This is a genomic window from Streptomyces sp. NPDC002588, from assembly GCF_040295925.1.
Lineage (GTDB): Bacteria > Actinomycetota > Actinomycetes > Streptomycetales > Streptomycetaceae > Streptomyces.
Genome location: NZ_JBEOWF010000054.1, coordinates 1 through 57,671, shown reverse-complemented (window position 1 = coordinate 57,671; position 57,671 = coordinate 1). Strand labels below are relative to the sequence as shown.

At 71.6% G+C, this 57,671-nt stretch carries 46 protein-coding genes and 2 pseudogenes (1 of these 48 running past the window's edge); 28 read left to right on the top strand and 20 right to left on the bottom strand.

The window, feature by feature from the left end; translation table 11 throughout:
• Positions 1 to 39, top strand: the 3' portion of a protein-coding gene (locus ABT057_RS41755) for a DUF4245 domain-containing protein (RefSeq protein WP_352349217.1). The gene continues 486 nt to the left of window position 1, outside the view; the window shows 39 of its 525 coding nt (coding positions 487–525); the start codon falls outside the window, past its left edge; its stop codon occupies positions 37 to 39.
• Between the two features lie 31 nt (positions 40 to 70).
• Here the strand turns inward: ABT057_RS41755 and ABT057_RS41750 are convergent, their stop codons facing one another.
• Both ABT057_RS41750 and xseA read right to left on the bottom strand, forming a co-directional pair.
• Positions 71 to 313 carry an exodeoxyribonuclease VII small subunit gene (locus tag ABT057_RS41750; protein WP_352349214.1) on the bottom strand — a complete coding sequence of 81 codons (243 nt, stop codon included), beginning with the start codon at positions 311 to 313 and terminating at the stop codon, positions 71 to 73.
• 41 nt (positions 314 to 354) lie between these two features.
• Complete coding sequence (gene xseA / locus ABT057_RS41745; protein WP_352349212.1) at positions 355 to 1,560, bottom strand: exodeoxyribonuclease VII large subunit; 1,206 nt, start codon at positions 1,558 to 1,560, stop codon at positions 355 to 357.
• A 91-nt stretch (positions 1,561 to 1,651) separates the two neighbouring features.
• On the opposite strand from xseA, the gene ABT057_RS41740 reads away from it, so the two are divergent.
• On the top strand, positions 1,652 to 2,692 hold the full coding sequence (locus ABT057_RS41740) for a 4-hydroxy-3-methylbut-2-enyl diphosphate reductase (protein WP_352349210.1): 1,041 nt from the start codon (positions 1,652 to 1,654) through the stop codon (positions 2,690 to 2,692).
• A gap of 29 nt (positions 2,693 to 2,721) precedes the next feature.
• Complete coding sequence (gene ppgK, locus ABT057_RS41735) at positions 2,722 to 3,468, top strand: polyphosphate--glucose phosphotransferase (RefSeq protein ID WP_352349208.1); 747 nt, start codon at positions 2,722 to 2,724, stop codon at positions 3,466 to 3,468.
• Between the two features lie 193 nt (positions 3,469 to 3,661).
• On the opposite strand, the gene ABT057_RS41730 is transcribed toward ppgK, so the two are convergent.
• Positions 3,662 to 4,078 carry a DUF6542 domain-containing protein gene (locus ABT057_RS41730; RefSeq protein WP_502974050.1) on the bottom strand — a complete coding sequence of 139 codons (417 nt, stop codon included), beginning with the start codon at positions 4,076 to 4,078 and terminating at the stop codon, positions 3,662 to 3,664.
• A 717-nt stretch (positions 4,079 to 4,795) separates the two neighbouring features.
• Between ABT057_RS41730 and ychF the strand changes: the two genes are divergently transcribed.
• On the top strand, positions 4,796 to 5,884 hold the full coding sequence (ychF, locus tag ABT057_RS41725) for a redox-regulated ATPase YchF (RefSeq protein ID WP_352349204.1): 1,089 nt from the start codon (positions 4,796 to 4,798) through the stop codon (positions 5,882 to 5,884).
• 315 nt (positions 5,885 to 6,199) lie between these two features.
• Here ychF and ABT057_RS41720 read toward each other — a convergent pair whose 3' ends face one another.
• Positions 6,200 to 6,568, bottom strand: a complete 369-nt coding sequence (locus tag ABT057_RS41720) for a DJ-1/PfpI family protein (protein ID WP_352349202.1) — start codon at positions 6,566 to 6,568, stop codon at positions 6,200 to 6,202.
• On the opposite strand from ABT057_RS41720, the gene ABT057_RS41715 reads away from it, so the two are divergent.
• Both ABT057_RS41715 and ABT057_RS41710 read left to right on the top strand, forming a co-directional pair.
• Positions 6,543 to 6,917: a helix-turn-helix domain-containing protein gene (locus ABT057_RS41715; RefSeq protein ID WP_352349200.1), complete on the top strand. Its 375-nt coding sequence runs from the start codon at positions 6,543 to 6,545 to the stop codon at positions 6,915 to 6,917. The genes ABT057_RS41720 and ABT057_RS41715 overlap by 26 nt on opposite strands.
• A 54-nt stretch (positions 6,918 to 6,971) precedes the next feature.
• Positions 6,972 to 7,265 (top strand): annotated as a pseudogene (locus tag ABT057_RS41710) (ATP-binding protein); the annotation flags it as partial.
• 131 nt (positions 7,266 to 7,396) lie between these two features.
• Here the strand turns inward: ABT057_RS41710 and ABT057_RS41705 are convergent.
• Complete coding sequence (locus ABT057_RS41705) at positions 7,397 to 7,999, bottom strand: RICIN domain-containing protein (RefSeq protein WP_352349198.1); 603 nt, start codon at positions 7,997 to 7,999, stop codon at positions 7,397 to 7,399.
• A gap of 183 nt (positions 8,000 to 8,182) precedes the next feature.
• Between ABT057_RS41705 and ABT057_RS41700 the strand changes: the two genes are divergently transcribed.
• Positions 8,183 to 11,119, top strand: a complete 2,937-nt coding sequence (locus tag ABT057_RS41700; RefSeq protein WP_352349196.1) for an AfsR/SARP family transcriptional regulator — start codon at positions 8,183 to 8,185, stop codon at positions 11,117 to 11,119.
• A 101-nt stretch (positions 11,120 to 11,220) separates the two neighbouring features.
• Positions 11,221 to 11,493, top strand: coding sequence for a hypothetical protein (locus ABT057_RS41695; RefSeq protein ID WP_352349194.1), 273 nt, complete (start codon positions 11,221 to 11,223; stop codon positions 11,491 to 11,493).
• A 222-nt stretch (positions 11,494 to 11,715) separates the two neighbouring features.
• Here the strand turns inward: ABT057_RS41695 and ABT057_RS41690 are convergent, their stop codons facing one another.
• Positions 11,716 to 12,798 carry an ArsR/SmtB family transcription factor gene (locus ABT057_RS41690; RefSeq protein WP_352349192.1) on the bottom strand — a complete coding sequence of 361 codons (1,083 nt, stop codon included), beginning with the start codon at positions 12,796 to 12,798 and terminating at the stop codon, positions 11,716 to 11,718.
• Between the two features lie 150 nt (positions 12,799 to 12,948).
• Here ABT057_RS41690 and ABT057_RS41685 point away from each other — a divergent pair, with 150 nt between their 5' ends.
• The 5 genes from ABT057_RS41685 to ABT057_RS41665 all read left to right on the top strand — a co-directional run bounded on the left by ABT057_RS41685 (position 12,949) and on the right by ABT057_RS41665 (position 18,749).
• Positions 12,949 to 13,710: an amino acid ABC transporter permease gene (locus tag ABT057_RS41685; protein WP_352349190.1), complete on the top strand. Its 762-nt coding sequence runs from the start codon at positions 12,949 to 12,951 to the stop codon at positions 13,708 to 13,710.
• A 3-nt stretch (positions 13,711 to 13,713) separates the two neighbouring features.
• Entirely contained in the window at positions 13,714 to 14,505 is a 792-nt protein-coding gene (locus ABT057_RS41680) for an amino acid ABC transporter ATP-binding protein (RefSeq protein ID WP_352349188.1), read from the top strand.
• Between the two features lie 119 nt (positions 14,506 to 14,624).
• On the top strand, positions 14,625 to 15,503 hold the full coding sequence (locus ABT057_RS41675; RefSeq protein ID WP_352349186.1) for a substrate-binding periplasmic protein: 879 nt from the start codon (positions 14,625 to 14,627) through the stop codon (positions 15,501 to 15,503).
• Positions 15,503 to 17,395 carry a CocE/NonD family hydrolase gene (locus tag ABT057_RS41670; protein WP_352349184.1) on the top strand — a complete coding sequence of 631 codons (1,893 nt, stop codon included), beginning with the start codon at positions 15,503 to 15,505 and terminating at the stop codon, positions 17,393 to 17,395. Before ABT057_RS41675 ends, ABT057_RS41670 begins: the two co-directional genes overlap by 1 nt.
• Positions 17,388 to 18,749, top strand: coding sequence for a CapA family protein (locus ABT057_RS41665; RefSeq protein WP_352349182.1), 1,362 nt, complete (start codon positions 17,388 to 17,390; stop codon positions 18,747 to 18,749). Before ABT057_RS41670 ends, ABT057_RS41665 begins: the two co-directional genes overlap by 8 nt.
• Positions 18,750 to 19,082: 333 nt before the next feature.
• On the opposite strand, the gene ABT057_RS41660 is transcribed toward ABT057_RS41665, so the two are convergent.
• Positions 19,083 to 19,634, bottom strand: coding sequence for a DUF5134 domain-containing protein (locus ABT057_RS41660; protein ID WP_352349180.1), 552 nt, complete (start codon positions 19,632 to 19,634; stop codon positions 19,083 to 19,085).
• Between the two features lie 40 nt (positions 19,635 to 19,674).
• The gene (locus tag ABT057_RS41655) at positions 19,675 to 20,118 is read right to left on the bottom strand and encodes a cupin domain-containing protein (RefSeq protein WP_502974049.1); all 444 of its coding nucleotides are present in this window, start codon (positions 20,116 to 20,118) and stop codon (positions 19,675 to 19,677) included.
• A 216-nt stretch (positions 20,119 to 20,334) separates the two neighbouring features.
• Between ABT057_RS41655 and aceE the strand changes: the two genes are divergently transcribed.
• On the top strand, positions 20,335 to 23,025 hold the full coding sequence (aceE, locus tag ABT057_RS41650; RefSeq protein ID WP_352349178.1) for a pyruvate dehydrogenase (acetyl-transferring), homodimeric type: 2,691 nt from the start codon (positions 20,335 to 20,337) through the stop codon (positions 23,023 to 23,025).
• A gap of 182 nt (positions 23,026 to 23,207) precedes the next feature.
• The gene (locus ABT057_RS41645) at positions 23,208 to 26,012 is read left to right on the top strand and encodes a helix-turn-helix transcriptional regulator (RefSeq protein WP_352349176.1); all 2,805 of its coding nucleotides are present in this window, start codon (positions 23,208 to 23,210) and stop codon (positions 26,010 to 26,012) included.
• On the opposite strand, the gene ABT057_RS41640 is transcribed toward ABT057_RS41645, so the two are convergent.
• From ABT057_RS41640 to ABT057_RS41605, 8 genes are all read right to left on the bottom strand, one after another.
• Complete coding sequence (locus ABT057_RS41640; protein ID WP_352349174.1) at positions 26,000 to 26,803, bottom strand: polysaccharide deacetylase family protein; 804 nt, start codon at positions 26,801 to 26,803, stop codon at positions 26,000 to 26,002. The genes ABT057_RS41645 and ABT057_RS41640 overlap by 13 nt on opposite strands.
• Positions 26,804 to 26,858: 55 nt before the next feature.
• The gene (locus tag ABT057_RS41635) at positions 26,859 to 27,995 is read right to left on the bottom strand and encodes an acyltransferase family protein (protein ID WP_352349172.1); all 1,137 of its coding nucleotides are present in this window, start codon (positions 27,993 to 27,995) and stop codon (positions 26,859 to 26,861) included.
• Positions 27,996 to 28,013: 18 nt separating this feature from the next.
• On the bottom strand, positions 28,014 to 28,166 hold the full coding sequence (locus ABT057_RS41630; RefSeq protein WP_352349170.1) for a hypothetical protein: 153 nt from the start codon (positions 28,164 to 28,166) through the stop codon (positions 28,014 to 28,016).
• 100 nt (positions 28,167 to 28,266) lie between these two features.
• Complete coding sequence (locus ABT057_RS41625) at positions 28,267 to 29,223, bottom strand: ABC-2 membrane transporter-related protein (protein WP_352349168.1); 957 nt, start codon at positions 29,221 to 29,223, stop codon at positions 28,267 to 28,269.
• The gene (locus ABT057_RS41620) at positions 29,220 to 30,131 is read right to left on the bottom strand and encodes an ATP-binding cassette domain-containing protein (RefSeq protein ID WP_352349164.1); all 912 of its coding nucleotides are present in this window, start codon (positions 30,129 to 30,131) and stop codon (positions 29,220 to 29,222) included. The genes ABT057_RS41625 and ABT057_RS41620 overlap by 4 nt, the downstream gene beginning before the upstream one ends.
• A complete protein-coding gene (locus tag ABT057_RS41615; RefSeq protein WP_352349163.1) occupies positions 30,118 to 30,558 on the bottom strand; it encodes a GntR family transcriptional regulator in 441 nt (146 codons plus the stop codon). Before ABT057_RS41615 ends, ABT057_RS41620 begins: the two co-directional genes overlap by 14 nt.
• Positions 30,559 to 30,644: 86 nt before the next feature.
• Positions 30,645 to 33,452 (bottom strand): ATP-binding protein, encoded by a 2,808-nt coding sequence (locus ABT057_RS41610; RefSeq protein ID WP_352349162.1) that lies wholly within the window; start codon positions 33,450 to 33,452, stop codon positions 30,645 to 30,647.
• A gap of 123 nt (positions 33,453 to 33,575) precedes the next feature.
• Positions 33,576 to 34,022: a cupin domain-containing protein gene (locus ABT057_RS41605; RefSeq protein WP_502974051.1), complete on the bottom strand. Its 447-nt coding sequence runs from the start codon at positions 34,020 to 34,022 to the stop codon at positions 33,576 to 33,578.
• A gap of 396 nt (positions 34,023 to 34,418) precedes the next feature.
• Between ABT057_RS41605 and ABT057_RS41600 the strand changes: the two genes are divergently transcribed.
• From ABT057_RS41600 to ABT057_RS41585, 4 genes are all read left to right on the top strand, one after another.
• Positions 34,419 to 35,408 carry an ROK family glucokinase gene (locus ABT057_RS41600; protein WP_352349161.1) on the top strand — a complete coding sequence of 330 codons (990 nt, stop codon included), beginning with the start codon at positions 34,419 to 34,421 and terminating at the stop codon, positions 35,406 to 35,408.
• A gap of 158 nt (positions 35,409 to 35,566) precedes the next feature.
• Complete coding sequence (locus tag ABT057_RS41595; protein WP_352349160.1) at positions 35,567 to 37,000, top strand: sugar porter family MFS transporter; 1,434 nt, start codon at positions 35,567 to 35,569, stop codon at positions 36,998 to 37,000.
• On the top strand, positions 36,997 to 37,419 hold the full coding sequence (locus tag ABT057_RS41590) for a WhiB family transcriptional regulator (protein ID WP_352349159.1): 423 nt from the start codon (positions 36,997 to 36,999) through the stop codon (positions 37,417 to 37,419). Before ABT057_RS41595 ends, ABT057_RS41590 begins: the two co-directional genes overlap by 4 nt.
• 358 nt (positions 37,420 to 37,777) lie before the next feature.
• Complete coding sequence (locus ABT057_RS41585; protein WP_352349158.1) at positions 37,778 to 37,927, top strand: hypothetical protein; 150 nt, start codon at positions 37,778 to 37,780, stop codon at positions 37,925 to 37,927.
• Positions 37,928 to 38,120: 193 nt separating this feature from the next.
• Here the strand turns inward: ABT057_RS41585 and ABT057_RS41580 are convergent, their stop codons facing one another.
• Entirely contained in the window at positions 38,121 to 38,294 is a 174-nt protein-coding gene (locus ABT057_RS41580) for a hypothetical protein (protein WP_352349157.1), read from the bottom strand.
• A 122-nt stretch (positions 38,295 to 38,416) separates the two neighbouring features.
• On the opposite strand from ABT057_RS41580, the gene ABT057_RS41575 reads away from it, so the two are divergent.
• From ABT057_RS41575 to ABT057_RS41565, 3 genes are all read left to right on the top strand, one after another.
• Positions 38,417 to 41,347 carry an ATP-binding protein gene (locus ABT057_RS41575; protein WP_352349156.1) on the top strand — a complete coding sequence of 977 codons (2,931 nt, stop codon included), beginning with the start codon at positions 38,417 to 38,419 and terminating at the stop codon, positions 41,345 to 41,347.
• 102 nt (positions 41,348 to 41,449) lie between these two features.
• Positions 41,450 to 41,641 (top strand): hypothetical protein, encoded by a 192-nt coding sequence (locus ABT057_RS41570; RefSeq protein WP_352349155.1) that lies wholly within the window; start codon positions 41,450 to 41,452, stop codon positions 41,639 to 41,641.
• A 48-nt stretch (positions 41,642 to 41,689) separates the two neighbouring features.
• The gene (locus ABT057_RS41565; RefSeq protein ID WP_352349154.1) at positions 41,690 to 45,616 is read left to right on the top strand and encodes a carboxypeptidase regulatory-like domain-containing protein; all 3,927 of its coding nucleotides are present in this window, start codon (positions 41,690 to 41,692) and stop codon (positions 45,614 to 45,616) included.
• A gap of 250 nt (positions 45,617 to 45,866) precedes the next feature.
• On the opposite strand, the gene ABT057_RS41560 is transcribed toward ABT057_RS41565, so the two are convergent.
• The 3 genes and pseudogenes from ABT057_RS41560 to ABT057_RS41550 form a co-directional block, all read right to left on the bottom strand.
• On the bottom strand, positions 45,867 to 47,510 hold the full coding sequence (locus ABT057_RS41560) for an SGNH/GDSL hydrolase family protein (RefSeq protein ID WP_352349153.1): 1,644 nt from the start codon (positions 47,508 to 47,510) through the stop codon (positions 45,867 to 45,869).
• Positions 47,511 to 47,713: 203 nt separating this feature from the next.
• Positions 47,714 to 49,312, bottom strand: a complete 1,599-nt coding sequence (locus ABT057_RS41555; RefSeq protein WP_352349152.1) for a chitinase — start codon at positions 49,310 to 49,312, stop codon at positions 47,714 to 47,716.
• A gap of 410 nt (positions 49,313 to 49,722) precedes the next feature.
• A pseudogene (locus ABT057_RS41550) lies at positions 49,723 to 50,589 on the bottom strand (LmeA family phospholipid-binding protein); the annotation flags it as partial.
• A gap of 120 nt (positions 50,590 to 50,709) precedes the next feature.
• Between ABT057_RS41550 and ABT057_RS41545 the strand changes: the two are divergent.
• From ABT057_RS41545 to ABT057_RS41520, 6 genes are all read left to right on the top strand, one after another.
• A complete protein-coding gene (locus ABT057_RS41545; protein WP_352349151.1) occupies positions 50,710 to 51,972 on the top strand; it encodes a DUF4190 domain-containing protein in 1,263 nt (420 codons plus the stop codon).
• A gap of 159 nt (positions 51,973 to 52,131) precedes the next feature.
• The gene (locus ABT057_RS41540; protein WP_352349150.1) at positions 52,132 to 52,884 is read left to right on the top strand and encodes a GntR family transcriptional regulator; all 753 of its coding nucleotides are present in this window, start codon (positions 52,132 to 52,134) and stop codon (positions 52,882 to 52,884) included.
• A gap of 398 nt (positions 52,885 to 53,282) precedes the next feature.
• Complete coding sequence (locus ABT057_RS41535; RefSeq protein ID WP_352349149.1) at positions 53,283 to 53,474, top strand: SPOR domain-containing protein; 192 nt, start codon at positions 53,283 to 53,285, stop codon at positions 53,472 to 53,474.
• A 29-nt stretch (positions 53,475 to 53,503) separates the two neighbouring features.
• Entirely contained in the window at positions 53,504 to 53,932 is a 429-nt protein-coding gene (locus ABT057_RS41530; RefSeq protein WP_352349148.1) for a (deoxy)nucleoside triphosphate pyrophosphohydrolase, read from the top strand.
• A gap of 97 nt (positions 53,933 to 54,029) precedes the next feature.
• Positions 54,030 to 54,458 carry an ATP-binding protein gene (locus ABT057_RS41525; protein ID WP_352349147.1) on the top strand — a complete coding sequence of 143 codons (429 nt, stop codon included), beginning with the start codon at positions 54,030 to 54,032 and terminating at the stop codon, positions 54,456 to 54,458.
• A gap of 251 nt (positions 54,459 to 54,709) precedes the next feature.
• A complete protein-coding gene (locus ABT057_RS41520; RefSeq protein WP_352349146.1) occupies positions 54,710 to 57,334 on the top strand; it encodes a SpoIIE family protein phosphatase in 2,625 nt (874 codons plus the stop codon).
• The last annotated feature ends 337 nt before the right edge of the window (positions 57,335 to 57,671 follow it).

The window sequence follows — 57,671 nt, the reverse complement described above, 5'->3', positions numbered from 1 at the left end:
CGCCTGAAGGAGATGGCCGGGGCGCTGGAGACCTCCTGAGCCGACGCCGTACGGGCCCCCTGTCCGGCCGCTACGCGGAGCCCTCGGCCGCCCCGTCGCCCGTCGACGGCTCCTCCTCGGCCAGCGCCGCGTCCAGCCGGGCCCGCGCGCCCTCCAGCCAGCGCCGGCAGACCTTGGCCAGCTCCTCCCCTCGCTCCCACAGGGCGAGGGACTCCTCCAGCGTCGTACCCCCCGCCTCCAGGCGGCGTACCACCTCGATCAGCTCGTCGCGCGCCTGCTCGTACCCGAGCGACTCTTCGGTCCTGCCCGTCATGGCCCTCTGTTCCCTACTCGTCTGCTCGTCGACTCGCACACTCAGTCGACTCGAACCGTGAACTCGCCCTCGGCGACCCGGGCGCGCAGCACCTCGTCCGCCGTCACCTCACCCGGATCCCGGACCACATGCCCGTCGTCCTTCTGCAGCACCGCGTACCCCCGCTTCAATGTCGCGGCAGGGGAGAGGGCCACCACGCGCGCGTGCGTGTGCGTGAGCTCGGAGTCGGCGCGATCCAGCAGATGCCCCAGACACCGCCGGGCCCGGTCGGTGAGCGAGGCGACCTGATCCGCGCGCTCGTCGATCATCCGGTGCGGATCCTGTATCGCGGGCCGCGCGAGCGCATGGGCGAGCCCGCGCTCCTCCCGCTCCACGAACCCCTCCACACACCGCCGCGCCCGCCCGCGCAGCATCCGCACCCGCTCCAGCTCCTCGCCGACGTCCGGCACGACCTTCTTCGCCGCGTCGGTGGGCGTGGACGCCCGCAGGTCGGCCACATGGTCGAGCAGCGGGTTGTCCGGTTCGTGCCCGATCGCCGAGACGACCGGTGCACGGCAGGCCGCGACCGCCCTGACCAGCTGCTCGTCGGAGAACGGCAGCAGATCCTCCACGCTGCCGCCACCGCGCGCCACGATGATCACATCCACCTCGGGGATCTCGTCCAGCTCCTTCACGGCCTGGACGACCTGCGTCACCGCGTGCACCCCCTGCACCGCGACATTGCGCACCTCGAAGCGGACGGCGGGCCACCGGTGCCGGGCGTTCTCCAGGACGTCCCGCTCGGCCGCAGACGCCCGCCCGCACACCAGCCCGATGAGCTGCGGCAGGAACGGCAGCGGCTTCTTCCGTCCGGGCGCGAACAGCCCCTCCGCCGCCAGCGACTTCTTCAGCTGCTCCAGCCGCGCCAGCAGCTCCCCGACCCCCACCGGCCGTATCTCCACGGCCCGCAGCGACAGCTGTCCCCGCGGGGCGTACCACTCGGGCTTCGCGTGGACGACGACCCGGGCGCCCTCGCCGACGACGTCCGCCACCGTGTCGAACACCTGCCGGTAGCACGTCACGCCCACCGAGATGTCGTGCGACGGATCGCGCAGGGTCAGAAAGACGACGCCCGCGCCCGGGCGCCGCGACAACTGGGTGATCTGCCCCTCGACCCACACCGCGCCGAGCCGGTCGATCCACCTCCCGATGAGCCGCGACACCTCGCCGACGGGCAGCGGGGCGTCCGCGGACGTGTTCACAGCCATGCGCCCGAGAGTAACGGCCACGACTGACAACGCAGTGGACGCGGACCCCTCACCCGGCGGGGATCTTCGCCCCCCGGGACGCGGCCTTACGATGGGACGCATGACTGCTTCGCCAGCCCGCCGCCGTGTCCTGCTCGCCGCTCCCCGGGGCTACTGCGCGGGCGTCGACCGCGCCGTGATCGCCGTCGAAAAGGCCCTGGAGCAGTACGGGGCCCCGGTCTACGTCCGGCACGAGATCGTCCACAACAAGTACGTCGTGCGGACTCTGGAGAACAAGGGCGCCATCTTCGTCGAGCGGACCGAGGAAGTACCGCCGGGCAACATCGTCATGTTCTCGGCGCACGGCGTCGCGCCGGTCGTCCACGAGGAGGCCGCGCGCGGGAAGCTCGCCACCATCGACGCGACCTGCCCCCTCGTCACCAAGGTCCACAAGGAGGCCGTCCGCTTCGCGAGCGACGACTACGACATCCTCCTGATCGGGCACGAGGGGCACGAGGAGGTCATCGGCACCTCCGGCGAGGCCCCCGACCACATCCAGCTCGTCGACGGGCCGTCCGACGTCGCCAAGGTCGAGGTCCGCGACCCCTCCAAGGTCGTCTGGCTGTCCCAGACCACTCTCTCCGTCGACGAGACGATGGAGACGGTCGACGCGCTGAAGGAGAAGTTCCCGCAGCTCATCTCGCCGCCCAGCGACGACATCTGCTACGCCACCCAGAACCGGCAGCTCGCCGTGAAGCAGATGGGCGCGGAGGCGGAGCTGGTGATCGTCGTCGGCTCGCGCAACTCCTCCAACTCCAAGCGGCTCGTCGAGGTCGCCAAGATCGCCGGCTCGCGCGCGGCGTACCTGGTGGACTTCGCGAGCGAGATCGACGAGGCCTGGCTGGAGGGCGTGACCACGGTCGGCGTCACCTCCGGCGCCTCCGTCCCCGAGGTGCTCGTCGAGGAGGTCCTCGGCTGGCTCGCCGAGCGGGGCTACGGCGACGTGGAGCTGGTCAAGGCCGCCGACGAGCACATCACCTTCTCGCTGCCCAAGGAACTCCGCCGTGACCTGCGCGAGGAGGCGGCGGCCCTGGCGGCGGAGCGCGGCGGGAGCGGCGCGGGTGACGCCGTGGACACCCTGCCGGCCGAGTGACTGTCAGTCGGTCGTCGTAACGTAGGGCCATGCAGATCTTCGGCGTGGACATCGGTGGATCCGGGATCAAGGGCGCCCCTGTGGACCTGGACAAGGGCGACCTGGCGGAGGAGCGCTGCAAAGTGCTCACTCCGCAACCCGCGACACCCGAGGGGGTGGCCGACGGCGTCAAGCAGGTCATCGACCACTTCGGCTGGACCGGCCCGGTGGGCCTCACCTTCCCCGGTGTGGTCACCGGCGGATCCCACATCCGTACGGCGGCCAACGTCGACAAGAGCTGGATCGACACGGACGCGCGCGCGTTGTTCGGCGAGCGCCTCGGCGGACTGCCGGTGACCGTGGTCAACGACGCGGACGCCGCCGGCGTCGCCGAGATCGCCTTCGGCGCCGGCCGCGACCGCAGCGGCACGGTCATCCTGCTGACCTTCGGCACCGGCATCGGCAGCGCGCTCTTCGTCGACGGGATGCTCGTCCCCAACACCGAACTCGGCCACCTCGAACTGCACGGCCACGACGCGGAGAAGCGGGCCAGCAGCAAGGCCAAGGAAGACGAGGACCTGACCTGGGAGCACTGGGCACACCGCGTCCAGAAGTACCTGGCGCACGTCGAGATGCTGTTCTCGCCCGAGCTGTTCATCATCGGCGGCGGGGTCAGCCGCAAGTCCGAGAAGTTCCTGCACTTCATCGAGGGCATCAAGGCGGAGATCGTCCCGGCCCAGCTGCAGAACAACGCGGGAATCGTCGGAGCGGCGATGCGGGCGGCGAAAGAGGGCTGAGCGGGGTCCGGGGCCTAGGGCCCTTCTGATGGATCTCCGCGGCGTCGCGACGCCCGGCACGCACTCTCGCCGCACCGGACAAAAGCCCTAGTAGCTCCGCTACGAGGGCTTCCGCCCGGCACGCCGAGAGCACGCACCGAACGCCGCTCCTTCTCCCACGGAGATCCATCAGAAGGGCCCTAGTGCCGCGGCACTAGGTGTTCTGTCCGGGGAGGTTGCGGGGACCCCGGCTCGCGGCAGCCCTCCGCCGGGCCGCTCGCCGTACGCCGCGCGCGAGGACCGTCACAGCCGCGGCGAGCGTCCCGGCGTAGAGCCAGCCGGCCTGGGTGGCCAGCGCCGTGACCAGTCCCATCAGCTGCGAGCCGACCCCGTCCCGCCCATCGGACACGGGCACCAGCCCCACGGCGAAGGCGATCGGCACGACGACGGGCGCGGTCAGCAGGTCACCCCGGCGCACCCATACGGCGGTCAGCACGCACACCGGCAGGAACAGCACGCTGTACACCGTCAGTGAGGCCCCGAACAGCCACTGGTCGAGGTACCCCAGCGCGAACATCAGGGCGCCGCAGAACAGCCCGCCGCCGAGCCCGGTGAACCGCGGGTTCGGCATCCGCCGGCCGGCCCGCGCGAGCTGCGGCGGCCGATGCCCGAGGGAGAGGGACCGAGCGGCCCCGGTCGCCCGGCCCGCACCTCCCACGGCCCGGCCGGCCCCCGGAGCCCGCCCACCGCGGACACCGACCCGCTCCCCGGACCCCCGCTCCACGGCCGGCCCCACACCGGCCCGGCCTCCCGATCCGGAACCCGCCCGAGCCCGCGAACCGGAACTCGCACGGGCGTGTGAACCGGAACCGGAAGCGGCGCCCGGTCCCGCACCCTGGCGTACCGGTGGCCGCGCGGTGCCACGCGGCCCCTTGCGCTCCCGGCCCTGTGCCTCTTCCTGACCCCTGCCCCGGTCCCTGCCCTGTTCGCGATTTCGGCCGCGCCGGTCCTCGGGGCTCCGCTCCCGGCCCGGTCCCGGTGATCGCCGGTCTGCCGCGGCGCGTGCCCGGTCCGCCTGGGGCGGGAGGGGCGGCGAGGGCCTGTCGCGTCGCGTTCCGTTCTGCGGGGGGCGCGTCCTGTGTTGCTCCACTGCACCAACTTAGGTCGGTTTATGTGCTGAATCGGGTGTCGGACACGCCGGGGGACGGACCTTGGCCATGCGTTCGACAGGTCCGCCGGAGCGGTGCCGGGCACGCCGTAAACTGGGGGATCGGCCGGCCCTCTGGCCACCCGGCCCGCTCATCACGGGAACCGGCCCCCTGGCCCTCTGACTACGGGAAGTCGCAACGTGTCGCTCACGATCGGAATCGTCGGTCTGCCGAATGTCGGCAAGTCGACCCTGTTCAACGCCCTGACCAAGAACGACGTGCTGGCGGCCAACTACCCGTTCGCCACGATCGAGCCGAACGTCGGAGTCGTGGGCGTCCCGGACGCGCGCCTGACCAAACTGGCCGAGATCTTCTCCTCCCAGCGGATCCTCCCGGCGACCGTCGACTTCGTCGACATCGCGGGCATCGTGCGCGGCGCCTCCGAGGGTGAGGGCCTGGGCAACAAGTTCCTGGCGAACATCCGCGAATCCGACGCGATCTGCCAGGTCATCCGCGCCTTCAAGGACGAGAACGTCGTCCATGTCGACGGCAAGGTCTCGCCCAAGGACGACATCGAGACGATCAACACCGAGCTGATCCTCGCCGACCTCCAGACGATCGAGAAGGTCCTTCCCCGGCTCCAGAAGGAGTCGCGGATCAAGAAGGACGTCGCGCCGAAGGTCAAGGCCGTCGAGGAGGCCAAGGAGATCCTGGACAGGGGCGACACGCTCTTCTCGCAGGGCATCCTCCAGGGCAGCGAGCGCGCCGAGCTCCTGCACGACCTGCACCTCCTCACCACCAAGCCCTTCCTCTACGTCTTCAACGTCGACGAGGACGAGCTGACCGACGACGGCTTCAAGAACGAGCAGCGCGCCCTGGTCGCCCCGGCCGAGGCGATCTTCCTCAACGCCAAGCTGGAGGCGGACCTCGCCGAGCTCGACGAGGAGGACGCCATGGAGCTCCTGGAGTCGGTCGGCGCGGAGGAGCCCGGCCTCGCCACCCTCGCCCGCGTCGGCTTCAACACCCTCGGCCTGCAGACCTACCTCACGGCCGGTCCGAAGGAGTCCCGCGCCTGGACGATCAAGAAGGGCGCCACCGCCCCCGAGGCCGCCGGTGTCATCCACACCGACTTCCAGAAGGGCTTCATCAAGGCGGAGGTCATCTCCTTCGCCGACCTGGTCGAGACCGGCTCGGTCACCGAGGCCCGCGCGAAGGGCAAGGCCCGCATGGAGGGCAAGGACTACGTGATGCAGGACGGCGACGTGGTGGAGTTCCGCTTCAACGTGTGACCACTCCATCGCTGTGCGCCAGTTACCGGAAGCACCTCGTGCCGGTGCGGGGCCGGCGGTCTCCACGGTCGATGACCGGATGGTGATGGCGGCCGCCATGCGGGAGGCGGCCGTCGCTGACAAACGCCTCCCGGGCGGCCCCGTGCGCGGTGGACGAAGACGGGATTCCCACGCTGAACGCGCCGGGTCGGAAGAGAGCCTGTCGCTCACCATGGGCAGGACGGAGCCGAAGCCGCCCAGCATCAGCGGCGCTGCGGAGACCACAACGACCGTGCGCTGCCGGAGGGGAAGGCCGGCTCACGGACAGACCGGGCGTCAGCGGTGTGCGTCGAGCAGTGCCTTGCGCAGAGCCTGGTCGTCCTCCGGGGTCGAGCCTGCGGACTGCCACGGGTACTCCAGGACCTGGGCCACAGTCCGGGCCATCTCGGTCCCCTCCAGGCGGTCGACGAGGTGGAGTGCCATGTCGATCCCGGCGGAGACGCCCGCGCTGGTCACGATGTGTCCGGCGTCGACCCAGCGCTGCTCGGCACGCACCTGGATGTCCGGGGAGCGCGACGCGAGGTCGTCGAGGACGCTCCAGTGCGAGGTCGCCGGGAGCCCGTCGAGGAGGCCCGCCGCGGCGAGGACCAGGGCGCCGTTGCAGACCGACGCCAGGACCGTGCCCTCGGCCGAGAGAGACCGCAAACGGAGGCCTCCCACGCCGCCCGGCAGAACGGGCCTCGGCGCGACCCTGGAATGGGCGCTGACCCGCCTCGACCAGCCGCTGACGGTCGCCGATCTGGCCGCCCAGGCCCGCCTCTCCACCAGGACTTTCGTGCGCGCCTTCGCGGCCGAGACCGGCACCACCCCGATCAGGTGGCTCAACGCGGCACGTGTGGACCGGGCCCGCGAACTCCTGGAGACCACCGATGCCACCATCGGCCGCATCGGTCAGCTCTGTGGCCTCGGCACCCCGGCGAACCTGCGGCAGCACTTCCGCCGCGCCACGGGGACCACACCGAGCGAGTACCGCCAGGCGTTCACCGTGATCTGAACCGTCCCTCTGGGACGCAAGTCATGACCGGGTGCTGGAACTCGGCGCCCGGCCCCTCCGGCAGCCCAGGCCCGTGCGGTGCCGGCGGCGATCGGCAGTGGCGAGCGTACCTTCACCGACATCGCCCACGCGGCCGACGGGGATCGGCGCCACGCCGCTGCAGCGAGCGCTGGAGCTGCTCACGCACAAGCGGATCGTTCCCGGGCAGTTGCCCGCGGCCCCGTGGTGGGCGGCTACCGGACGCGCACCAACGACATCGAGATCGACACCGTCGGGGCGGACCGCGCCCCCATCGCCACGGAGCTGCTGTTCGCCGGTTCCATCAAGTGGCCGGAGCAATCACCCTTCTGATGCTGGGGACGATCGAAGGTGAGCCCCTCCCATTTCGAGAAGAGTGCGGGTTTCCTGCGCGAACCAGGAAACCCGACTCCAGGCAGCCCGAGCTCTCCACCGACCCGGGACGGTTCAGCGGCGGCGGGTCACCCCTGGCGCCAGAGCTGGTTGTTGACGGGGCCCAGGCAGTCCCACACCTGGACCTGGGCTCCGTCGGCGGACGACCCGCCGCTGAGGTCGAGGCACATGCCCTTCACCGCGCTGACAACCGTGAAGTAGCCCGGCACCGCGGAGGAGACCTTGAGCTGCCATCGCTCGCTGCTGATCGCGTCGGGGACACAGTCCCACTGCTGGGTCCGTGTGCCGTTGACGACGTCCGCCTCGCTGCCGGCGCGCAGGTCCAGACACAGGTTGGAGCGGAGGTTGCGCAGCGCGTAGTAGCCGGGTGCCGAGGCGACCGGCTCCAGCAGCCAGTTCTTGTTGGGATCGGTGCTGTTGCAGGTCCACTGCCACACCTGCGCGGCCGGCAGCAGGGACTGGTCCTTCACATCCAGGCACTTGCCGCTGCCCTTGTTGATGACCGTGAAAGCCGCGCCGATATTGAGCGGTCCGACGGACGTGGCGGCCGTTGCCGCTGTCCCCGGGTTCGCCTGCGCGCTGGCCCCGGCCGATGTGGCGATCAGACCGGCGCAGGCCATCGCCGACGTCGCGATGAGCACACCCAGTCTCTTTGGCATGGTGGCGTTCATGGTTTCCACAGCTCCTTCAACGTCTCGATCGAGCCCTGTGTGGCAAGCGGTGGCGGTGTTGCGTTGCCGCCTCGTGCCAAAATGCCCGGCTGACCAGTGACAGGAGTTGGACAATCATTGGATCGGGTTCCTTGAACGCGGAGGAGCAGGCGAGGGGCGGCCGGTTTTGGGGGTGGGGTCAGGATGACGGTGGAATTCGGCGTGCTGGGCAGTGTCGAGGCCGGTATGGACGGCCGGCCCGTGGCGTTGGGCCATACCCGGCAGCGGGGTGTGCTGGCGGTCCTACTGGTGGACGTCAACCGTCTGGTGACGACCGATCAGCTCATGGACCGGGTCTGGGGGGATGCTCCTCCCCGCCGGGCTCGCACCACCCTGCACAGCTACCTCTCCCGGCTGAGACAGGCCCTGGCCGCCACCAAAGGGGCGGTCATCGCGCGGCAGCCGGGCGGCTATGTCCTGAGCACCGACAGCACCGTGACCGTGGACCTGCACTCCTTCCGCCGCCTGGTCGCACAGGCCCGCGCCACTGACGACGACGCCCAGGCCTCGGTCCTGTACGAGCAGGCCCTGCAGCTCTGGCGCGCGGAGCCTTTCGCCACCCTGGACACTCCGTGGATCAACGCCTTGCGTGACACCCTGGTCCAGGAACAGGTCGCGGCCCAACTGGACCTCGGCGACGTGCGATTACGCCTGGGGCAGCACGCCACGCTGCTGCCCGAGCTGTCGGCCCGCGCGGAGGCGCACCCACTGGACGAACGTCTGGCCGGCCAGTTGATGCTCGCACTGCACCGCTGCGGCCGTTCCGCCGAAGCGCTGGACCACTTCCATCACACTCGCGGCCGACTGGCCCGCGACCTGGGCATCGACCCCAGCCCGGCGCTGCGGGACGTCCAGGCGGCTGTCCTGCGTCAGGACAGCGCTCCTGCCCCCCTGCCTGCGACACTCGCGGTGCCGCGCGAGGTGCCCGCCCAACTGCCCCTGGGGGTGGCGGCCTTCACCGGGCGTGACAGTGAACTCGCCCAGCTCGACGCCCTCCTGCCCGCCCCCACCGACGCCGGACCGGTGCCGTCGCCCGCGGTGGTCATCTCGGCGGTGTCGGGCACTGCCGGAGTGGGCAAGACCGCGCTGGCCGTGCACTGGGCCCACCGGATCCGGGAGGACTTCCCCGACGGGCAGTTGTATGTGAACCTGCGCGGATTCGACCCCGGCGGTTCAGTGGTGGCCCCGGCCGACGCGGTCCGTGGGTTCCTGGACGCCCTCGGGGTGCCCCCCGCCCGCATCCCGAACGGCCTGGAAGCACAAGCGGGCCTGTACCGCAGTCTGCTGGCCGGCCGACGGCTGCTCGTGCTGCTCGACAATGCCCGCGACGCCGAACAGGTCCGTCCGCTCCTGCCCGGCGCACCGGGCTGTCTGGCCCTGGTCACCAGCCGCAACCGGCTCACCAGCCTGGCCGCGACCGAGGGCGCCCAGCTGCTGACCGTCGACCTGCTCACCACCACCCAGGCCCGGGCCCTGCTGAGCGGCCGCCTCGGCGCCGACCGGACGGCCGCCGAGCCCGCCGCCGTCGACGCGATCGTGACCCGGTGCGCCGGGCTCCCGCTGGCCCTGGCGATCATGGCCGCCCGGGCCGCCTCCCAGCCCCGTCTTCCGCTCACCGCGCTGGCCCGCGAACTGGACGAGGCCGACAGCCGCCTGGACGTCCTGGACGCCGGAGACGCGGCCGGCCAGGTGCGAGCGGTGTTCGCCACGTCGTACCAGGCGCTGAGCACCGACGCGGCCCGGCTCTTCCGGCTCCTCGGGCTCCACCCCGGACCAGACACCGCCCTTCCCGCGGCCGCCTCCCTGGGAGGCCTGCCACCCGTCCGCGCCGGCGCCCTGCTGACCGAACTGATCCGTGGCAACCTCCTCACCGAACACACTCCCGGCCGATACGCCCTCCACGACCTGCTGCGCGTCTACGCCACCGAACTGGTCACCACGCAGGACAGCGACGACACCCGGCGATCGGCCGTGCACCGCATGCTCGACCACTACCTGCACACGGCCCACGCCGCCGACGCGCTGCTGACCCGCAGAGGGGACCCGATCAGCCTGGCCGCCGCCCAACCGGGAGCCGTCGCCGAGGAACTCTCGGATCGCCGGGAGGCGCTGGCCTGGCTCACCGCAGAGCACCCCGTCGTCCTCGCCACCATCGAGCAGACCCCGGCCGGTTTCGAGACTCACACCTGGCAGCTCGCCACGGTCGTCGCCACCTTCCTCAACCGGCAGGGACGCTGGCCCGCGCTGGCCGCCGCCCACGAGGCGGCCCTGAAGGCCGCGCGGCGCCACAACGACAAGACCGGCCTGGCCAACGCCCATCGCGGTCTCGCACTTGCCCAGACCCAGCTGAACCACGCCGACGACGCCCGCACCCACTACGCGATCGCGCTGGACCTCTTCAGGGAACTCGGCGACCACACCGGCCAGGCCCGCGTCCACAAACACTTCGGCAGGATGGCCTCGGACCGGGACGAGTACCGAAAGGCACTCGGTCATGCCCGCCAGGCCTTCGCCCACTACAAGGCCGCACACAACCGGCTCGGACAGGCCGACGCCCTCAACCACATCGGCCGAAACCTCGTCAGACTCGGCGATCATCGGCACCGGGCCCTCTCCTGCAGTCGGCGGGCCCTCGCCCTCGTCGAGGAGATCGGGGACCTCAACGGTCAGGCGAGGGCCTGGAGAAGCCTCGGCTACATCCACCACCACCTCGGCCAGTACGGGCAAGCCATCGACTGCTACGGGCACGCCATCGATCTCGTCCGCAAGACCGACGACCGCTACCACGAAGCCACCGGCCTCGCCGACCTCGGAGACACCCACCACGCCGCAGCCGACCCCACTGCCGCGCACCACGCCTGGACCCAGGCCCTGGCCATCACCGACGAGATCGGGCTCCCTGACACAGCTCCCCTGCGCACCAAGCTCCTTTCCCACCTGGACGGACGCATGGTTGAAGCACTTCCGATTCAAGGAGTGTCCAACATTTGTCCCCGACCCACCCGACACATTGGTGTGCGAAGCGGCAGCCCGCTGCTTTACGCGAGAACGCACCCAACTGATCGGGAGACAGACATATGAGAGACAGGTTCCGGCGCCGTGGCGCCTCGATAGCGGCAGTTGCCATGCTGAGTGCCGGGGGGCTGGTTCTGGCGACGGCGGGGAGCGCGTCCGCTAACGCCTTGATCACCGTGCAGACCGGCGCGGCCGTGTTCAACAGCACCAACCTGGCCTCCGGCGCAGTCGGAGTCCCGGACCTCTGGAGCGGTGACCTGCTCCTGGCCGACTGCTGGAGCACTGGTCAGAACCTCAACAACAGGGGAGACATCTGGTACCACACCCTCGACGAGCGCTACCTCCACCTGGGCGGACTCGAGACGACCGTCACCGGATGGACGTACGCGCCGTACGTGGACAACAGCGCTGCGGCCAACGGGTCCATTCCGCACTGCTGACCGGATCTCGTCCTGCCGCCATCGGGTGCTTCGAGCCGGGGGAATGAGCGGCAGGCAGCTGAAGGGGGGCGCCGACGCCGAACACATCGAGCGGAGTCGGCGCCCTCACCACCTACGCGGGGCTCCCGCCATGGAGATCCTCGGGCCGCACGTCGACGATCCGGCCGCGGCTCGCGGGTGTCCGCACGCAAAGCGACGTAGCGGTCGGAGGCGCGCCGACCGTCAGCGGATGATCGAGGTCAGCACGTCCGCGCCCAGGTGCATGAGGCAGTCCGTGTCCAGCCGGTGGTAGATCTGCCGACCGTTCCTGCGGGAGGTCAGCAGGCCGGCTTCACGCAGCCGTCCGAGGTGGCGGGAAACCTGGGGCATGGTCATGCCCGTCCGTACGGCCAGGTCGGAGGTGGTGATCGGTTCGTTCACCAGGTGCCGGCAGAGCGAAAGCCGTACGGGATCGGACAGGATCGACAGCCTGAGGCGTACCTGCGCGAGGGTGGCCCGTTCCACCTGAGCGGTGCTCTCGACGGGAAAGTGCACGACGAGTGGGTAGGGCGGGTCGTCCTTGACGATCAGATGCGGTCGGGCGTGCACGGACGGTACAAGCAGACAGTGACGACCGCGCAGATCGACTCTCAGTGACTGCAGCTTGTCGAAGACGACCGATGGCGGGTTGTGCCGGACGACGGCGTTCGGGCTGAGAGAGGCCAGTGCCTCAGGGAGTGGCAGTGCCTGTACGCGGGCCCGTACACGGGTGCACTCGATCTCCAGCCGGTGCCGCACTCGCGTCCATTCGGTGTCGAAGAACTCGGCGGCGCAGCGCCGCAGCAGCTCCAGCAGCCCGGTCCGGGTCCGCTCCGGGGCCTGGAGCAGGCTACGGGCCAGCTCGCCCCGGCTGAAGGAGCGCCGCTCGCTGGACAGTGTGTAGGCGTCGCGGACCGCCTGGTCGGTGAGCAGGCCGCCCGTGTCGAAGACACCGCCGTGCACGCTCGGCGCGACGCCCAGCACGAAGTCGTCCAGAGGCAGCGCCTCAAGGCGGGCGAGTTCCTGCTCCAGGGTCCGCCCCAGGGGCCGCTCCAGCGGCATCAGCAGGCGGCAGCGCCGCCGGGCCCACAAGGGCGCGTACACCGCGATCAGGCTCCGGGACTCCGGCGACAGGTCGGCGCGTACGCGTTCCAGCCAGGGGCGTACGGCGAGGTGGTGCTCGGGCTCGGCGATCGAGTGCAGGCACGCCATCAGCTCGGCCAGCGGCGAGAGGCCGACGGCCACGTCCGCCGGAACAGCACCTTGCAAGCTGATGACAACGGCCATGCGGCGCAGGTTACTGCTGATGCTTACCTCGTGCGCGGTAAGCATCACCGCCACCGCCGGCCGGCCGACCTAGGCTGCGTCCAATTCCCGCCGCTCCGAGCAGTCGCCGATTCCGCTCCGAGCAGTCCGCGCAGCGAGAGGCTCCGGCCGATGCACCTGTTTCTGCAGACGTTCTTCAACCCCGACGAACTACTCAAGGCGTTCCCCGTTCTGCTGACCGAGGGCCTGCGCAACACCCTGCTGATCGCCGGGCTGGCGATCGTCTTCGGTGTCGTGCTCGGTGTGCTGCTCGCGATGCTGCTGCTGTCGCACCGCCGGTGGGTGCGGCTCCCCGCGCGGATCTACGTAGATGTGTTCCGCGGCCTGCCCGCGATCGTGACCGTCAGCCTGGTCGGCCTGGGGCTGCCGTCGGCCGGGATCCGGCCGTTCGGCCGGGATCCGCTCGGGTACGCGGTCCTCGCCATCGGCCTCATATCGGCGGCCTATCTCGCGGAGATCTTCCGCTCGGGCATCCAGGCGGTTCCTGCCGGGCAGCTGAGCGCGGCCCGCAGTCTCGGCATGTCCTATCTGACCGCGATGCGGGTGATCGTCGTCCCGCAGGGCGTACGGAACGTGCTGCCCGCGTTGGCCGGCCAGTTCATCATCGACATCAAGGAGAGCGCGCTGGTGTATCTGCTCGGGCTGGGCCTCGGGCAGCGAGAGCTCTACTTCATCGCCCAGGAACGGCAGGCGGCGACGTACAACTCCTCGGCACTCGTGGCCGCAGGCGCCTGCTACCTGCTGCTCACGATCCCGCTCACCTTCCTGGTCAACCGGCTCGACCTGCGTCTGCGCAACGGCGGGCGCAAGTCGAAAAGGGCGGCGCCCGCGCCGACCGCCGTCCCGACCACTCCGTCCGTGCTGGAGGTCTGAGCCATGACCGGAACGCCGCTGTCAGAGAAGGACCCCCGCGCCGCCGGTACGTCCAGGAAGTCCGCCGCGGTGGCGGTCGCCGTACGCGACCTGCACAAACGGTATGGCGAGGTGGAGGTCCTGCGGGGTGTGAACCTCGACGTCGAGCAGGGTGAGACCGTCTGTGTGATCGGCCGGTCGGGTTCGGGGAAGTCCACCCTCCTGAAATGTACGAACCTGCTGGAACCGCCGACGGCGGGCGAGATCCGCCTGGGCGGCGACCTGATCACCGGCCCCGGTGTGGACGTCGACGCGGTCCGCACCCGGGTGGGCATGGTCTTCCAGCACTTCAACCTGTTCCCGCACCTGAACGTCCTGCACAACGTGACCGTGGCCCTGCGCAAGGTCCGCGGGATGGGCCGGGAGGCGGCCGAGACCGCCGCCATGGCCCAGCTGGAACGGCTCGGCCTCGCGAGGCTGGCCCACTCCCGGCCGAGTCAGCTGTCGGGCGGCCAGCAGCAGCGGGTGGCGATCGCCCGTGCGCTGGCCATGGAGCCCGAGGTCATGCTGTTCGACGAGGCCACGTCGGCGCTGGACCCCGAGCTCGTCAAGGACGTGCTCGACGTCATGCGGCTGCTCGCGGAATCCGGCATGACGATGATCGCCGTCACGCACGAGATCGGCTTCGCCCGTGAGGTCGCGGACCGGGTGATCTTCATGGACGAAGGCCGCATCGCCGAGTCGGGCCCGGCTCGCCGCACGCTGGAACATCCCGAGACGGCCCGCCTGCGCGAGTTCCTCGCCCGCGTTCTCTGAAGGACCCCGCTGAAGGGCTCCCCTGAAGGGCTCCCCTGAAGGGCCCCGCTGAAGGCCCCGCTGAAGGGCTCTCCCTCCGCACCGCTCTCCCACCCCGTGTCCCTCAAGGAGGACCCGTCATGTCCGTAACATCCAGAAACATCCCTGGTCGTCGCTCCCTGCTGACGCTCCTCACCCTCTCCGGCCTCGTGCTCCCCCTCACCGCCTGCGGTGGCAGCGGCAGCGCTGACACCGCCACCGCGGCGAAGTCCAACCCGTACGGCCTGATCGAGGCCGGAACCATCAGATCCGCCACCCAGACGGGCCAGCCCCCCTTCGCCTACGCCGAGGACTCGGGCAAGCCGACCGGATTCATCGTCGACGTGACCGACGAGGCGGCGAAGCGCCTCGGGCTCAAGGTCGACTACAAGTCGACGTCGGTCACCGGCTCCTTGACCGGACTGACCGCCGGCCAGTACGACCTGGCCTCGTCCGGGCTCGGGGTCACCGAGGAGCGGGAGAAGAGCGTCGACTTCACCAAGCCGCTCTTCTGGAGCACCGTCGCCGTCCTGACCACCTCGAAGAGCAAGATCTCCACCTTCGACGGCTTCAACGGCAAGCGCGTCGGAGTCGTGACCGGATCCTCGCAGGAGGCCCAGCTGCCGACGCGGATACCGAAGGCGCAGCCGGTCCGCTTCCAGAACCAGAACGCGGCGGTGAGCCAGCTGCTCAACGGCAGCATCGACGCCTTCCTGGTGGGCGGCCCGGACGCGAAGGAGTTCCTGAAGCAGTACAAGGGTCTGCGGCAGGCGGTGTCCGCGCCGATCGACCACCCGACCTCGATGGCGGTGCCCAAGAACCACACCGCCTTCCTCGACGCCCTGAACAAGCAGATCGCCGCCATGGTCGCGGACGGCAGCTACGCCAAGCTGTACCGCAAGTACTTCACCACCCAGCCGGAGCCCGAACTCATCGACGCCTGGCCCGCGTTGAAGTCCCAGTTCCCGGGAGTCAAGTGATGGCGGCGGCCGAGGACGAGTGGCAGCGGGTCCCGCTGCCCGGCGGCCGGGCGTGCTGGCGACGGGTGCTGCGCACGACGGTAAGGGACGGCGTACAGCTCGTCTCGGACGTCTACGCCGACCGCCCCGACCCGGGCCCCGGACCGGTCATCCTGGAGCGCACACCGTACGGCCGGCGGGACGCGCGCACCTCCGACGGAGCCCTCGGGAGCGAGAACCCGCCCGCGCCCGAGACCGCGGCCGAGGTGTTCACCCGGGGCGGCTACCGCATCGTCCGGCAGGACTGCCGAGGCCGGGGGGACTCCGAGGGCACCTTCGTCAAGTACCTGAACGAGGCCACCGACGGCTACGACACCGTCGAGTGGATCGCCGAACAGCCCTGGTGCGACGGCCGGGTCGCGACGATGGGCGTCTCCTACTCCGCGCACGCCCAGGCCGCCCTCGCCTCGCTCGGCGCACCGCACCTCGCCGCGATGTTCCTCGACTCCGGCGGCTTCGCCAGCGCCTACGAGACGGGCACCCGGATGGGCGGGGCGTTCGAACTCAAGCAGGCCACCTGGGCGTTCCACCGCGCCAAGGTGAGCGAGACCGTGCGGACCGATCCCACCCTGCGCGCCTCGCTGGAGTCGGAGGACCTGAGCGCCTGGTTCACCCGCATGCCGTGGCGGCGCGGGGCGAGCCCCCTGCGGTTCGTGCCGGAGTACGAGGACTACCTGCTCGAACAGTGGGAGAACGGCGCCTTCGGCCCGTACTGGCAGCAGCCGGGCATCTACGCCCGCGGCTTCTACGACGACTTCCCGGACGTTCCGAGCCTGCACATGTCGAGCTGGTACGACCCCTACATCCGTACCGCCACGGAGAATTTCCGCGAGCTCGGGCGGAAGAAGCACAGCCCCTCCTACCTCGTGCTCGGCCCGTGGACGCACGGCAGGCGCAGCGACTCCTTCGCCGGTGACGTCGACTTCGGCCGGGAGGCCCGGCTGGACGGCAGCCTCGCCGAGCACTACGCGGCGATGCGGCTGAGCTGGTTCGACGCGCATCTCGGCCCGGAGGGCATGGCGGACCCGCCCCCTCCCGTGCGGTACTTCCTCATGGGGGGCGGTTCCGGCCGGCGCACCGCCGACGGACGGCTCGACCACGGCGGCCGCTGGTACACCGCGACCTCCTGGCCACCCGAGGAGAGCACGAACCTCACCCTCGTCCTCGGCAGCGCGGGGACGCTCGCGACGGCCTCCGACACGTGCGACGCCCAAGGATCCTTCCTGGAGTACGACTTCGACCCCCGCGACCCCGTGCCGACCCTCGGCGGCCAGGTCACCTCCGGCGAACCGGTGATGAGCGGTGGCGCCTTCCACCAGCACCCCGACGACAGGTTCTTCGGCGCGGTCGAGCCCTGTCTGCCGCTGGAGAGCAGGCCCGACGTGCTGGTGTTCCGGACACCGCCGCTCACCGAGGACCTGGCGGTCGCCGGGCCGGTCCGTGTGCACCTCACCGTGTCGTCCACCGCCCTGGACACCGACTTCACCGTCAAACTCGTCGACGTCCACCCGCCGAGCGAGGACTATCCGCAGGGTTTCGCGATGAACCTCACCGACGGCATCCTGCGCTGCCGTTACCGCGACTCCTTCAGCGACCCGGAGCTGATGACGCCGGGGGAGACGTACGAGATCACGGTGGAGGCGCCGGACACGGCGAACCTGTTCCTGGCCGGACACCGGCTGCGGCTCGACGTCAGCTCGAGCAATTTCCCCCGCTTCGACGTCAATTCCAACACCGGCGGGGCGCAGGTCGGCGACCGGCGCAAGGTTGTGGCCACCAACCGCGTCCACACGGGCGGCCGTTCCTGGCTGACCCTGTCCGTGCTCCGACCGGAGGGCACCCAGAATGACTGACGGAGAGCTGTCCCCCACCTGGCGGCACGCCAATGTGCGCGACGGTTTCACCCTCGCCTCGGTCGGCGACCTGGTCATCGACGACGCGCTCGCCCCGCTCCTCGAAGCCCGCTCGCCAGGGTTGCTGGAGCTGCTGCGCTCGGCCGACGTGACCTTCGGCAACTTCGAGAGCACCGCCGTCGACCTGACGGGCTTCGACGGCTGGCCCGAAGCCGAGTCCGGCGGATCGTGGCTGATCAGCACCCCACGGGTGGCGGAGGACCTTCGCCGGATCGGGTTCGACCTGATGGCCAGGGCCAACAACCACACCACCGACTGGGGCGTGGCCGGCATGCGCTCCACCGACCGACTGCTCACCGAGGCGGGCATCGTCCACGCCGGCACCGGGGACACCCTCGCCGACGCCCGTTCCCCGCGCTTCCTCACCACCCCCGCCGGCCGGGTCTCCCTGGTCTCCGTCGCCTCCCGTTTCGAGCCCATGTCCCGCGCCGCCGACCCCCTCGGCCGCGTCCCCGGCCGGCCAGGCGTCAACGCCCTGCGCACCACACGGCATGTGCTCGTCCCGGCCCAACGCCTTCGTGAACTCGTTCTGATCCGCGACGCGTTGCCGGCCGGATCGGTCCGCTCCTCCATCCTCGAGGCCGACCGCAGGGACGACACCGTCACCCTCTTCGGCACCCGCTACGCTGCGAAGCCCGGCCCTGAGCCCCACACCGACGCCGTCGAGTTCCGCTTCTCCGTGCACGAATCGGACCGCCGGGAGGTGCTGCACACCGTACGCCAGGCCAAACAGACCTCCGACTTCACGATCGCCACGATGCACACCCACGAGCCGGGCAACTACAGCCAGGAGCCGCCCGACTTCCTCCCGCTCATCGCCCGCGAGGCCATCGACAACGGCGCCGACGCGTTCCTCGGCCACGGCCCCCACCAGCTCCGCGGCATCGAGGTGTACCGGGGCCGCCCGATCTTCTACTCCCTCGGCAACTTCTTCTTCATGGAGAACACCCAACAGCCGCTCACCCGGGGCGCCTACGACAAGGACGGCGGCCGCGAGCACGAGACCGAGGCCGAGTTCCTGGAACGCAAACGGGTCCAGGGCGTCTTCGGCGAGCAGATCTGGTACGAGTCGGTGGTCGCGGTCAGCTGCTTCGACGGCCGCGGCACCCTCCGGGCCGTGGAACTGCATCCGATCGAACTGCACTGGGACGGCCCGCGTGACGCCGACCGCGGCATCCCCCGGCTCGCCGACGCGCGCACCGCGGAGCGGATCCTGCGACGGCTGCGACGGCTCTCCAAGCCGTTCGGTACGGAGATCGCCATCAGGGAAGGCGTCGGCCACATCGGCCTCTGATCCGCCGAGGTGATACGTGCCGCGTGACCGGGATCAGGCCGGCCCTGGAGGCACCGGCGGCACCGTCGCCTCCGCATCGGGAGCGGACGGTCGGCTGATCGCCCGGCGCTCGGTCACCGAGCTGCTCGACCTACGCTCGCGCTGACGGAATGCCGGGTCGTCCGGCGGCAACCAGAACCGTTGACCACCGGGCCGGGCCCCCGGCTCGGCCGAAGCGGCCCACCTGGGGGCCGGCCCAGGTCGCCGTTGCGTGCTGTCGGCCGGGCAGCTCCACAAGGTGTGGCACCGAGTGCGGTGTGATGTGGCGGGGGTCCGCGACCGGCGGTCAGACGGTCAGCAGTGCATGAGCAGCATGATGCCCGCCCCCAGAGCCATGGATCCGTGCCAGAAGTGCTCATAGGGAGCGGGCGTGCCCGTGGAGACGCCGACGGTGCCCGAAGCCCCGCGCAGTGCGGGCATGTCCCGGGTGAGCGAGCGAAGAGCGCACGCGAGGAGGTACAGCGTCAGCACTCCGGTGACCAGGGCGCCGCCCTTCGTCTGTATGGAGTGACCGAGGTGCATCCAGGCCATCGCGGCCATGTCGGCGGCATGGGGCAGCCTCCGTGCGAGGTCGGCCAGTCGGGATGCCGGCGAGCGCCCGAACGCGCTCGCCGGGAACCACAGTGCGCCGGCTGCGAAGAAGGCCGTCTGCGGCACCGCCGGCAGCAGGTGTCCCCAGGCCCACGGCATCGTCGCCATGGCCAGTGCCATGGCGGTGTGCAGGAAGCGGTCGACCCGGCCGCGCCACCCGGAACTCCGGGTCAGGACGCCCTGACGCACCGCGTGGACGGCCGCGGCCGCGCAGAGCGCGGTCAGCATCCAGGGCACGACGTCAACGATGCTCATGCCTCGTCGCCCTCTCCCACGGAGCGGACGGGTGAGTCGCTCAGCCGGTGGGCCGCGGGGCACGCAGGTGGGCCCGCTTCTCCAGTTCCTCCTGGTCGACCAGGGTGAGCATCGGCTGACCCGGCGCGCACATCATGGTCACGACGAACCGGGTCCGCGCATCGGTGAGGGCGTTGCCGTCCTGGTAATGGATCATGTCGCCGCCCGGCTCCCAGAACGTCCCACCGGCCCCGATCACGCGTTCGGGCTCTCCCTCCAGCTCGAAACGGACCGCGCCCTCGAGGACGTACCCGAACGCCGGCCCCGAGTGGCGATGGGGCGGAGTTCCCGGGTCTCCGGGCTCCCACTCCACCTGGATGGTCATCGCCGAGGCGCCTTCGGGGACGGAGAACGGTGCGGCGTCCTGCAGCATCGTCGCCGCCGTCCTCCACCCCTCCGACCGTGGCTGCTCGACGGTCCCGTGCACTGAGTCCTTGTTCGACATCGGGTCGCACCTCCATGCGTCCGGTCCGGTTCGTTGCCGGGAATGACCGGGTGCGCGGTCGATCTGTGACACCGGGGCGGAACCGGCGTCACAACATCGGCTCGAGCCCGGTCCTAGCTGTAGCGGGCGACCGGCCTCGTGCCACCGGCCGGCACCGGTCGCATCCGGGTCGCGGCCGGCGCCCTCTCCTCGACCCCCACCCGCAGGAAGGCTGCCATGATCGATCCGACCGGGCCCGCCGAGGCCACCGCCACCAGCGAACTGGACCAACTGCCCGACCGTGACGCCGAGGAGACGGCCGAATGGCAGGCGTCGCTCGACGCCGTCGTGCGCAGCGCGGGCCCGGAACGGGCTGTGTACCTGTTGCGGCGGGTGTACGAGCATGCGGCCAGGTCGGGCATGGCCCTGCCCGGGCTGCTGTCCACCGACTACATCAACACCGTCCCGGCGTCGGCGCAGCCGGCCTTTCCCGGTGACATCGCCATGGAGGACAGGATCACCGCCCTGAACCGGTGGAACGCGGCGGCGATGGTGACCCGCGGCGCCCGCTTCGGGCTCGGCGGCCACATATCCACGTATGCCTCGGCGGCCTGGCTCTACGAGATCGGGTTCAACCACTTCTTCCGGGGCAAGGACGGTGGGGAAGGGTCGGGCGACCAGCTGTTTTTCCAGGGGCATGCCTCGCCGGGCATCTACGCGCGTGTGTTTCTCGAAGGGCGCCTGAGCGAGCAGCAGTTGGACGGCTTCCGGCGGGAGGCGGGCGGCCACGGGCTGCCGTCGTACCCGCATCCCCGACGGCTGCCGTGGCTGTGGGAGTTCCCGACCGTCTCCATGGGGCTCGGCCCACTCGCCGCCGTCTACCAGGCCCGGTTCAACCGCTACCTGCACGCCAGAGGCATCAAGGACACGTCCGGGTCCCGGATCTGGGCCTTCCTCGGGGACGGGGAGACGGACGAGCCCGAGGCGACGGCCGCGCTGGCGCTCGCCGCCCGCGAGCGGCTCGACAACCTCACCTTCGTCGTCAACTGCAACCTCCAACGCCTGGACGGTCCCGTACGGCCGAACTCCAAGATCGTGCAGGAGCTCGAAGCCAGGTTCCGCGGTGCGGGCTGGAACGTGGTGAAGTGCCTGTGGGGCGAGGCCTGGGACCCTGTCCTGCGGCAGGACACCACCGGTGCCCTGGTCCGCCGCCTCGGCGAGGTGCCCGACGCCCAGATGCAGACGTACGTCACCCGGGACGGCGCCTACATCCGCAAGCACTTCTTCACCGGCGACGCGCTCTCCGGCATCGCCGCCGGGCTGAGCGACGGCCGGCTGAACGATCTGTTCGAGAACTCGCGGGGCGGGCACGAGCCGCTCAAGGTCCATGCCGCCTACCGGGCCGCCGTCGACCACCGGGGCGCGCCGACCGTCGTCCTCGCCCAGACGGTGAAGGGCCACACGCTGGGCCGGGCCTTCGAGTCGCGCAACGCCAACCACCAGATGAAGAAGCTGACGATGGCGCAGTTCCGCGAGATGCGGGACCGGCTCGAACTCCCCATCCCGGACAGCGCGTTGAGCGGGGACCTGGTGCCGTACTGGCACCCTGGCGAGAACTCGGAGGAGGTGCGGTACCTGCGCGAGCGGCGTGCCGCGCTGGGCGGCCCCGCCCCGGTGCGCAGGGTGGTGGCCAAGCCGCTGAAGCAGCCGCCGGCCGGCCCCTTCGAGACCCTGGAGAAGGGCTTCGGCAACCAGGAGGTGGCCACCACCATGGCCCTGGTCCGCCTCGTCAAGGACTTGATGCGGGACCAGGACACGGGACCGCGCTGGGTGCCGATCATCCCCGACGAGGCCCGCACGTTCGGCATGGAGTCCCTGTTCCCGACGGCGGGAATCTACTCACCGGACGGCCAGACCTACGAGCCGGTCGACGCCGACCAGCTGCTGTACTACCGGGAGGCCAGGAACGGCCAGCTCATCGACGAGGGCATCACCGAGGCCGGTTCCCTGGCCGAGTTCACGGCCGCGGGGACGTCGTACGCCACGCACGGCGAACCCATGATCCCCTTCTACATCTTCTACGCCATGTTCGGTTTTCAGCGCACCGGTGACCAGTTCTGGGCCCTGGCCGACCAGATGGGGCGCGGGTTCGTCATCGGGGCGACGGCGGGCCGTACGACGATGACGGGGGAGGGGTTGCAGCACGCCGACGGGCACTCCCACCTGCTGGCGTCCACGAATCCGGCCGCCGTGTGCTACGATCCGGCCTTCGCGTACGAGATCGCGGTGATCGTCAGGGACGGGTTGCGCCGCATGTACGGCGACCGGCCCGAGGACGTCTTCTACTACCTGACGGTCTACAACGAACCCAAACCGCAGCCGCCGATGCCCGCCGGGCCCTCGGTCGAGGAAGGAATCCTGCGGGGCATCTACCGTTTCCGGCGGGCGGAGTCGGACGACACACGACCGTGGATCCAGCTGCTGGCGTCCGGCACGGCCGTCCACTGGGCCCTGGCGGCCCAGGAACTCCTGCTGTCCCACTGGGGAGTGCACGCCGACGTCTGGTCGGTGACGTCCTGGACAGAGCTGCGCCGCGACGCCCTGGACGCCGACCGGGCGCGGCTGCGGGGCGAGGAGCGCGTGCCGTACGTGACGGAGGCACTGGCGGGTGCCCCGGGCCCCGTGCTCGCGGTCAGCGACTGGATGCGCCAGGTGCCCGACCAGATCAGCCAGTGGGTCGGGCACGACTACTCGTCGCTGGGCACGGACGGCTTCGGCCTGTCCGACACACGTGACGCCGTACGCCGGTACTTCCGGGTGGACACCGAGTCCATCGTCGTCGCCGCGCTGGACCGGCTGGCGGGTGTCGGCGCGGTCCACGCGGAGACGGTCGCACAGGCACGCGAGTGGTACGGATGGCACGGGTGACCCGCACAGGAGACGGGGCTCTCCGGTCAGGCGGGAAGCCCTGCCCGGACTTGCCGTCCGCGGCCACGGGCTGTGCGCGGAGCCGCGGAGGCGAACCGCGGTCCGCAGGTGTGGACGGTGGCGGCCGTTGCCGGCGTGCCGACCGGACTGGGTTGGCGGCCCCCACGACGTACGGAGTATCCATGTCACTCCGCTCTCGCGCCGAACGACCGGCGGACGCGAACAGTGGTGCGCTGTCCGGGCTGGTGGGACGTACACAGCAGCTCCGGCTGATCACGGCTCACCTCGGGCCGGGAACGGTCGCCGGCCGTGCTGTGCTGCTGTCCGGGGAACCGGGCGTGGGCAAGAGCGCAATGCTCGGCGAGGTAGCCGAGGTCATGTCCGCGGCAGGGGCCAGGGTGCTGTCGGCCGCCGGTGTCCGGTCCGAGGCGGAGCTCCCGTACGCCGGCCTCCACCAGCTCCTCTTTCCGCTGAACGACCGGTTCCAGCACCTGCCGGACGCGTATCGGGAGGCTCTGCGCGGTGCCCTGGGTTTCGGCGGCGATCCGGTGCCCGACAGGACTCTCGTCGCGGACTCGGTGCTCTTCCTGCTGCGCCGAGTGGCCGCCGAACGCCCCGTGCTCATCGTCGTGGACGATCTCGCCTGGCTCGACCGGGCCAGTTCGACGGTCCTGGACTTCGTCGCCCGACGGCAGGCGGACGACCGTATCGGCTTCCTCGCCGCCTCCAGGACCGGAGCCGGGACCTTCTTCGAGCGGGCCGGACTTCCCGAGTACGAGCTGCCACCACTCGACGGCGGCGCCGCCACGGAACTGGTCGGAGCGCACTTCCCGGAACTCTCCGTGCGGGTACGGGACCGTGTCCTGGCTCAGGCGCAGGGCAATCCCCTGGCGCTGCTGGAACTCCCCACCGCGCTGAGCGGCCCGCAACGCGGCGCGCCGGCCCGTCTGCCCGCCGTACTGCCCCTCTCCCCGCGCCTGCGGACCCTCTACACGCCGCAGGTGTCCAGCCTTCCGGCCGCAGCACGACGGCTCCTGCTGCTCCTCGCGCTCGACGGCACCGGAGATCTGGGCGTGCTGGGGACGGGATCGGCGGACTCGGGGACGCCGAAGGCCCTGGCGGCGGCGGAATCGGACCGCCTGATCACCGTTGACGACACGAACCGCCGTGTCGCCTTCCGGCATCCGCTGATCAGGGCCGCGGTCATCGAGACCAGTACGCTGACCGAGCGCTGCCGGGCACATCTCTCACTCGCCGAGATCCGCGCGGAGGAACCCGAGCGACGGGCCTGGCATCTCGGAGAGGCGACCCTCGTTCCCGACGAGCAGGTCGCGGCCCTGCTGGCGGCGGCCGGGCACGGCCTCGCCCGGCGAGGCGACGCCCCGGGAGCGGTCGCCGCCCTGACCAGAGCCGCCGAACTGAGCCCCCGTCCCGCGGACCGGGGACGCCGGCTGACGGAGGCCGCCTACCTCGAGGCCGACGTGACCGGTGAGCTGCGCGCGGCCGCCGAACTTCTGGGCGGCGCCCGGAACGCCGCCCCGGACCTCACCGGCTCTCTGCTCACCGCCATCACGGCAGCGCTCGTCCTGCTCAACAGCGGCAACGGCGACGTCGAGACGGCGCACCGCCTCCTCGTGGACGCCGTCGAGACCGGCACCCATGGCCATGCCGCCGGGGACGACACCCTCATCGAGGCGATGTACACCCTGTTCCTGGTGTGCTGGTGCGGAGGCCGCGCCGACCTGTGGGATCGCTTCGGGGCGGTGCTGCGGCGCCTCAGGCCGGTTCTTCCCCGGTCGCTCACCGCGTGCAGCGAGACGCTCGCCGATCCGGCACGCACCGGAGCGGCCGGACTGAGGGAGCTCGATTCGCTCCTCGCCGGACTCCCCGACGGGGAGGACCCCGGGCGCATCGTCCATGCCACCATGGCCGCGGTCACCCCGGACCGGCTCGCCCAAGTGCGCCACATCTCCTGGCGCGTGGTCCGCCACGGACGCCGGGGCGGCTCCGTCCGCCAGTATCTCCGCGCACTCATGGACCTGTGCCTGGACGACTTCCTGACCGGCCGGTGGGAGGAGGCCGGAAGACTGGCCGGCGAAGGTCTGAAGATCTGCGCGGAACACCGGTACCGGTTCCTGTCCTGGTACTTCCACTACATCCAGGCGCTGCTCGCCGCCGTCCACGGGCGCTTCGAGGAGAGCCGCGCGCTGGCCGACCGCATCGAGCAGTGGGCCGTGCCCCGCGGCGTTCTGGGAGCGGTGGCCTGCGCCCGCCATGCCAGAGTCCTCGCCTCACTCGGCGAGGGAGACTACGAGTCCGCCTGGTACCACGCTGTGGCGATCAGTCCCGCAGGCCGTCTCGCGTCCCATGTTCCCCATGTCATGTGGGCCTTCATGGATCTGGTGGAGGCGGCCGTCCACACCGGGCGCACCGCCGAGGCGGAGCTGCACGTCCGCGCGATACGGGAGTCGGGGCTCGCGTCCTTCTCTCCCCGGCTGGCCCTGCTCGTGGAGGGTTCGGCCGCGCTCCTCCCGCCCGACGGCGGCGCGCCCGAACGATTCGAGCAGGCCCTGGCCGTCCCGGGGGCGGAGGACTGGCCGTTCGATCTGGCGCGGATACGACTGGCCTACGGTGAGCATCTCCGGCGCATGCGCTCGATCACGGAAGCCCGGACGCAACTGGACGCGGCGGCCCAGGCGTTCGAACGCCTGGGCGCCCGGCCGTGGGCCGACCGGGCCGCGGGCGAACTCCGCGCCACCGGCCGGTCCCGGACCAGGGCGACGCGCGACTCGGTGACGCTCACCGCGCAGGAACTGGGGATCGCTCACCTGGCCGCGTCCGGGCTGACCAACAAGCAGATCGGGGAACGCCTCCACCTGTCCCCGCGTACCGTGGGGTCGCACCTCTATCAGCTGTTCCCGAAACTCGGGGTCGCCTCACGCGCGGCACTCAGGGACGCGCTCGCGGCGCTTCCTCAGGGCCGGTAGACCATCCCCGGCTGTGGCTTGGCGGGGGCGAGCAGCTGGGACACCGTGACGATGGTGTATCCGCGCTGTTCGAGTGCCTCGAGGATCCCCGGAACGGCGGGCACGGTTCCCTTGTGCAGGTCGTGCAGCAGGATGATGCCGTCGCGGTGGGTCTGGTCGAGCACCCGCTTGGTGATCAGGGCCGAGTCGGTCGTCTCGTAGTCCTTGGCCGTGACGCTCCACAGCACCTGCGCCAGCCCCAAGTCCCGGCAGATCCCGGCGACTTTGCGGTTGGTGCGGCCCTCCGGCGGACGCATCAGTAAGGGCTTGGTGCCGGTGATCCGCTCGACGGCGTTCTGCGTCCGGGTCAGCTCCTCGCGGGCGTCCTCGGTGCCGAGATCCGTCAACCGCTCGTGGGTCCAGGTGTGATTGCCGATCTCGTGCCCCTCGTCCGACATACGGCGCAGGATCTCGGGGTACTTCGCGATATGCCCTTCGCCCTGTACGAAGAACGTGACGTGCAGACCGTGCTGTTTCAGGATGTCCAGCAGCCTGGGGGTCGTCGGGCTGGGGCCGCCGTCGAAGGTGAGGGCGACGCACTTCGCCTTGCGGCAGTCGACGTTTCCGGCCACCGATCCTGATGCCCGGGCGCGGGCGGCGCGCGGCGAGGTGTGATCGTAGGTCGTGACGGTCAGGGCCAGCGTCAGTGCGACGGTCACGACGGCGGCCACGGCCGTGATGACGCCGATGAGGATGCGAGAGCGTCGTATTCGTGTGGTGGTTCGTGCGTTGGTTCTTCTGTTGAAGGGCATGCGAGATCCATCCCTGGACAGGGTTGTCGGTGATTCCGAGTGGGTTGGCCCCGCGCTATCGAGCACGGGTGAGAGCGGGTTTCGCGGCGAGGTCCCGCAGGGGCACGTCCAGCGTCAGCCGATGCCTCAGAAGGCGTCCGAGCCGACGCTCCACCAGGGTGTGGACAAGCAGGGACAGCCCCAGCATGCAGATGACGGACACCGCCGTCGAGGGCAGTGGCCCCAGCCCCGGGAATGCCCGGATCAGGCCCTTGGCCAGGGGAATTCCGAGGCTCTGGTGGACGAGGTAGAAGGGGTAGGTGAGTGCCCCGGCCGTGACCAGCCAATGCCGTCGCAGTCCGGCGAGCGGGCCGATCCCGGCGAGGGCCAGCAGCCCGAGGCAGAGGGTGAGCACGGCCGCGCAGACGGCCCAGGAGGGCCGGCCCTCGCCGGGCGGTACGGCGGCGTGGTCGGCCACCCGCAGTTCGAGCACGGTGAGTTGGTAGCACCAGGCGAAACCGAGCAGCAGCCAGAGCAGGATGTTCTGTCCGAACCTGTGCATGAGGTGGAGCACGATACCGGCGACGAAGAGGCCGGTGTACCGGGTCAGTACGAATTCGTCGAGGAGCGGTGAGTGGAGTTCGAGGGCGATGACGGAGGCGAGGAGCCAGGCTCCGCAGAAGGCGACCACGCGCCGGTAGGTCAGTCCGAGGACGAGCAGCGCGGCCATCAGCAGGTAGAAGCGCGCCTCCACCCAGAGGGTCCAGCTGACTCCGTCGACCGGATCGAGCCCCAGCGGCCCCGGAGCCATCGTCAGGTTCCCCAGGACGGTACGGGGGTCGACGCGGGTGGCGGCGGGCCGATGGCCCAGTCGCGAGACCAGGACGAGCAGGACGACCAGGAGCACCGCGCACCAGTAGGCCGGGAAGAGCCGTGAGATCCGGGAGACCGTGAACTGTGCGGGAGTCCGCCCCCAGCAGCTCATGCAGATGACGAATCCGCTGATGAGGAAGAAGAACTCGACGCCGAGCCAGCCGTAGCGGCTGATCTCGTGCAGTCCCGGGGCGAAATCCCGGAGCTCGGTCTTTCCCCAGAAGTGCGGGGTGGGTGTCCCGAGGAAGTGGTACGCGGCCACCATCATCGCTGCCAGCAGGCGGAGTCCGTCGATCGCGGCCAGGCGCTTCTGCCCGCTGTGACGTTCAGAGGACGGCATGTCGGAAGCGGGGCCGTCTCACGCGGTGGGCAGGGGTGGGCGGCCGGCACGAATGCGGTTGCCGGTGTCGAGGCCGACGTGGTCGGGGTGGCGCAGGGTGTGACCGGTCATGTGGGTGAGGGCGGCGCGGTTGTTGCGCGGCTTCTTCGGCGACTTGGCGTCGGCGGGCATGGCGAAGCGACCTCCGTGCAGAAAGGGGAAAACCCGGTGAGGGGTGAAGGCGAAGGAGAGGAAGTGGTGAGTCGGATGCGGCGCGATCCGGTCGCCGCGGTCAGACGCGGCGGCGCAGGAGCAGCACGGTGACGACCGTGAGCAGCAGGGCGAGGCCGCCGAGGACCGCGGTCTCGGTCCACTGGAAGGTCCAGTAGTCACCGGCCGGGTTGGCCTCGTAGAAGCGGGCGACGTACCCGTGCGCCGTCATGCATTCCTTGAGCCGGGAGCCTGACGGGAAGGGGCAGTTCAGCACGTCGTCATGGCGGCCGGAGGCGGTGACCAGGCCGTAGTTGCCGGTCGACCACTTCTCGCCCATCGGCGGTTTGGGGGTGCTGCCCGCGCTGACGTAGGTGTGCGGCGGGACCAGCAGCCGGGTCCGGTGCGTCCACTCCAGCAGGAGCGTCGTCACCCCCGTCACCAGCAGGGCCAGACCCATCGCCTCCAGGACCCTGCGGGCCAGCAGGCCGAGCAGGGTGCCGGCCGTCAGGCCGAACAGGGCGGCCGCGACGACGCGGGGGCCGGAGCCGCTGAGGGCCGTGACGTCGTACCAGAACAGGCCGTAGCTACGGTCGGCGGCCGGTCGCCACCACCATGCGAACACTCCCGCCAGCAGGCCGGAGAGGACGGTCGTGGTCGCCGCGGCCAGGGCGAACCGGGAGGCGAACCACTGGCCGCGGCTCACACCCTGGGCGAGGACCACGCGGTGCGTGCCCAGCTCCCGGTCGCGGCCCAGCAGCGGGGCTCCCCAGAAGACGCCGACGACGACGGGCAGGGCGATGTTCAGCGCCCCGAGGTACTTCAGCGGCTCGACGTCCAGCAGCAGGGGCAGGCCGGTGTCGGACCGGGTGCAGTACAGCGGCCCGGTGGCGCAGTGGTCGAACAGCCCGGTGTGCAGGGCGTCCAGCATGCCCGAGCGGAAGTACGCGGCGATCGCCGCGGTGACGACCAGGGCGACCGCGCCCAAGCCGGCCGGGACGCGCTGCTGGCGCCAGGCGAGCCAGAGGGAGCCCTTCACGCCGCAGCCTCCGTCAACTCGCCCGGGACGGGGTGCCCCGGCTCACCGGGCTGGAGATGGCCGATCAGGATGTCCTCCAGCCTGGGCCGCTCCACGTGCCAGTCGCCGGGCAGCGGTCCGTGCCGCCGTATCAGGGCGGTGAGCTGTCTGCCGGCGGTACGGCGGTGTACGACGGTGTGGTGTCCGGTCAGGGCGTCGGCCCGGTCGGCGGGTCCGGTCAGTACGGCGTGGCTCTCGCGCAGCGTCTCGGCGTCCTCGCTCAGCTCGACGCGGCCGTCGCGCAGCAACAGCACCCAGTCGCAGGTCTCCTCCAGCTCGGGCAGGACGTGTGAGGAGAGCACGATGCTCGTGCCGCGCTCGGCGGCCTCGGCCATGAGCTCCGCCATGATCTCGCCTCGGGCCACCGGGTCGAGGTCGGCCAACGGCTCGTCGAGCAGCAGGAGTTCGGGCCGCTTGCCCAGGGCCAGGGCGAGCGCGACGCGAGTGCGCCGCCCGGGCGAGAGTTCGCCCACGCGGGTGTGGAGCGGGATGCCGCCCTCGCGGACGATCCGCTCGGCAGCCGTCGGGTCCCACGAGGAGTTCAGCTTCTCGCCCATCAGCAGGGTGTCCGCCACCGTGAAACGGGGGTAGAGCGGCTTGTCCTGGGTGAGCAGGGCGACCCGGGCGCGGGCCTCGGACGTGCCGGGTACCGCGCCCAGCACGCACAGCTCCCCGGAGCCGGCCCGCAGGAGGCCGCCGGCCAGGTGCAGCAGGGTGCTCTTGCCCGCCCCGTTGCGGCCGACGAGGGCGGTGACACGGCCGTCGGGCACGGTGAACCCGCAGTCCCGCAGGGCCCAGCCGCCCCGCTTCCGGTACCGGAATCCGAGTCCCGTGGCGCGCAGTGCGGCCGGCCCTTCAGGCCCGGTCATGCGTCCTCCTTCTTCCGCTCCCGGTCGCCCGGGGTGGGCTGTCGTGCTCGTTGTCGTAGGTGTCCAGGGCGGTTGTGACGAGGGCGAGGACATCGGCCCGCTCCAGGCCGGCGGCCCGCGCACGGGCCATCCAGTCGGCGAGCTCCCCGCGCAGCGGCGAGTCGTCCTCCGCGCCGGGCCTGGCGAGCGACCGCGTCACGAACGTCCCGAGGCCACGGCGCAGTTCGACCAGGCCGGCCTGCTCCATGTCGCGGTAGGCGCGGAGCACGGTGTTGGGGTTGACGGCGGTCGCCGTCACCACCTCCTTGGCCGTCGGCAGTTTGTCCCCGACCCTCAACAGGCCCATCCGGAGCGCCCGTTCGGTCTGCTCGACGATCTGCACATACGCCGGTACGCCGCTGCCACGGTCGATCCGGTAGTCGATCACGTCGCCTTCCTCGGTTCCACCATGCTTGTGCTAATGAATTAATGGAAGCATGATGGATGTCCGGCGGCGATGTCAAACACCCGTGATCACTGGGACTCCTGCCGGGGCGGGAGCGCGGCGAGGACCTCGCCGAGGGTGACCCGGGAGTTGATGCCGAGCTTCGCGTAGATCCGGTGGAGGTGGGCCGCCACGGTCCGGTGGGACAGGAAGAGCTTCTCGCCGATCTGGCGGTTGGTCAGTCCCGAGGCGGCGAGTACGGCGATCTGGTGTTCCTGCGGTCGGAGCGGATTCGCCCGCAGGTCCTGACGCACCAGGCCGGTGGTACGGCCGGTGGCCCGTAGTTCCTCTGCCGCCCGAGCGGCCCAGGGGGCGGCTCCGAGACGGCGGAACGTGTGGAGGGCGGCGGCGAGATGCGCGCGGGAGTCCTTGGCGGCCCGGCCGCGTCGCAGGTGCTCGCCGTAGGCGAGACGGACGCGGGCGAGGTCGAAGGGCCAGCGCTCGGCATCGGGCACGGCGAGGGCCTCCTCGAAGAGGCCGGCGGCCCGGTCCTCAGGGGCGGCAATGGCGGCCGAACCGGCGGTGACCAGCGCCAGGCGGCCGGAGATGCCGGGCAGACCCGTCTGCCGCAGCACGGCGACATGAGCGAGTGCGTCGGCTCGGCGTCCGCTGCGTACCGCGGCTTCCACGAGGTCCATGGGAACCCACAGCGCCAGTGGGGTATGCGGGGCCAGCACTCCCGGCGGACTGATCGCCGACGCGTTGAGGTAGCCCTCCTCGTAGTCGGCGCGTCCCAGGGCGGCGAGAGCCGTCATGTGCCGGGCGAAGTGCTCGACGGTGCGGGCGCCGCGGGGGACTGCCCACCTCGTGATCCGCCCCGCCAGTCTCCGCACCGTGCCGTCGTCTCCCCGCGCCGCGGCGAGCAGGCCCTCGGCCCGGTGGAACTGCCGGGCCAGCAGCTGATAGCCGTGCTCCTCGCACAACGCGAGACCCTCCGCGGCGAGACGAGCGCACTCGTCCCACCGGCCCGTCATGAAATCGTCCAGGCACAGCACCACCATCGCGATCAGCGCCGAGGCCACCGCGCCCCCTTCGCGTCCGTCGTCCACGACGCGCCACAGAGCCGCACGGCACCCCGTCGCCCGGTCCACGAAGAGCGCTGCCATCGCGACCCGCTCGATCCGGCTCGGGTCGGTCTCCCCGTGCAGGTCGTGGATCACCGCGTCGAGCAGCGCGAGGGCTTGAGCGCTGGAACGCGCCGGGTCGGCATAGACGTCGCCGAGCAGCCCCTGAAGGGGTGGCAGCTCCACCGTCAGCTGCGACATGGCGTCGCGATACCCGCTCCAGAGCTCGGCGCTGCCCGCGCACAGGCACACTCTGCGCAGGGTGCACAACGCCTCGAAGACCGCCTCGTCGTCACCGCCGTCGTACCGGCCCTCACGGGTCATGATCGCGCCGACCAGCAGCCGGTGCGCGGTGGTGACGTCGCCGTCGCGGTTGAGCAGCACGTTGGAGGCCGCGGCCGCCGCCTGCAGCGATCCCCTGAGTCCGGGGTCGGCGCGCCGGGCTTCCACGAGCAGTTGCGCCGCCGTACGCAGTTCCCCGGCGACGTCGGAGCCCACGTAGGAGGCTTCGGCCAGGCGCCGGCCGCGGTCCGTGGGGTCGGGAGTGAGGTCGGCGGACCGTACCAGCGCGTTGAAGGCACCGACCGCGTCGCCCCGCCGGCGGACCCGGTGGGCGGTGCGCTCCAGGAGCGCCGCGACCCGCTCGTCCGGATCGGGCGTGGCCTCGGCGAGGTGCCAGGCCCGGCGGTCGGGCCGGTCGGACAGCGCGTCGGCCAGAGCCCTATGAGCGTCCAGACGCTGACGGCCGGTCGAACCCGACACGATCGTCGCGCGGATCAGAGGATGACGGAAGGACAGCCGCCCGAGGCCCCGGTCCTCGAGCCGCACCAACTGGGCCCGCTCCGCCTGGGCCAGCAGCGAGAGCACATCCTCGCCGGACGCGACGGCTCGCAGAACGGGCAGGTCGCCGCTGCCCTCCAGCGCCGCGACGAGCAGCAGTCGGCGGGTCGGCTCGGGCAGCTCCGCGACCCGGGACGCGTACAGCTCCTGCAGACGACGGCTGAGCGGGAGCACCTCGGACAGCGCGACTCCCGCGCCGCCGCGCGAGTCGCCGAGCATCGCGGGCAGTTCCAGCAGAGCCAGGGGATTGCCGCCGGCCTGCGCGAGGACACGCTGCAAGTCCCGCGCACCGAGCAGCGGGAACCGGGTGCCGACCAGGCCGGCCGCGGCGCCGTCGTCCAGAGGCGAGAGGGTGAGCTCAGGAAGCCCCGCTCGTTCGAAGAAGCTCTCGAACCCCGGCCGTGACGCGGCGATAAGGCCCACTCGGCTTCCGGTGAGCCGCCGGGCGACGAAGGCGAGCGCCGCCGCGCTGGCACGGTCGACCCACTGAAGGTCGTCGACGACCAGCAGAACCGGACGGATACGCGCGGCCCGGCCCAGCAGCGCCAGCACCGCCCCGTAGACGACCAGGCGGTCCGCCGCGGCGCCCTCGTCCGTGCCCAACGCCACCATCAGGGCGTCACGGTGGACCGGGTCGAGTCCGTCGCGTTCGTGCAGCACCGGTTCGAGCACGTGGTGGAGGCCGGCGAAGCTCAGGTCCGCCAGGAACTCGACCCCGTCCAGACGCAGCACCAGCACACCGGCCGACGCCGCGGTCCGCGCCGCGGTGTCCAGGAGAACGGACTTGCCGATACCGGGGTCGCCCGACAACAGCAGAACCCCGCCGACCCCGCCGACCGTCTCGTCGACGAACGACCGAAGCAGTTCCAACTCCTGGTCGCGTCCTACCAGTTGCTCGGACATGTTCCGCGACAACGAGCCTTCAGTGGCCACAAGTGGCCTCCTTCGAGAACTGACGTGACGGACCCGGAGGGGCCGGGGAACGGAGGAGGCCTACGGGCCGCGGTCCCGCGCGAGGCAACCGGCCACACAGCAGGCCACCCTCCCCTCGGCGACTCAGCCGGCGGAAGGCCGCGGGGCACGCAGATGCGCCCGCTTCTCCAGCTCCTCCTCCTCGACCAGCGTCAGCATCGGCCGGCCCGGCGCGCACAGCATGAACACGACGTACTTGGCCGGCGCGTCCGACGAGGCGTTGCCGTTCTGGTAATGGATCAGATCACCGCCCGGCTCCCAGAACGTCTCACCGGCCTTGATCACGTGCTCCGGCTCGCCCTCCAGCTCCCACCGGACCGCGCCCTCGGTGACGTAGCCGAAACACGGCCCCGAGTGCCGGTGCGGAGGAGTCCCGGGGTGCCCGGGCGGCCACTCGACGAAGATGGTCATTCCCGAAGCGCCCTCGGGAATGAAGGGCGGCTTGATGTCCGCCAGCATCCTGGGCCCGGTCCCGTCCGGGCCGGCGGGCCCATGCCCGTGTCCGTGCTCGTGCGTGTCGGTTCCGCCGATCGAATCCTTCTCCAGCACTGTGCCACCTCCGTAAGCGGGCCCGGACACACGACCGTGTCCGGACGTACAGAACCTGCTTGGCAGTGATGACAGGACAAGGCGTGCATCTGTGACAGGTGGGCCGGGAGCCGACGGCCGGCGCCACCGCGGAACGCAGTCAAATGACTGAAGCAACTCACCGCCCGGATACGGAAGCTGAAGCCCTGGACCGGTCGCGGACCACGGCCCTCGGAGGCGCGCCGGCACCAAGAGGCGACGCCGTGACGATCACCGCCCCAGCGGCCTGTTCCCGTCCGCCACGCCCGTGGCTCCCGGCCACACCCCACACCAGCGCACAACGCGAAGGAATCACGACATGATGCACGAAAGCACAGGTCACGGCACGAGCGATGCCCGATGAGCGAGGAGACCGGCGGTCTGACCGTCGGCGTCGATCTCGGCGGCACGAAGATCGCCGCCGGAACGGTCGACCCCGCCGGTGAGATCGTCTCCCGCGTACGAGTCCCCACCCCGCACGACCCGGACCGGATCGCGGAGACGATCGCCGAAGCGGTCCAGCGGGTCCGCGACGGCTGGGACGATGTCCGGGCGGTCGGCGTCGGAGCCGCCGGATACGTGGACGCGGACCGCTCCACGGTGCGTTTCGCGCCCAACCTGGGCTGGCACGACAAGGCGATCCGGGACATCGTCCAGAAGGCCACCGGGCTTCCGGTCGTCGTCGAGAACGACGCGAACGCCGCCGCATGGGGCGAGTTCGTCCACGGCGCCGGTGCGGGACACGAGGACATGGTGATGGTCACCGCGGGCACCGGCCTCGGCGGGGGCATCATCAGCAGGGGCCGGCTCTTCCGCGGCCGCTTCGGCATGGCGGGCGAGATCGGCCACTACCGGGCGGTCCCCGACGGGCTCCCGTGCCCCTGTGGTCAGCGCGGCTGCATGGAGCAGTACGCGAGCGGAGCGGCCCACACGCGCCGCGCCCGCGAGATGGCGATCGCCGATCCGGGGCGGGCCGCCGCGGTGCTCGCGCTGGGCGACGGCACCCCGGCCGGCCTGCAGGGGCGGCATGTGACCGAGGCCGCCGTGGGCGGCGACCCCTTCGCCCTCGACGTGTTCGCCCGATCCGGCCGCTGGCTGGGCCAGGCCCTCGCCGACCTCGCCTCCGTCCTCGACCCGGCCGTCCTCGTCATCGGCGGCGGACTCGGCGACACCGGCGAACTGATCCGGCGTCCGGCCGAGGTCGCCTACCGGAGGGCCCTCGGCGGCGGCGAACACCGGATCTACGCACAGGTCCGCACCGCGACCGTCGGGCAGGACGCCGGTCTCGTCGGCGCGGCGAACCTGGCCCGTCTGCACGAACTGCTCTGGTCCCCGGCGGCCGTCCTCTGACAGCGCGCCGGCGACATCACGCACCGACGGCCCTGGTTGCCGACCGTGCCCGCAACGCAGCCCCGACCTCCCGTCCGCGCCCTCCCCTTACGACCGGCGTACCCACCCGGGCCGCGAGCCCCGCCCGCGAACCGGGTGCTGTGAAGGAGTCCTCGACCATGACCGCCAACGCCACTCCCGCGGGGCCGGCCCGACCGCTGGCCGCGCCCCGCACCACCAACCTCCGGCGTATCACCTACATCTCCGCCGCCGCGTCGATCGGCGGCTTCCTGTTCGGCTACGACAGCGCGGTCATCAACGGCGCCGTCACCGGAATCCAGCACCGGTTCCACGTCTCCTCCAGCGAGACGGGCACCATCGTCGCCTCCGCCCTGCTCGGTTCCGCCGTCGGCGCCGCCGTCGCCGGGCGGCTCGCCGACCGCATCGGCCGGCTGCGGGTCATGCATCTCGCGGCCACCCTCTTCGCGATCAGCGCACTCGGCTCGTCCGTGCCCTTCTCCGCCTGGGACCTGGGAGCCTGGCGGGTCGTCGGCGGCATGGCGATCGGCCTCGCCTCGCTGATCGGGCCCACCTACATCGCCGAGGTCGCCCCGCCCGACCATCGCGGCCGGCTGGCGTCGTTCCAGCAGGCGGCCATCGTGCTGGGGATCACGGCCTCCCAGCTCGTCAACTGGGGTATCGCCCAAGGGGCAGACGGCAGAAGCGAGAACATGCTGGGGCCTCTGCACGCCTGGCAGTGGATGCTCATGGCCGCCGTCGTCCCGGCGCTCGCCTACCTGCTCCTCACCCTTCGCATCCCGGAGTCGCCGCACTTCCTCGTCGGCGCCGGCCGCCTGGTCCAGGCCCGCGAGGCAGTGCGCGACCTGCAGGGCACGTATACCGGTGTCGAGGTCCGGATCGCCGAGATCCAGCACGCGCTCAGGACCGACCACAAGCCACGGGTACGTGATCTGCTCGGCGGCCGGTTCGGGCTGCTGCCGATCGTGTGGGCCGGAATCGGGCTGGCCGTCTTCCAGCAACTCGTCGGCATCAACGTCATCTTCTACTACTCGTCGCTCCTGTGGCAGTCGGTGGGCATCGACCAGTCCGACTCCCTGCTGATCAGCCTCTCCACGTCGATCATCAACATCGTCGGGACCGTCGTGGCGATGCTCCTGATCGACCGGGTGGGCCGCAAACCGCTCGCACTGACCGGATCGGCCGGCATGGCCGCCTCGCTGGCCCTCGCCGCCTGGGCGTTCTCGTACCGGACGGGAAGCGGCGGCAGTCTGTCCATCCCGGACACCCAGGGCGCCGTGGCGCTGATCGCGGCCCACGCCTTCGTGTTCTTCTTCGCGGTCTCCTGGGGCGTGGTGCTCTGGGTGATGGTCGGCGAGATGTTCCCGCTGCGGATCCGCGCCGCCGCGATGTCGGTGGCGACCGCGGCCAACTGGATCGCCAACTGGGCCGTCACCGAGAGCTTCCCCCGCATGTCGGACTGGGGCCTGTCGGCCACCTACGCGATCTACGCGGGCTTCGCAGTGCTCTCCTTCGTCTTCGTCGCCGTCCGGGTGCGCGAGACCAACGGCAAGAAGCTGGAGGAGATGCAATGACAGCGCCGTGCACTCCCCGGCCGGACGAACACGCCGTGCGGCCGACGGCGGCCGACGACGACCGGGCCGTCTGCTCGACGGCGGGCTGGTGGCAGGCCGCGTGTTGCCGGGGCGCCGACACCGAGACCTTCTTCCCGCTTCCGGGCGACCAGGCCACCGTCCAACGGGCACTGGCGATCTGCGAGTCCTGCCCGGTGCGGATCCCCTGCCGGCGGTACGCGCTGGGCAGCCGTGAACGGCACGGCATCTGGGGCGGACTGACCGAGGAAACGCGTGAACTGCTCATCCGCATGGGGCCGCCGCTGACCCTGGACGTCCCGGAGAGGAACGGAGCGTCCATGGCGGCCGCTGCTCCACGCGGTGTCGCGCGTTCGGCCGACGCGGCTGCGCGACGGACCGGACCTACGGACGAGGGCTGACGGCATCCGGGCGACGCATCACATCGCCCGGCCCATCGCGGAGTCGGCCTCCCGCAGCTGTACGGCTCCAGCGCGGTCGAAGGGAAGGGGCGAGGGGGTGCGGGGTGGCGGCCGAAGGCCTCGGTGATCCCGTGATCCCGTGATCGGGGCAGCGAGCGGCGGGGAGAGCAGCGGGGGGCCGGCCGGCGGGCGCGAGGCTTCCCGCGGGCTCGGCAATCCCGGTGATCCGCTCGCCTCCCCGCGCTGCCGGCCCCGCCGGACCTCACGGAGCCAACACGACCGGGAGCCGGGTGAGGCCGCGGGTGATGAGGGTGCTGCGCCAGGTGCGGTCGGCGGCCGGGGCCAGGACCGGGGGCCGGTGCATTTCGTCCGTCTGCCGAGCGGCAGCGAGCTATGGCTGATCGTCGGCTACGACGAGGCTTTCGCCGCGCTCAACGAGCCCACACTGAGCAAGAACTGGCTGCGCGCCGGCGCGAGTTCGGCGAGTACGGAGCAGGGGTCCCGGTAGAGCGCCTCGGCGTGGGGGGCAGGTCGACGAGGGCGGCCCGTGGGTGTTCGGCGCGGGCGGCGGATGTCACGGTCACGGTGATGGTCCTCAGCTTTCCGGGAGGTCTTGGACGTGCAGCGTTCCGGCGTGCACGCGCCACAGTCGGGCCCGTGCCGCGGCCCGGCGCAGCACATCCGGGATCGCGGGGGTCTGGTCAGGGAGCGTGGGCGGCCGCCAACGCGCCCGCCACCGCGGCCCGGAATGCGCCGACGTGCGCACGGTCACGGTCGTCGACGGGTTCGCCCGTCCACAGGGCGAGCGCGTCGACCAGCGCCTGCCGGGCCGCGCGCGGCCCGCCTGCCGCGAGAGAGGGCTTCCGTATGGTCATGGCCGTGTCGAAATGCGCGTACACCGTCGAGGGAGCGGCGTGACACCGCCGACATGATCGGCCACCGGCCGCGTCACGGGCGCCCGGCAGAATGAGTCCAACGGGCCGGAGCGGAGGCGGAGATGACTGCAGCGGAGAGTGCCGGCGCGCCGACACGCCGACCTGACCTGAGCGTACCCCGCCTGGTCGGCCGCGACCGCGACCTCTCGCTGCTCGACCGGGCCCTCGACGAGCGGCCGGGATTCGTGGTGGTCGCGGGTGAGGCGGGGATCGGGAAGACCCGGCTGCTCCACGAGCTCCTGCTGCGGCGTGCGGAGACGGCGCTGGTCGCGGTGTGCCCGCCCTTCCGGGAGCCGTACACGCTCGGCCCGGTCGTCGACGCCATACCCCGGCTGGCCGACTGCGTCGCCGGTCTGCCGCTCACCGGGCTGGCGGGAGCGCTGCGGCCGGTCTTCCCGGAGTGGGCCGAGCAACTGCCGCCCGCGCCCGAGCCGCTGCCCGACGCCGCAGCCGCCCGGCACCGTCTGCTCCGCGCGCTCATCGAACTCATCGACGCCCTCGGCGTCGGCCTGTTCGTGGTGGAGGACGCCCACTGGGCCGACGAGACCACCCTCGAACTCCTGCTGTTCCTGCGGGCCCGGCGGGAGCGGATCCCGCACCTCGTCCTCACCTACCGTCCCGAGGACGTCCGCCCGGAATCGCTGCTGCGCCGGCTGGTCGCCCAGGCCGGCGTCACCCGCCTGGAACCCGGGCCCCTGGACACCGCCGGGACGGCGGACCTGGTGTCCTCGATGCTCGGCGGGGAGCCGGTCTCGGTGGAGTTCGCCGAGTTCCTCCGCAGTCACACCGACGGACTGCCGCTCGCCGTCGAGGAGTCCGTGCGGCTGCTCCACGACCGCGCGGACCTGGTCTGCGAGGACGGCGCCTGGCTGCGGCGCGACGTCGCGGAACTGGACGTACCGCCCAGCATCCGTGACGCCGTGCTCGAGCGGACCTCCCACCTCGGGCCGGCGGCCTGCTCGGCGCTGGCCGCGCTCGCCGTACTCGAGGGGGAGCGGGCGTCGGCGTTGGTCGCCGAGGTCGCCGGCATACCCCTGCCGGAGGCGGAGACCGCTCTGGCCGAGGCGCTCGTCGGCGGGCTGCTGCACGAGGACCACGACGCCAGGGTGGGGTTCCGTCACATGCTGGCCGCGCGCAGCGTCTACCAGGCCCTCGGCGCCATGGAGCGCGGTCGCCTCCACCGCCGCGCCGGGGAAGCACTCGAGCGGGAGCCGGTACGCCGTGTCGCCGAGCTGGCCCGGCACTTCCGGGAGGCGGGCGACCCGGACCGCTGGGCGGCGTACGCCGAGCAGGCAGCGGACCACGCGATCTTGTCGGGCGACCCGCGTACGGCGTTCGGGCTGCTCCTCGACCTCCTCACCGGCGGTGCCGTCCGCGGTGCGGCGGTGTCCCGTCTGGTGCAGCGCATGCCGCTGTACGCCGCGCCCGGCAACGGGCCGCTGCGCCAGATCGTCACCGTGCTGCGCGAGACCGTCGACGGCGAACTCACGCCCGGGGAGCGGACCGAGGCCACCTGGCAGCTGGCCCGGCTGATGTTCCACGTCGGTGACGTGGAGGCCGCCTCGGTCGAGATGGAGCGGGTCGTACCCGGGCTGGTCCAAGGCCGGCCGGCCGCCGCGGTCCACGCGATGATGATGCTCGCCCGCCCGCTCGGCACCGGGCACCCGGCGGCGCACCACCGTGCCTGGCTGGAGCGCGCCGAGCGGCTCGTCGAGGCCTGGCCGGGTCCGTCGCCCGAGTACCGGCTCTCCTTTCTCGTGGACCGCGCCGCCACGCTCCTGGTACTCGGCGACCCCGTCGGCTGGACGGCGGCACGCGACCTGCCGGCCGACGGGGAGACCCCCGGCGAGGTGCTGCAGCGCGCCCGGGGGTTCGCCAACCTCGGTGAGGCGGCGATGCTGTGGGGCCGCTACGACGACGCCCGGCGCCGGCTCGACGCGGCCGCCGCCCTGGCCGAGCAGCACCAGCACCTGCGCCTGCGCGACCTCGTCGGGGCGACCCTCGCCCACCTCGACTGGCTCACCGGCGGCTGGACGGGCCCAACGGAGTGGTCGGCCCTGGCCCTCGACGCCGACGAACCCGTGCTGCGCGCCGACGCAATGTTGTTGGCCGGTCTGCTCGACGCCGCTCGCGGCGACCATCGTCGGGCCCGGGAGCGGGTCCGCGCCGCGATCGCGGTCGGGCTTCCGCGCGGCCCCGCCGACGGTTCCCGTGACCCGTCCGCCGTGCTCGCGCGGCTGGCGATCGCCGCAGGCCGCCCCGAGGAGGCGCTGGCCGCGACCGACGCCGCCTGGCGGCTCGTCGAGGTCAAGGGGCTGTGGCTCTGGGCCGCCGAGATCGCCCCGCTCCGGGTCCGCGCCCTGCTCGAAGACGGGCGCGTCGGGGAGGCCGCCCGCGCGGCCGAGGCGTTCATGGCGGGTACCCGCGGCCTGGACGCGCCGGTGGCGACGGCCGCCTGCCGGCTGACCGAGGCCCTGCTCGCCAGGGCCGGCGGTGACCTGACCGGCGCTGCCGGGCACTTCGAGGAGGCGGGCGCCGTCTGGGCCGCCCTGCCGAGACCGTACGACGCCCAGCTGGCCCGCGAGGCGGCGGCCGGCTGTCACCTCGCCGTCGGCGAGCGGGACCGGGCCGTCGGCATGCTCCGCGAGGTCTTCGACGCCCTCACCGCCCTCGGCGCGAGCGGGGACGCGGACCGGGTGCGGCGTGCCCTCGCGGACGAGGGTGTCCGGGTCGGAGCACGGGTGGGCAGGCCCGGCTACGGTGACCAGCTGTCGCCGCGCGAACTCGAGGTGGTGCGCCTGCTCGTGGAGGGCCGGACCAGCGCACAGATCGCCCGCGTCCTCGGACTCTCGCCCCGCACCGTCGAGAAGCACGTCCACTCCGCGATGCGCAAACGGGGCGTGCCCTCGCGCACCGCGCTCGCCGTCGCCGCGGTGGAGTCCAGTGACGTACCGCTGCCGGGGAGCATGCCGCGGCCGTCGGCGGCGGAGTAGTCGACGGCAACCGCCCCGAGTTTCCCGGGTAGTTCTGCGCATTGCCGCCCGATCGCCGCGCGTCGTTCACTGCTGGCTCTGGGACAGAACGGAGCAACCGCCATGACCTCTGGCAACGGCGCCGAACGGTCCGGCGAGGAGCCGGTGGCCGGACCCGTCGACGGTTCCCTCACGGGTTCCACCGACGATTCCGCCGACGGTGAGGAGACCGCCGCCGATCCGGCCCCGACGGCGAGCGCGGACCAGCCGCGCGGCTGCCGACGGAAGGCCGGTGTGGAGTACCGGCCGGTCTGACCAGACCCACTCGAGTCGGCCCGGCCGACGGACTCCCTGAGAAGAGCGATGCACAGACCAATACGCGTATGGGCCGCCGGGGTTGCGGTCGCCTGCACCGTGGCCTCCGGCCTGATGGCCGTCGCCCCGGCGCAGGCGGCACCCGCACCGACCAGCGGCACCCCGCAGAACACAGCGGCCTACAAGCCCGCTGGATGTGCCGTCCCCCTGCCCGCCTCCGAGCAGAAGGGTGACGCACCCTATGCCACCTGCCACCTCATGGGAGTGACCGACGGTCACGGCGCCCTGGCCGCAGGCTCGTCCACACCTCCCGTGGCCGCCCTCACCCCGGACGATCTCAGGGCGGCCTACGACCTGCCCACGGGCGGCTCGGGCAGGACGGTCGCCATCGTCGACGCCGGCGGCTACACCGCCGCCGAAGCCGATCTGGCCGTCTTCCGCAGCACCTACGGCCTTCCCGCGTGCACGGAGGCGAACGGCTGCTTCACGAAGGTCGACCAGAACGGCGGCGACAATCTCCCGCCTGAGGACCCCAGTTGGGCCATGGAGACCGCGCTCGACCTCGACGCCGTCTCCGCCGCATGCCCGCAGTGCCACATCCTGCTCGTCGAGGCGGACTCGGCCTCCGTCGACGACCTCGGCAGGGCGGAGGACACCGCCGCCGCCCGCAACCCCGTGGCCATCTCCAACTCCTACGGCGTCCCCGGCGAGGGAAGCGCCCCGGAGGCGTACGACCACTACTACGACCACCCCGGCATCGCCGTCACCGCATCCACCGGCGACTACGGCAACATCGTCAACTGGCCCGCGTCGAACGGAAACGTGCTCGCCGTCGGCGGGACGACGCTGACCGAGGACACCACCACCGCCCGCGGCTGGACCGAGACGGCCTGGGCCTCGGGCGGCTCCGGCTGTTCGACCACCGAGCCGAAGCCGGCGTATCAGCAGGGCATCGACACCGGCTGCGACAAACGTGCCATCGCCGACGTCTCCGCGGTCGCCGACCCGGCCACCGGCCTCGGCATCTACGACTCGAATCCCGCGGTCGGCGGCTGGCTCCAGGTCGGCGGCACCTCGCTCTCGGCGCCGCTCGTCGCCGCGATGTACGCCCTCGCGGGCACCCCGACACCCGGCACCTACCCGGTGACCTACCCGTACGACGACACGAACGCCGGCGACCTCACCGACGTCACGTCCGGCTCCGACGGCCACTGCGGCGACCAGCTCTGCAACGCCCGCGAGGGCTGGGACGGCCCCACCGGACTCGGCACGCCCGTCGGCGTCGGCGCGTTCCGGCAGGGCCCGCACGGTCTCGTCACCGGTACCGTGCGCGGCACCGGCCCGGGAACGGCCGGCGGGCCCGTCCCGGGCGCCTCGGTCACCGCCACGGACGCGGACGGCCACAGCTACTCCGCCACGACGGACGCGTCGGGCGGCTTCACACTCGCCCCCGCGCCGGGCGACTACACCCTGACCGTCGCGCAGTTCGGCTACGCGACGGCCACCACCACGCTGAAGGTCACCGAGGGGAGCGCGGCGAAGAAGTCCTTCACGCTGCGCGCCCTGCCCACCCACGCCGTCTCCGGGACCGTCACCGACGCCTCGGGCCACGGCTGGCCGCTCGCCGCGACGATCACCGTCGACGGCTACCCCGGCGGCACGGTCGACACCGACCCGGTCACCGGCCGGTACTCCGTCCGGCTGCCGGACGACGGGAACTACAAGCTGCACGTCTCGGCGACCCTGCCGGGTTACCGGGCGGCGGACGAAACCGTCACCGTCGGCGGCAGCGACGTACGGCACGACGTGTCGCTGTCCGTGGACGCCAGCGCCTGCACCGCGCTCGGCTACCGCTTCGGATACGACCGCGCCACCACCGGCTTCGAGGGCTGGACCGGCGCCACGCCGCAGGACGGCTGGACGGTCACCGACGACAGCGGCTCCGGGGTCACCTGGCGCTTCGACGACCCGGGTCACTTCGGCAACGACACCGGCGGCACCGGCCAGTTCGCCGAGGTCGACTCCCACGACGGCGGCAACGACACTCACGAGACGACCAGCCTGGTCTCGCCGGTGCTCGACCTGAGCGGCGACGCCACGCCGATCGTCACCTTCGACAACTCCTTCATGTCGCCCATCTACAACTCCAACGCCTACGTCGAGGTCAGCACCGACGGCGGCCGGACCTGGACCTCGGTCTGGCACATGTCCCGCACGATCGCCTACGGCCCCGAGGTCGTCGCGATCCCGCAGGCCGCGGGCAAGAGCGACGTGCGGGTCCGGTTCCGGTACGACGCGGTCCACTCGTGGTTCTGGAAGATCGACGACGTCTTCATCGGCGACCGCTCCTGCGACGCCGTCGCCGGCGGGCTCGTGGCCGGCACCGTCGATGACGCCAACACCGGCAAGGCACTCTCCGGCGCCACCGTCAGTGTGGGCGGCACCCCGACGGCCACGACGGCCGGCGGCGCCTACGAGCTGTTCGCGCCCGCCTCGGCCGCCGACAGCTCCGGCCGGACCCCGCTGGCGGTCGTCGACGGCGCGTACACGGGCTCGACCGCGAAGGTCCGCGTCGCCCACGACCAGGTCACCCGGACGGACTGGCGCCTGGGTGCCGGCCGGATCAGCGTCTCCGGCGACCCGCTGCGGGTCACCCAGCCGCTGGGCCGGCCGACGACCCGGACCGTGACGCTCCGCAACACCGGCACCGCACCCGTCCACGTCGTCCTCAACCCGCAGGACGGCTCGTACACGCCGGACTCGCACTCGGGCGGCCAGGGGAAGCCCAACGCCGGCGCACCGCTCCGGCACGCCGGCGGCGACTTCACCCGCGGACCGCTGCTCTCCGGTGAGACGCACGGGGCCGCCACACCGACGAGCCCGGCCGACGCGACCACCGTGGCGGGCGCCACCGCCTGGACGACCGCCGACGCCCTGCCGACGCCGGTGATGGACGACGGCACGGTGACGCTCGACGGGAAGGTCTACGCCTTCGGCGGGACCGACGGGGCGAACGTGCTGTTCAAGGGCTACGTCCACGATCCGGCCGCCGGCGGATGGCAGCGGCTGGCGAACATGCCGGAGGCGCTGGAGAAGCCCGGCGTGGAGGCGGTCGACGGCGAGATCTACGTCGTCGGCGGCTGGGACAGCACCGGCAACGCCTCGACCGCGGCGTACCGCTACGACCCCGAACACGACTCGTGGTCCTCGACGGCGGCGCTCCCCGCGGGCGTCACCGCCGGCGGTACCGCGGTCCTGGGCGGCCGGCTCTACGTGGTGGCCGGCTGCGGCGGCGACTGCGCCCCGGCCTCGCGGGCGACCTACGTCTACGACCCCCAGGCCGACACCTGGAGCCAGGCGGCCGACTACCCGATCAGCGACTCGTGGCTCTCCTGCGCCGGCATCGACGGCCAGGTCGTCTGCGCCGGCGGGACCGACCCGGTCAGCGGCGAGGAGACGACGGCGACGTACGCGTTCGACCCGGTCACCGGCAAGTGGACCGCGCGGGCCGACCTGCCGTACCCGAACTGGGCGATGGCCTCCGCGTCCTCCGGCGGGCGGCTGCAGCTGACCGGCGGCGTCACCGGCGGGCAACTGACCAACCAGACCGAGGAGTACGACCCGGCAACCGACTCCTGGTCGGCTCTGCCGGCGGCCGACGCGCTGGTCTACCGCGGCAGTGGCGCCTGCGGGCTGTACGTCGTCGGCGGCACCGCGGGCAGCGATGGCCCGGTCAGTGGCGTCGAGCAGCTGCCGGGGTACGGCGACTGCGGCAGCTCGGGCGCCGCCGCCTGGCTGTCGGCACCACACACCGTCACCGTCGCCCCGGGCGCCGCGGTGAAGGTGCAGGTCACCCTGAACGCGGGCAAGGTCGGCCGGGCCGGCACCTACACGAGCGGGCTGACCGTCGGCACCGACTCGCCGTACGCCGTCCCGGCGCTGTCCGCCACCATGAAGGTGACCGGCAGGCACTGACCGCGGACGGCCGACCGGCCCACGGCCGGCCGAACGGGCACGACCTGACGGGGCTCCCGGGAAGCCGGACCCGGGAGCCCCGTCCCGACATCGGTGCCGCGTCCGCGGGGCATCGTCTGACCAAGGTGCGCCGGTGTCGCCCTGAGGAGCAGGCCGCCGAGCCGACTCGGTCTTCCCGGCTGATTCGGAGTGCAGGCACGCCGGCCCGCGCGGGACCCGAGTTCGGCGACGGCTGGTCGGGGATGGTCCGTCAGGGGGTGAGGTAGCAGGTTTTGGACACGCCGTAGAGCGGGTCGGTGCCGAATGCCGTCGTGGTGCAAGGGGTGCCGCCGGTGAAGGTCCTGTAGGTGAAGCGGCCTCGTGCGCCGTACGCGACGGTTTGCTGTCCGGAGAAGGCGCAGGCGCTGTTTTCGTCGGAGCAGGCGGTGGTGTAGCCGCTCGGTCCGCCGGCGAAGGTGTAGCAGGCTTTGGACACGCCGGGTATGGGATCGCCGAAGGTGGGGTTGGTACAGGGAGTGTCGCCGGTGGCGGTGATGGTGGCGAACGCGCCGTAGGCGCCGTAGGCCACCGGCTGTCCCGCGGCGGCCGGGCAGGTGCCGCCTTCGGTGGCGCAGACGGTGGATCCGGGCGGGCCGCCCGCCTCCGCGACGTAGCAGGACTTGACGACACCGCCCGCAGGGTCGCCGAACTGGGCGTCGGTACAGGCGACGGAGCCGCTCGTCACCTGGTGGGCGAAGTTGCCGCCCGCGCCGTAGGCCAGATCGCGGCGGGTGCCGGGGACGGTGCAGGTGCCGCCCTCGGCGGCGCAGGTGGTGTATCCGGGTGGGCCGTCGGCGCCGGCGACGTAGCAGGACTTGAGGACGTTGACGGCCGGGTCGCCGCCGAAGGAGGCGTTGGCGCAGACGGTGCTGCCGGTCGCCGTCTCGTAGGTGTAGGTCCCGGCGCCGTAGGCCACCGCGCGGGTGCCGCTGAAGGAGCAGGTGCCGCCCTCGCCCGCGCACCGGGTGAAACCCGCACGCAGGGGACCCGTACCCAGCGCGGACTCCACCAGGGCGGCCGCGGCTTCCATGCCGGCCTCGTTCGGGTGGTACGCGACCCGCCCCGAGGCGGGCCGGTACGTCTCCACCCACGGGGCGGACGAGCACGCGTCGTGGCCGCGGCCGGCGGTGGCGAGATCGACCAGGGTCGCTCCGGTGGCGGTCGCCGCGGTGGCGGTCGCGTCCGCCAGGCGGGTGGCGACGCTGCGCTCGAACGCCAGCTGGTCGGCGGTGAGCGGCACATCGGTGCAGGTACCGGTGTCCGGCAGGATGGTGAAGTAGTTCACCAGGTAGACCTGCGCCTGCGGGGCGGTGTCGTGGACGGCGGTCACGACGTTCACCAGCCGGTCGGCCAGTTCCTCGAAGGTCTGGTTGATCGCGGTCTGGTCCACGGTGCCGCAGCTCGTGCCGCCGCTGGTCTGGCAGGAGTACGTGCCGAGGCTGCCGAGGTAGTTGACGTCATTGCCGCCGATGGTGACCGTGACCCGCCGGGTCGTACCGGTCACGGCGTCGATCTGCGGTGGCTGCGCGCCTTGGGCGGAGGTCAGGATGTTCGCGGTCGTGGCGCCGCTGCACGTCACATCCGTCAGGTCCGCGCCGGTGTCGCGGGCCACGATGCCCGCGTAGTTGTTGAGCGACCGCGAGCACGCCGCGGCCCCGCTGCCGGTCTGCTGGGGCAGGATGCCCGGGCCCGCGGCGAACGAACTGCCCATCGCGACATAGCCGTCACCGGCCGCTGTGTTCGCGGCGGAGGTGTACGTGACGGCCCCCGCCTGCGGCGGCACCATCACCGCCGCCGCCAGTAACGACGCGGCGACGGCGCACAGCATCCGCACGGTGCGTCGGGGAACGGTCACTGCGCCTGAGCGCGGATCCGGCATCGGACACCTCCACTGAAAGCGGGGCGGGCCCGGCGTGCGCGGGCCCGCACTTCTCGGCGACATTGCGGGCGCGCGCTACTGGACGTAGCAGGCCTTGGCGATGCCGCTGTGTCGTTCTCCAGCCTTCATTCATGGCCCGGCCGAGCCCGTCCCGAAGGAGGGCTCGGCCGGGCCCCGGGCTACTGCACGAAGCACTTCTTCGCCGTCCCGTCGACGGGGTCGGTGAAGACGGCGTTGCTGCACCCGGTCGAACCGCTGACGGTTCGGTAGGCGTACTTTCCGGCGGCGCCGTAGGCGACCTCGTGCGTCCCGCTGAAGGAGCAGGTCCCGCCCTCGGACGCACACTGCGTCCAGGTGGTGAACGAGGGCGGCGCGGCCATCAGGTAGCAGGACTTGACGGTGCCGGGGGCCGGATCGCGGAAGACCGCGTTGGTGCAGGAGGTGGCCGGCACGGTGGCGTAGCTGAATGCGCCGTTCGCGCCGTAGGCCACGGTCATCACCCCGGCGAAGGAGCAGGTGCCGCCCTCGCTCGCGCAGGAGGCCCACACGTTCGTCGCGGGCGGCGCGGTCTGCGCGTAGCAGGCCTTGACGACGTCGGGTGCCGGGTCCTCGAAGGTGGCGTTCGTGCACGCGGTCGAGCTGCTCTCGGTGGCGTAGTTGAACCTGCCTCCCGTGCCGTAGGCCACCACCGTCGCTCCGCTGATCGCGCAGGTGCCGCCCTCGCTCGCGCACGGTGTCCAGGTCCCGGGCAGCGCCTGCACCGTGTTGCTGCTGAACGGCTGGAACGTCCTGGCGAAGTCCCCCGCGTTCTGGCTGATGCCGCTGCAGACGCTCGATGCCGTGGTCTGGCCGGGGCAGCCGCCGTTGTCGCGGTTCTGCGACCAGTACGACAGCATCGCGATGCCCTTGGACGCGGCGTAGGCCTCGACAGTGCTCGCGTTGGCGAGGGTGAAAGTCTCGCCGGCCGTGTCGTTCTGCCCGATCATCGGTGTGTTGCCGAGCTTCGCGTACGCCGCGGTCGTGGAGATGCCGAAGATGCTCGCGACCTGGCCGGCCGCGCCGTCCAGGGCCTGGTCGGCCGCCGCGCCCATGTCGATGCCGGCGGGCCCGTAGTCCATCGTCATCAGGTTGACGACATCGGGGGTGAAGCCGTTGGACACCGCGTTGTTCAGCAGGTTCACGTCGTCGCCGCTCAGCCCGCCGGTGGTGGCCGGCACGGTGTAGGAGACGGACAGCGAACGGTTGTTGGCGGCGGCCCAGTTGCGCACCTGGGCCAGGGCCTTGTTGCGGCGGTCGACGCCGGCCGCATTGGTCAGCGAAGCCGACTCGACGTCGAAGTCGATGTGGGACAGGTTGAAAGTCGTGATCACCGACTCGATCTGCGTCGCCGCCGCCTCCGGGCTGCCGCAGGAGTCACCGAGCTCCGTCAGGGAGCTGTCGGCGGTCCAGCCGCCGAAGGACACCGAGACATCGCCGCCCAGGGCCCGGAGGTTGTCGATCTGAGTCTGCGCTGCCGCCGTCCCTCCGATCGTCCACTGGCAGCCCGGTCCGTTGACGAAGGCGAGGGTGAAGAACTTGGTGCCGTAGTTGTTCGCCACGTCGCTGAGGGTCACGTTCCCCGACGTTATGTCCACGTACGGTGCGAACACGTGGGCCGGCCAGGCGTTGGGTGCGGATGCGGCGGACGCCGGTGACGCGGCACCCAGTCCGGCCGCTTGCAGGGCGGCGATCAGTCCGAGACCCGCCAGGGCGGAAGCGATTCGTAAGCGCGTGCGCATGATCTCTTTCTCCTTGCAGGGAAGGGCGATGCCGGACCATGGCGTTGGTTCCGACGAGGTCAGGGCAGACGTGTTCGCCTCTCGGCTCCTGGCTGGGACGGCGAAGGGAGGAGAGTGAATCGATTCAATGAGGGAGTGGTGGGTGGCGCGGACCGCACTGAGGTTTGGTCTAGACAAGCAGGAATGGCGTGAACAAGTCAAGATGCCTGCATGCGCCGACGACCGACCCCTTCCGACGGCGCTGACTCGCTGCCGGCTGCTGGGGCGTGTTTCGAAAGTCCCGCCTGCCCGGCGGCGCCTGGCACGCACTCCCCCAGAGGGGGGACCCCCAGCCGCGTTGTCGGGATCGCACGCACCAGACGCCGCCGGGCCCGCCCTACGGGCGGACGACGCTACTTTCGAAACACGCCCTAGTTGCCCACGGTCAGGCCGGAGCCCGTCAGTCGTACGCGGACGCCGTCCTTCTCGACGCGGACGTCCCGGAGGCGCAGGTCCCCGAGCTTCGGTTCCGGCAGTTCGAAGGCCAGAGACAGCCGGTCGGCGAGGACCGGGCGGGTGAGCCGGGACAGGGCGTCGAGGAGGTCGGGGTCGAGGCCCAGGCCGCGGAGCGCCTCGGGGTCGTCCAGGGCCAGGTCGATGAGGTCGAGGCTCCGGGCCTGGCGGGCGAAGCGCGGGGAGCCGGTCAGCCCGGTGAGCTTGCCGTCGTCGCTCAGGGCCTCGCGCACGGTCGCCTCGGGCAGCCCCAACTGCCGCACGACTGCCGGGGCCGACAGCAGCGCCTTCGCCTTACGGGTCTCCCGGGCGAGGCCGGCGGCCGCCTTCGGCGTCAGGTGCAGGCCGTCCGAGGCACGTGTGCCGGGGCGGTAGGTGGCCAGGTTCCCGATGTCCAGGCGCATGCCGCCTATCTCCGTGGCGATGCCCCGCTCGGCATGCCGCCGGACCGTGGCCTCGGCGCGCAGTCGCAGGTCGTACCCGGCGACCGGCAGGGTGCCGCCGGCCCGGACCCGGTCACGGCCGTCACCGGTGAACGTCACCTGGGACGCGCCGAGTTCGCGGTTGAGGTCGGCGAAGGACAGCAGGACGTCGCCGTCGAGCCGGGGGACGCGGGCACCGTGCACGGAGGTGAGACCGTCGGCGTCCAGTCGTATGTCATGGGCCGTGGCCGACACCTTCGCCAGCGACACCCGGTCGGCCGCCACGTCCGGCACGGTCACCCGCACCGAGTCCATTCGCTTGTCGGCGAGTTGGGTGAGGAACGGGAAACCGCCGATCTCCAGGCCGGAATCCCTGGACTTTAGGCCAGGGAGCACGTCAACATGCGGCCTGTCGACTGCACCGACTTTCCCGACCGGCCGCCGCCCCGGCACTCGGCCGCCCGAACCAGGAGCACGGTACCCGTGTCCATACCCCCGCCCTCCGGGCCCCAGCAGCCCCAGGACCCGTACCGGCCCCCGCAGGACCCGCAGAGCGATCGGAGCGCCCAAGGCAACCAGGGCGGTCAGGGTGCGTATCCGCAGCCGCCGTACCCCCAAGGGCCGTACCCGCAGGGGCCGCAGGCCCCTTACGGCCCCGTGCCCTACCAGGTCTGGGGGCAGGGCTACACCCCCTTCACGCGTCCCGCGCCGGTCAACGGGGTCGCCATCGCCGCCCTCGTGCTCGGTCTGCTCTGCTTCCTGCCGGCCGTGGGACTGGTCCTCGGGATCGTCGCCCTGGTGCAGATCAGGAGGCGCGGCGAGCGCGGCAAGGGGATGGCGATCGCGGGAGCGGTCGTGTCGGCTCTCGGACTCGCGCTGTGGGCGGTGTCGCTGTCCACGAACGTCGCCTCCGAGGTCTGGGCGGGAGTGAAGGAGGGGGCGCGCGGCAACGGCAGCTTCTCGCTCGCCGAGGGCGACTGCTTCGACGTGCCGGGCTCGACCTTCGACCAGGACGTCTACGACGCCGACAAGGTGCCCTGCTCCGGGGAGCACGACGGCGAGGTGTTCGCCACGATCCCGCTCGCCGACGGCAGTTACCCGGGCGACGACTACGTCGAGGGCAAGGCCGAGGACAAGTGCTGGACGCTCCAGGACGGTTACGCCATGGACACCTGGGCGCTGACCGACGACGTCGACGTCTACTACCTCACCCCCACCAGTGAGAGCTGGGAGTGGGGTGACCACGAGATCAACTGCGTCTTCGCCGACACCGACGAGTCCGGCACCCTCACCGGCTCGCTGCGCGCCGACGAGACGACCCTCGACGCCGACCAACTGGCCTTCCTGAAGGCGATGAACGCCGTGGACGAGGTCTTCTACGACGAACCCGGGGAATACGCCGAGGAGGACCTGGACAGCAACAAGGACTGGGCGGCGGACGTCCGGGACGTGCTCGGCGAGCAGTCGAAGGTGTTGCGCGACCACCCCTGGGCCGCCGGGACCGGGACCGCCGTGGACGCTCTGGCGAAGGACATGGAGGACGCCCGCGCGGACTGGGCGAAGGCGGCGACGGCGGGCGACGCCGACACCTTCTACCTGCATTACGACAGCGGCTATGACTACGTCGACGGCGACACCACCGTCGCCGCGCGCAAGGCTCTGGGCCTGGCCACCACCCCGCCCTCGTACGACGAGGACGACTACGACGACGGGAGCGGCGGGGGGAGCGTCAGCGAGGATGTGTGATCCCAGGTGTGATCGTGTCCATACCGGGGAGAAAGTGCCTGGGTAAAGCCTTTCCCGGACAGATGTCATCACATCGAGTGATTCCCTGGCCTTTGCTTGCACGCGGGAACCCACGGTTGCCAGGCTGTTGCTGTCTGTACAACCTGATGGGAGTGGCCAGTGACATTCGGTGAGCAGCCGGCGTATCTGCGTGTCGCGGGTGATCTCCGCAAGAAGATCGTCGACGGCTCGCTGCCACCGCATGCCCGCCTCCCCTCCCAGGCCAGAATCCGCGAGGAGTACGGCGTGTCGGACACCGTCGCCCTGGAGGCCCGCAAGGTGCTGATGGCCGAGGGGCTCGTCGAGGGCCGCTCCGGTTCCGGGACGTATGTGCGGGAGCGGCCGGTGCCGCGCCGGATCGCCCGCTCCGGCTACCGGCCGACCAGCGGCGCCACCCCCTTCAGGCAGGAACAGGCCGAGGCGCACGTACGCGGGACGTGGGAGTCCAGCAGCGAGCAGACCGAGGCGAGCGGCGCGGTGGCGGAGCGGCTCGCCATCAAGGCCGGCGACCGCGTGATGTGCACCCGGTACGTCTTCCGGGAGGCCGGTGAGGCGATGATGCTCTCCACCTCCTGGGAGCCGCTCGCCGTCACCGGCCGCACGCCCGTCATGCTGCCCGAGGAGGGGCCGCTCGGCGGCATGGGCGTGGTCGAGCGCATGCGGGCGATCGACGTCATCGTGGACAACGTCACGGAGGAGGTCGGCGCGCGCCCCGGCCTCGCCGAGGAACTCCTTGCCCTGGGCGGTGTCCCCGGTCATGTCGTCCTGGTCGTCCAGCGCACGTACTACGCCTCGGGCCGCCCGGTCGAGACGGCCGACGTGGTCATCCCGGCCGACCGCTACCAGGTCTCCTACCACCTGCCCGTCAGATAGCGCCGACGGCGGTGGGAGGGGCGTCGTGGCGGTGGGAGGGCCGTCGGTCCGTCCGTTCCGTAGCGCAACCGTCGTCTACGGCGCACACCCTTCCGGCAGTTGCCCCCGGAAAACGCCCTGCGTGCCGTTGTCCGCGCGCCGTCGGAATCCGGTCGTTTCCGGTTGTTCTCGCAGGTCGTCCCATATATGTCCGGCACCCCGCCGACCGGACGCGGAAGAGCGTGCGCACGGCGCGTTCGGCCTCGTGCGCCCCCTGCGTCTTGGCTGGTTGCGTACCTCTTTGTGCAAAGCCGTGTTCGCTGTGTAAAGGTAAGGCGTACGCTCGGGCATATGCGGATTGCGGTTTCCTTGGAGAGCGGGGCGCGAGGCGGGCCACGCCGGGGAAGCGGAGGGGCGCGATGAACGACGGCGCCATCTCCCTGCCCTGGCTCGTCATACGGCAGGACGACAGCGGCAATCGCTACCGCGTGGGGCGGTACGCCACCCGGGCGGAGGCCCAGACGGTCGCGGACAGCCTCGACGATCGCGGACACAAGCAGCTCTACTGGGTCGAGCGCGTCGGCCAGACAGGGGACGCCACCCGGAACTGAGCACCCCGAAGTCCCGTAGGCTCCGGCGCATGACGGAACGGATCGTGGTGGTCGGAGCCGCCCTCCTCGCACACGGCGGCGACGGGAGCGGTGTCCGTCTGCTCGCCGCCCGCCGCAGCGCACCCCCGGACCTCGCCGGCCGCTGGGAGCTGCCCGGCGGCAAGGTCGAGCACGGCGAGCGACCCGAGGCGGCCCTCGTCCGCGAGCTGCGCGAGGAACTCGGCGTCGAGACCGAGGCCGTGGAGCGTGTCCCGGGGGAGTGGCCCCTGAAACCGCCCTACGTCCTGCACGTGTGGACCGCCCGCCTGCGCCCCGGCTCCCCCGCGCCCGCACCCCTGCAGGACCACGACGCGCTGCGCTGGCTCACCCCCGACGAGATCTGGGACGTGGACTGGCTCGACCAGGACGTCCCCGCCGTACGCGAGACCCTCGACCGGCTGGGCACGGACGCCCGCTGACGGTCGTGCCCGGCGATGCACCCTCCGGACCCGTCAGCGCGGTACTGGCTCCCGGATATCGGGTATGGGCCCATTAACCCCATGAATTCAGACAGGGGTGGACTCGCTGGCCTGGGAAGTGATCGGCGTGACCGACACCGAAGGCGACCGCGCCGAGTGGACGTTCCCCGCGGATCCCGGAGCGGTGCGCACCGCGCGGGGTGCGGTCCGCGGTCAGCTGCACGACTGGGGCCTCGACAGTCTGGGGGACCTGGCGGCGCTGCTGGTCAGCGAGCTGGTGACCAACGCGCTGCGGCACGCCACCGGCCCCATCGGTGTCCGGCTGGTGCGTCCCGCGGGTCTGGCGGGTGTTCTCCTGGTCGAGGTCTCCGATCCGCTGCCCGACCCGCCCCGCGAGCGGGTGGCCCTGCCCGAGGACGAGAGCGGCCGCGGACTGCAACTGGTGGCTTCGTCCTCCCGCCGCTGGGGCACTCGCCCGGGGGACACCGGAAAAACGGTCTGGTTCGAACTGGCCGTGCCGGGTTGACCCGGTGCACGGGGAGGGTGCGTCGGCGCTCCCCGCCCGGCCACGGTCCGCGAACGGTGTCCGAAGGTGAGGTTCGACGGCGTGCCCGCTGGTTAGAAGACTGGAAGTGTTGTCGCGGAACGGTCCAAAAAACGCCTGGACCGTGCTGTGATCGTGAACACCGTGTCGTGCGGCGCCGTAGTGCTGGATACTGCGGGCAGCCGCTCCCGGTGACCGGTGCCGGACGCGGTGAGCTGGAGGGGACGGTTCGCGTGAGCGAGATACCAGCGAAGGCCACGGAGTCCGAGGACCCGTCGGACCGCGCGAGGGCCGAGGCCGTGCGCGCCTTTGCCTACGGGGCGGGCGAGGAGGCCGCGCCCGGTGACGCCATGTGGCAGAGCAGCCCACCCGGCTCGATCTACGACTACATCAAGGTCGCCTCGTTCTCGATCGGGCCCGACGGACTCGTCGACCAGTGGAGTCTGCGCGCCGAACAGATTTTCGGCATCCCCGCAGACCGGGCGGTCGGCATGGACCCGATCGATGCGTTCATCGACCCCGATCTGCGCGAGCGCGGCCAGCGCAAGATGGCCGAGATCCTCGACGGGCGGGAGTGGACCGGCGTGGTCCCCTTCAGGATGCCGGACCCCGTGCCCGGCGGCGGCCGCGGCGAGCAGGGCCTCGCCGAGGTGTACGTCATGCCGACGCGCAGTCTCGAGGGCGAGAACGCCGCCGTGTGCATCGTCGTGGACGTCCGCACCCTGCGCAGCATCGAGACCGATCTCGCCGCCTCGCAGGCCATTTTCGGCCAATCCCCGTTCGGCTTCCTGCTGATCGACCCCGACCTGCGGGTCCGCCGCGCCAACGAGCGGTTCGCCTCCATCTTCGGCGGCACCCCCGACGACCACCGCGGCAAGGGCGTGCACGACTACCTGCCCCGGCCCGAGGCGGACCGGGTCAGCGCCACCCTGCGCCGGGTCCTGGAGACCGGCGACTCCATCACCGACATGCACGTGACCGGTTTCGTGCCGGGCTCGGACGAACGCCGGCACTGGTCGATCAACCTCTATCGCGTGAACAGCGGCTCCGGCCGCCCCATCGGCATCGCCTGGCTCGGCACCGACATCACCGCCCGCCGCGCCGCAGCCCGCGAAGCCGCCGCCGCACGGCGCAATCTCGCCCTGCTGAACGAGGCGGGCGCCCGCATAGGGAACTCCCTCGACCTGGAGACGACCGCGCGCGAGCTGCTCGACGTCGTCGTACCCGGATTCTGCGACCTGGCCACCGTCGACCTCTACCAGGGACTGCTGGCCGGCGACGAGACCCCGCCAGGCCTCGCCGACGGCAGCGCCGAACTGCGCCGGGTCGCCTTCTCCTCCGCCGTCTCCGACGCCCCCTTCGCGGGCAGCGGACCGCCCGTCGCGGTCGGCGCGGTCCACCACTTCCCCTTCAACTCGCCCTGCGCGGACGCCCTGCGCACAGCCCGCCCGCAGTCCATCCCGGGCGAGGAGGGCGGCCTGGTGCAGTCCACGCTCGCCGTCCCGATGGTCGCCCACGACACCGTCGTAGGCCTGGCGCAGTTCTCACGGACCAAGGGCAGTGAGCCGTTCGGGGACCGGGACCGGGATCTGGCCTGGGAGCTGGCCGCCCGGGCGGCCGTCTGTATCGACAACGCCCGGCTGTACCGGCGGGAGCACGAGCGGGCGCTGATACTGCAACGGTCGCTGCTGCCACCCGGCGACCCGGTCGCCTCCGGCCTGGACATCGCCTGCCGCTACCTGCCCGGCAACTCCTCCACCGACCGCCCCAGCGAGGTCGGCGGCGACTGGTTCGACGTCATCGAACTTCCGGGCCACCGCACGGCGTTGGTGGTGGGCGACGTGATGGGCCGAGGTCTGCGCGCCGCGGTCGCGATGGGTGAACTCCGTACGGCTGTCCGCACCCTGGCCCTGCTCGACCTCGAACCCGCCGAGGTCCTCTCCGCGTTGGACGAGATCGCGCGCGGACTCGGCACCCCCGGCGGCGTCCAGCAGGCCACCCGCGCCGCCCGCCGCCCCCGCGAGGCCGACCTGTCCGAGGTGTACCTCGCGACCTGCGTCTACGCCGTCTACGACTCCGTCACCCGGCGCTGCACCTTCGCCAACGCGGGCCATCTGCCCCCCGTACTGGTCGAACCCGGCGAGCCGGCGCTGATGCTGGACGTCCCGCCGGGCATGCCGCTCGGCGTGGGCGGGGAGCCGTTCGAGGAGGTGGAGGTCGACCTGCCCGAGGGCGCGCTGCTCGCGCTCTACACGGACGGCCTCGTCGAATCCCGGGACCATCCCCTGGACGAGGGCCTCCAGGCCTTCGTGGGCACGCTCACGGACCCCTCCGCCCCCCTCGAGGACGTCTGCGACCACGTCCTCAACACCCTCGACACGCACCACGGCGAGGACGACATCGCGTTGCTGATGGCACGTGTACAGGGCCTGCCCGCCGACTCCGTCGGCGACTGGACGCTGCCGCGCGAGCCCCGCAGCGTGGGCCGGGCCCGCGAGTACGCGCGCGGCCAGCTCCTCTCCTGGGACCTCGAACCCCTCGTCGACACCACGGAGTTGCTGGTCAGCGAGCTGGTGACGAACGCGCTGCGGTACGGCGAGGGCGAGATCAGGCTACGGCTGCTCCTCGACCGCACCCTGGTGTGCGAGGTCTGGGACGCGGGCCTGGTCCAGCCGCGCCGCCGCAGGGCCCGCGACACCGACGAGGGCGGCCGAGGCCTGCAACTGGTCGGACTCCTCAGCGCGGCCTGGGGCTCCCGCCGGACACCCCGCGGCAAGACGGTGTGGTTCGAACTCCCCCTACCCGACGGAGACACAGGCCTCACAGACCCGGCAGAGGCACTGCTGAGCCTGTTCTAGCCGGACGGTTGCCGGCCGCCTCGCAGACGGCCTATGAGCGCGGCCGGCTGGGGACGGAGCCCGGCTGATCGTCCGGACGCCGTCAACCGTCCGGTTCCAAGGCCCCAACCACCGGACGCCGCCCCTCGACGGGCAAAGGTTGCCTGCCGGGGCACTAGGGCGTGTTTCGAAAGTCCCGCCTGCCTGGCGGCGTCTGGCACGCGCTCCCCCAGAGGGGGGACCCCCAGCCGCGTTGTCGGGTCGCCCCGATACATCCAGTATCGGGGCGACCCTCCGCCTTGCGATCGCACGCACCAGACGCCGCCAGGCCTGCCCTTCGGGCAGACGACGCTACTTT

Bases quoted from the DNA above. Each gene is read 5' to 3' on its own strand.
- ABT057_RS41750 (WP_352349214.1), bottom strand. From the start codon at position 313: ATGACGGGCAGGACCGAAGAGTCGCTCGGGTACGAGCAGGCGCGCGAC.
- xseA (WP_352349212.1), bottom strand. From the start codon at position 1,560: ATGGCTGTGAACACGTCCGCGGACGCCCCGCTGCCCGTCGGCGAGGTG.
- ABT057_RS41740 (WP_352349210.1), top strand. From the start codon at position 1,652: ATGGGACGCATGACTGCTTCGCCAGCCCGCCGCCGTGTCCTGCTCGCC.
- ppgK (WP_352349208.1), top strand. From the start codon at position 2,722: ATGCAGATCTTCGGCGTGGACATCGGTGGATCCGGGATCAAGGGCGCC.
- ABT057_RS41730 (WP_502974050.1), bottom strand. From the start codon at position 4,078: ATGCCGAACCCGCGGTTCACCGGGCTCGGCGGCGGGCTGTTCTGCGGC.
- ABT057_RS41705 (WP_352349198.1), bottom strand. From the start codon at position 7,999: ATGAACGCCACCATGCCAAAGAGACTGGGTGTGCTCATCGCGACGTCG.
- ABT057_RS41700 (WP_352349196.1), top strand. From the start codon at position 8,183: ATGACGGTGGAATTCGGCGTGCTGGGCAGTGTCGAGGCCGGTATGGAC.
- ABT057_RS41690 (WP_352349192.1), bottom strand. From the start codon at position 12,798: ATGGCCGTTGTCATCAGCTTGCAAGGTGCTGTTCCGGCGGACGTGGCC.
- ABT057_RS41685 (WP_352349190.1), top strand. From the start codon at position 12,949: ATGCACCTGTTTCTGCAGACGTTCTTCAACCCCGACGAACTACTCAAG.
- ABT057_RS41680 (WP_352349188.1), top strand. From the start codon at position 13,714: ATGACCGGAACGCCGCTGTCAGAGAAGGACCCCCGCGCCGCCGGTACG.
- ABT057_RS41675 (WP_352349186.1), top strand. From the start codon at position 14,625: ATGTCCGTAACATCCAGAAACATCCCTGGTCGTCGCTCCCTGCTGACG.
- ABT057_RS41670 (WP_352349184.1), top strand. From the start codon at position 15,503: ATGGCGGCGGCCGAGGACGAGTGGCAGCGGGTCCCGCTGCCCGGCGGC.
- ABT057_RS41665 (WP_352349182.1), top strand. From the start codon at position 17,388: ATGACTGACGGAGAGCTGTCCCCCACCTGGCGGCACGCCAATGTGCGC.
- ABT057_RS41660 (WP_352349180.1), bottom strand. From the start codon at position 19,634: ATGAGCATCGTTGACGTCGTGCCCTGGATGCTGACCGCGCTCTGCGCG.
- ABT057_RS41655 (WP_502974049.1), bottom strand. From the start codon at position 20,118: ATGTCGAACAAGGACTCAGTGCACGGGACCGTCGAGCAGCCACGGTCG.
- aceE (WP_352349178.1), top strand. From the start codon at position 20,335: ATGATCGATCCGACCGGGCCCGCCGAGGCCACCGCCACCAGCGAACTG.
- ABT057_RS41645 (WP_352349176.1), top strand. From the start codon at position 23,208: ATGTCACTCCGCTCTCGCGCCGAACGACCGGCGGACGCGAACAGTGGT.
- ABT057_RS41640 (WP_352349174.1), bottom strand. From the start codon at position 26,803: ATGCCCTTCAACAGAAGAACCAACGCACGAACCACCACACGAATACGA.
- ABT057_RS41635 (WP_352349172.1), bottom strand. From the start codon at position 27,995: ATGCCGTCCTCTGAACGTCACAGCGGGCAGAAGCGCCTGGCCGCGATC.
- ABT057_RS41630 (WP_352349170.1), bottom strand. From the start codon at position 28,166: ATGCCCGCCGACGCCAAGTCGCCGAAGAAGCCGCGCAACAACCGCGCC.
- ABT057_RS41620 (WP_352349164.1), bottom strand. From the start codon at position 30,131: ATGACCGGGCCTGAAGGGCCGGCCGCACTGCGCGCCACGGGACTCGGA.
- ABT057_RS41600 (WP_352349161.1), top strand. From the start codon at position 34,419: ATGAGCGAGGAGACCGGCGGTCTGACCGTCGGCGTCGATCTCGGCGGC.
- ABT057_RS41595 (WP_352349160.1), top strand. From the start codon at position 35,567: ATGACCGCCAACGCCACTCCCGCGGGGCCGGCCCGACCGCTGGCCGCG.
- ABT057_RS41590 (WP_352349159.1), top strand. From the start codon at position 36,997: ATGACAGCGCCGTGCACTCCCCGGCCGGACGAACACGCCGTGCGGCCG.
- ABT057_RS41580 (WP_352349157.1), bottom strand. From the start codon at position 38,294: ATGACCATACGGAAGCCCTCTCTCGCGGCAGGCGGGCCGCGCGCGGCC.
- ABT057_RS41575 (WP_352349156.1), top strand. From the start codon at position 38,417: ATGACTGCAGCGGAGAGTGCCGGCGCGCCGACACGCCGACCTGACCTG.
- ABT057_RS41570 (WP_352349155.1), top strand. From the start codon at position 41,450: ATGACCTCTGGCAACGGCGCCGAACGGTCCGGCGAGGAGCCGGTGGCC.
- ABT057_RS41565 (WP_352349154.1), top strand. From the start codon at position 41,690: ATGCACAGACCAATACGCGTATGGGCCGCCGGGGTTGCGGTCGCCTGC.
- ABT057_RS41555 (WP_352349152.1), bottom strand. From the start codon at position 49,312: ATGCGCACGCGCTTACGAATCGCTTCCGCCCTGGCGGGTCTCGGACTG.
- ABT057_RS41535 (WP_352349149.1), top strand. From the start codon at position 53,283: ATGAACGACGGCGCCATCTCCCTGCCCTGGCTCGTCATACGGCAGGAC.
- ABT057_RS41530 (WP_352349148.1), top strand. From the start codon at position 53,504: ATGACGGAACGGATCGTGGTGGTCGGAGCCGCCCTCCTCGCACACGGC.